Origin of the sequence: Sphingomonas sp. MA1305, from assembly GCF_016107325.1 — a bacterium.
Classification (GTDB): Bacteria; Pseudomonadota; Alphaproteobacteria; order Sphingomonadales; family Sphingomonadaceae; genus Sphingomonas.
The window spans coordinates 170,556-224,293 of sequence record NZ_RCVT01000004.1 but is presented as its reverse complement, the minus strand read 5'-3'; the positions used below and the strand labels follow the sequence as shown (position 1 = coordinate 224,293).

The 53,738-nt window shown below is 68.2% G+C and carries 62 protein-coding genes (1 of these 62 only partly in view); 41 read left to right on the top strand and 21 right to left on the bottom strand.

Annotation, left to right across the window (positions count from 1 at the left end; translation table 11 throughout):
- The 3 genes from D9601_RS16330 to D9601_RS16320 form a co-directional block, all read left to right on the top strand.
- Positions 1 to 1,658 carry the 3' portion of a putative bifunctional diguanylate cyclase/phosphodiesterase gene (locus D9601_RS16330; protein WP_232474303.1) on the top strand. 976 nt of this gene lie to the left of the window's left edge, so only the last 1,658 of its 2,634 coding nucleotides appear in the window; its start codon lies off the left edge, out of view; it ends in the stop codon at positions 1,656 to 1,658.
- A gap of 577 nt (positions 1,659 to 2,235) precedes the next feature.
- Positions 2,236 to 4,137 (top strand): ribonucleoside-diphosphate reductase subunit alpha, encoded by a 1,902-nt coding sequence (locus D9601_RS16325; RefSeq protein WP_198355145.1) that lies wholly within the window; start codon positions 2,236 to 2,238, stop codon positions 4,135 to 4,137.
- Between the two features lie 79 nt (positions 4,138 to 4,216).
- Positions 4,217 to 4,663 carry an endonuclease domain-containing protein gene (locus tag D9601_RS16320; protein WP_332838032.1) on the top strand — a complete coding sequence of 149 codons (447 nt, stop codon included), beginning with the start codon at positions 4,217 to 4,219 and terminating at the stop codon, positions 4,661 to 4,663.
- A gap of 74 nt (positions 4,664 to 4,737) precedes the next feature.
- On the opposite strand, the gene D9601_RS16315 is transcribed toward D9601_RS16320, so the two are convergent.
- The gene (locus tag D9601_RS16315) at positions 4,738 to 4,989 is read right to left on the bottom strand and encodes a DUF2171 domain-containing protein (RefSeq protein WP_198355143.1); all 252 of its coding nucleotides are present in this window, start codon (positions 4,987 to 4,989) and stop codon (positions 4,738 to 4,740) included.
- 56 nt (positions 4,990 to 5,045) lie between these two features.
- Here D9601_RS16315 and D9601_RS16310 point away from each other — a divergent pair, with 56 nt between their 5' ends.
- The 4 genes from D9601_RS16310 (at position 5,046) to D9601_RS16295 (ending at position 8,141) form a co-directional block, all read left to right on the top strand.
- A complete protein-coding gene (locus D9601_RS16310) occupies positions 5,046 to 5,249 on the top strand; it encodes a hypothetical protein (protein WP_198355142.1) in 204 nt (67 codons plus the stop codon).
- A complete protein-coding gene (locus D9601_RS16305; protein ID WP_198355141.1) occupies positions 5,246 to 5,614 on the top strand; it encodes a hypothetical protein in 369 nt (122 codons plus the stop codon). Before D9601_RS16310 ends, D9601_RS16305 begins: the two co-directional genes overlap by 4 nt.
- Positions 5,615 to 5,617: 3 nt before the next feature.
- Complete coding sequence (locus D9601_RS16300) at positions 5,618 to 6,676, top strand: ribonucleotide-diphosphate reductase subunit beta (RefSeq protein WP_198355140.1); 1,059 nt, start codon at positions 5,618 to 5,620, stop codon at positions 6,674 to 6,676.
- A gap of 130 nt (positions 6,677 to 6,806) precedes the next feature.
- Positions 6,807 to 8,141, top strand: a complete 1,335-nt coding sequence (locus tag D9601_RS16295; RefSeq protein ID WP_198355139.1) for a hypothetical protein — start codon at positions 6,807 to 6,809, stop codon at positions 8,139 to 8,141.
- Positions 8,142 to 8,144: 3 nt separating this feature from the next.
- Here the strand turns inward: D9601_RS16295 and D9601_RS16290 are convergent, their stop codons facing one another.
- Positions 8,145 to 8,567 (bottom strand): ExbD/TolR family protein, encoded by a 423-nt coding sequence (locus tag D9601_RS16290; protein ID WP_198355138.1) that lies wholly within the window; start codon positions 8,565 to 8,567, stop codon positions 8,145 to 8,147.
- A gap of 140 nt (positions 8,568 to 8,707) precedes the next feature.
- On the opposite strand from D9601_RS16290, the gene D9601_RS16285 reads away from it, so the two are divergent.
- From D9601_RS16285 to D9601_RS16265, 5 genes are all read left to right on the top strand, one after another.
- Positions 8,708 to 9,274, top strand: coding sequence for a hypothetical protein (locus tag D9601_RS16285; protein WP_198355137.1), 567 nt, complete (start codon positions 8,708 to 8,710; stop codon positions 9,272 to 9,274).
- 139 nt (positions 9,275 to 9,413) lie between these two features.
- A complete protein-coding gene (locus D9601_RS16280; RefSeq protein WP_198355136.1) occupies positions 9,414 to 9,626 on the top strand; it encodes a hypothetical protein in 213 nt (70 codons plus the stop codon).
- Positions 9,627 to 9,737: 111 nt separating this feature from the next.
- A complete protein-coding gene (locus D9601_RS16275; RefSeq protein ID WP_198355135.1) occupies positions 9,738 to 10,052 on the top strand; it encodes a glycine zipper 2TM domain-containing protein in 315 nt (104 codons plus the stop codon).
- Between the two features lie 137 nt (positions 10,053 to 10,189).
- Entirely contained in the window at positions 10,190 to 10,615 is a 426-nt protein-coding gene (locus D9601_RS16270) for an OsmC family protein (protein WP_232474301.1), read from the top strand.
- A 126-nt stretch (positions 10,616 to 10,741) separates the two neighbouring features.
- Positions 10,742 to 11,332 (top strand): glycine zipper 2TM domain-containing protein, encoded by a 591-nt coding sequence (locus D9601_RS16265; protein ID WP_198355134.1) that lies wholly within the window; start codon positions 10,742 to 10,744, stop codon positions 11,330 to 11,332.
- 52 nt (positions 11,333 to 11,384) lie between these two features.
- Here D9601_RS16265 and D9601_RS16260 read toward each other — a convergent pair whose 3' ends face one another.
- Positions 11,385 to 11,606 carry a hypothetical protein gene (locus tag D9601_RS16260; RefSeq protein WP_198355133.1) on the bottom strand — a complete coding sequence of 74 codons (222 nt, stop codon included), beginning with the start codon at positions 11,604 to 11,606 and terminating at the stop codon, positions 11,385 to 11,387.
- 126 nt (positions 11,607 to 11,732) lie between these two features.
- Here D9601_RS16260 and D9601_RS16255 point away from each other — a divergent pair, with 126 nt between their 5' ends.
- Genes D9601_RS16255 through D9601_RS16240 form a run of 4 tightly spaced genes read left to right on the top strand, consistent with a single transcriptional unit; the run spans position 11,733 to position 14,581 of the window.
- Positions 11,733 to 12,455 carry a hypothetical protein gene (locus D9601_RS16255; RefSeq protein WP_198355132.1) on the top strand — a complete coding sequence of 241 codons (723 nt, stop codon included), beginning with the start codon at positions 11,733 to 11,735 and terminating at the stop codon, positions 12,453 to 12,455.
- A gap of 52 nt (positions 12,456 to 12,507) precedes the next feature.
- Positions 12,508 to 12,885, top strand: a complete 378-nt coding sequence (gene crcB, locus D9601_RS16250) for a fluoride efflux transporter CrcB (protein ID WP_198355131.1) — start codon at positions 12,508 to 12,510, stop codon at positions 12,883 to 12,885.
- Complete coding sequence (locus D9601_RS16245) at positions 12,882 to 13,979, top strand: RluA family pseudouridine synthase (RefSeq protein ID WP_198355130.1); 1,098 nt, start codon at positions 12,882 to 12,884, stop codon at positions 13,977 to 13,979. Before crcB ends, D9601_RS16245 begins: the two co-directional genes overlap by 4 nt.
- Positions 13,979 to 14,581: an FMN-binding negative transcriptional regulator gene (locus tag D9601_RS16240; RefSeq protein ID WP_198355129.1), complete on the top strand. Its 603-nt coding sequence runs from the start codon at positions 13,979 to 13,981 to the stop codon at positions 14,579 to 14,581. Before D9601_RS16245 ends, D9601_RS16240 begins: the two co-directional genes overlap by 1 nt.
- Here the strand turns inward: D9601_RS16240 and D9601_RS16235 are convergent.
- The 3 genes from D9601_RS16235 to D9601_RS16225 are packed head-to-tail and all read right to left on the bottom strand — an operon-like array spanning position 14,571 to position 17,034.
- Positions 14,571 to 15,896 carry a pilus assembly protein TadG-related protein gene (locus D9601_RS16235; protein ID WP_232474299.1) on the bottom strand — a complete coding sequence of 442 codons (1,326 nt, stop codon included), beginning with the start codon at positions 15,894 to 15,896 and terminating at the stop codon, positions 14,571 to 14,573. The two genes, D9601_RS16240 and D9601_RS16235, sit on opposite strands and share 11 nt — an antisense overlap.
- A gap of 14 nt (positions 15,897 to 15,910) precedes the next feature.
- Positions 15,911 to 16,456: a TadE/TadG family type IV pilus assembly protein gene (locus D9601_RS16230; RefSeq protein ID WP_198355128.1), complete on the bottom strand. Its 546-nt coding sequence runs from the start codon at positions 16,454 to 16,456 to the stop codon at positions 15,911 to 15,913.
- Positions 16,456 to 17,034 carry a TadE/TadG family type IV pilus assembly protein gene (locus tag D9601_RS16225; protein ID WP_232474298.1) on the bottom strand — a complete coding sequence of 193 codons (579 nt, stop codon included), beginning with the start codon at positions 17,032 to 17,034 and terminating at the stop codon, positions 16,456 to 16,458. The genes D9601_RS16230 and D9601_RS16225 overlap by 1 nt, the downstream gene beginning before the upstream one ends.
- A gap of 155 nt (positions 17,035 to 17,189) precedes the next feature.
- Between D9601_RS16225 and D9601_RS16220 the strand changes: the two genes are divergently transcribed.
- Genes D9601_RS16220 through D9601_RS16210 form a run of 3 tightly spaced genes read left to right on the top strand, consistent with a single transcriptional unit; the run spans position 17,190 to position 18,741 of the window.
- The gene (locus tag D9601_RS16220; protein ID WP_198355126.1) at positions 17,190 to 17,843 is read left to right on the top strand and encodes an HAD-IA family hydrolase; all 654 of its coding nucleotides are present in this window, start codon (positions 17,190 to 17,192) and stop codon (positions 17,841 to 17,843) included.
- Positions 17,840 to 18,058: a hypothetical protein gene (locus D9601_RS16215; protein WP_332838031.1), complete on the top strand. Its 219-nt coding sequence runs from the start codon at positions 17,840 to 17,842 to the stop codon at positions 18,056 to 18,058. The genes D9601_RS16220 and D9601_RS16215 overlap by 4 nt, the downstream gene beginning before the upstream one ends.
- Positions 18,055 to 18,741 (top strand): ATP12 family chaperone protein, encoded by a 687-nt coding sequence (locus D9601_RS16210; protein ID WP_198355125.1) that lies wholly within the window; start codon positions 18,055 to 18,057, stop codon positions 18,739 to 18,741. Before D9601_RS16215 ends, D9601_RS16210 begins: the two co-directional genes overlap by 4 nt.
- Positions 18,742 to 18,767: 26 nt before the next feature.
- Here D9601_RS16210 and gmk read toward each other — a convergent pair whose 3' ends face one another.
- From gmk to D9601_RS16185, 5 genes are all read right to left on the bottom strand, one after another.
- Positions 18,768 to 19,415: a guanylate kinase gene (gene gmk, locus D9601_RS16205; protein ID WP_198355124.1), complete on the bottom strand. Its 648-nt coding sequence runs from the start codon at positions 19,413 to 19,415 to the stop codon at positions 18,768 to 18,770.
- 101 nt (positions 19,416 to 19,516) lie between these two features.
- Positions 19,517 to 19,726: a hypothetical protein gene (locus D9601_RS16200; protein ID WP_198355123.1), complete on the bottom strand. Its 210-nt coding sequence runs from the start codon at positions 19,724 to 19,726 to the stop codon at positions 19,517 to 19,519.
- Entirely contained in the window at positions 19,723 to 19,935 is a 213-nt protein-coding gene (locus tag D9601_RS16195) for a hypothetical protein (protein ID WP_198355122.1), read from the bottom strand. Before D9601_RS16195 ends, D9601_RS16200 begins: the two co-directional genes overlap by 4 nt.
- Positions 19,936 to 19,999: 64 nt before the next feature.
- Positions 20,000 to 21,391, bottom strand: a complete 1,392-nt coding sequence (gene fumC / locus D9601_RS16190) for a class II fumarate hydratase (RefSeq protein ID WP_198355121.1) — start codon at positions 21,389 to 21,391, stop codon at positions 20,000 to 20,002.
- Between the two features lie 289 nt (positions 21,392 to 21,680).
- Positions 21,681 to 22,166: an SspB family protein gene (locus D9601_RS16185; RefSeq protein WP_198355120.1), complete on the bottom strand. Its 486-nt coding sequence runs from the start codon at positions 22,164 to 22,166 to the stop codon at positions 21,681 to 21,683.
- Positions 22,167 to 22,242: 76 nt separating this feature from the next.
- On the opposite strand from D9601_RS16185, the gene hisB reads away from it, so the two are divergent.
- The 11 genes from hisB to D9601_RS16130 all read left to right on the top strand — a co-directional run bounded on the left by hisB (position 22,243) and on the right by D9601_RS16130 (position 28,528).
- A complete protein-coding gene (hisB, locus tag D9601_RS16180; protein WP_198355119.1) occupies positions 22,243 to 22,830 on the top strand; it encodes an imidazoleglycerol-phosphate dehydratase HisB in 588 nt (195 codons plus the stop codon).
- A complete protein-coding gene (locus D9601_RS16175) occupies positions 22,827 to 23,144 on the top strand; it encodes a YciI family protein (protein WP_198355118.1) in 318 nt (105 codons plus the stop codon). Before hisB ends, D9601_RS16175 begins: the two co-directional genes overlap by 4 nt.
- The gene (hisH, locus tag D9601_RS16170) at positions 23,141 to 23,746 is read left to right on the top strand and encodes an imidazole glycerol phosphate synthase subunit HisH (protein ID WP_198355117.1); all 606 of its coding nucleotides are present in this window, start codon (positions 23,141 to 23,143) and stop codon (positions 23,744 to 23,746) included. The genes D9601_RS16175 and hisH overlap by 4 nt, the downstream gene beginning before the upstream one ends.
- Positions 23,743 to 24,489 carry a 1-(5-phosphoribosyl)-5-[(5-phosphoribosylamino)methylideneamino]imidazole-4-carboxamide isomerase gene (gene hisA / locus D9601_RS16165; RefSeq protein WP_443024764.1) on the top strand — a complete coding sequence of 249 codons (747 nt, stop codon included), beginning with the start codon at positions 23,743 to 23,745 and terminating at the stop codon, positions 24,487 to 24,489. Before hisH ends, hisA begins: the two co-directional genes overlap by 4 nt.
- Entirely contained in the window at positions 24,486 to 24,728 is a 243-nt protein-coding gene (locus D9601_RS16160) for a hypothetical protein (RefSeq protein WP_198355115.1), read from the top strand. Before hisA ends, D9601_RS16160 begins: the two co-directional genes overlap by 4 nt.
- The gene (gene hisF, locus D9601_RS16155) at positions 24,725 to 25,498 is read left to right on the top strand and encodes an imidazole glycerol phosphate synthase subunit HisF (RefSeq protein ID WP_198355114.1); all 774 of its coding nucleotides are present in this window, start codon (positions 24,725 to 24,727) and stop codon (positions 25,496 to 25,498) included. The genes D9601_RS16160 and hisF overlap by 4 nt, the downstream gene beginning before the upstream one ends.
- A gap of 36 nt (positions 25,499 to 25,534) precedes the next feature.
- Positions 25,535 to 25,897: an STAS/SEC14 domain-containing protein gene (locus tag D9601_RS16150; protein WP_198355113.1), complete on the top strand. Its 363-nt coding sequence runs from the start codon at positions 25,535 to 25,537 to the stop codon at positions 25,895 to 25,897.
- Positions 25,894 to 26,049 (top strand): hypothetical protein, encoded by a 156-nt coding sequence (locus D9601_RS16145; RefSeq protein WP_198355112.1) that lies wholly within the window; start codon positions 25,894 to 25,896, stop codon positions 26,047 to 26,049. The genes D9601_RS16150 and D9601_RS16145 overlap by 4 nt, the downstream gene beginning before the upstream one ends.
- A gap of 33 nt (positions 26,050 to 26,082) precedes the next feature.
- Entirely contained in the window at positions 26,083 to 26,394 is a 312-nt protein-coding gene (locus D9601_RS16140) for a phosphoribosyl-ATP diphosphatase (RefSeq protein WP_198355111.1), read from the top strand.
- A gap of 13 nt (positions 26,395 to 26,407) precedes the next feature.
- On the top strand, positions 26,408 to 26,785 hold the full coding sequence (locus tag D9601_RS16135; RefSeq protein WP_198355110.1) for a histidine triad nucleotide-binding protein: 378 nt from the start codon (positions 26,408 to 26,410) through the stop codon (positions 26,783 to 26,785).
- Between the two features lie 123 nt (positions 26,786 to 26,908).
- Positions 26,909 to 28,528 carry an amino acid permease gene (locus D9601_RS16130; protein WP_198355109.1) on the top strand — a complete coding sequence of 540 codons (1,620 nt, stop codon included), beginning with the start codon at positions 26,909 to 26,911 and terminating at the stop codon, positions 28,526 to 28,528.
- Between the two features lie 74 nt (positions 28,529 to 28,602).
- Here the strand turns inward: D9601_RS16130 and D9601_RS16125 are convergent, their stop codons facing one another.
- The gene (locus D9601_RS16125; protein WP_198355108.1) at positions 28,603 to 29,601 is read right to left on the bottom strand and encodes an adenosine kinase; all 999 of its coding nucleotides are present in this window, start codon (positions 29,599 to 29,601) and stop codon (positions 28,603 to 28,605) included.
- Between the two features lie 107 nt (positions 29,602 to 29,708).
- Between D9601_RS16125 and D9601_RS16120 the strand changes: the two genes are divergently transcribed.
- Both D9601_RS16120 and D9601_RS16115 read left to right on the top strand, forming a co-directional pair.
- Entirely contained in the window at positions 29,709 to 30,377 is a 669-nt protein-coding gene (locus tag D9601_RS16120; protein WP_198355107.1) for an EI24 domain-containing protein, read from the top strand.
- A complete protein-coding gene (locus D9601_RS16115) occupies positions 30,374 to 30,751 on the top strand; it encodes a hypothetical protein (protein WP_198355106.1) in 378 nt (125 codons plus the stop codon). Before D9601_RS16120 ends, D9601_RS16115 begins: the two co-directional genes overlap by 4 nt.
- Before the next feature lie 106 nt (positions 30,752 to 30,857).
- Here D9601_RS16115 and D9601_RS16110 read toward each other — a convergent pair whose 3' ends face one another.
- Positions 30,858 to 31,772, bottom strand: coding sequence for an alpha/beta hydrolase (locus D9601_RS16110; RefSeq protein ID WP_232474297.1), 915 nt, complete (start codon positions 31,770 to 31,772; stop codon positions 30,858 to 30,860).
- 29 nt (positions 31,773 to 31,801) lie between these two features.
- Positions 31,802 to 32,836, bottom strand: coding sequence for a tRNA epoxyqueuosine(34) reductase QueG (gene queG / locus D9601_RS16105; protein ID WP_198355104.1), 1,035 nt, complete (start codon positions 32,834 to 32,836; stop codon positions 31,802 to 31,804).
- Between the two features lie 59 nt (positions 32,837 to 32,895).
- Between queG and D9601_RS16100 the strand changes: the two genes are divergently transcribed.
- The gene (locus D9601_RS16100; RefSeq protein ID WP_198355103.1) at positions 32,896 to 33,828 is read left to right on the top strand and encodes an ABC transporter ATP-binding protein; all 933 of its coding nucleotides are present in this window, start codon (positions 32,896 to 32,898) and stop codon (positions 33,826 to 33,828) included.
- Positions 33,825 to 35,057 (top strand): ABC transporter permease, encoded by a 1,233-nt coding sequence (locus tag D9601_RS16095; protein WP_198355102.1) that lies wholly within the window; start codon positions 33,825 to 33,827, stop codon positions 35,055 to 35,057. Before D9601_RS16100 ends, D9601_RS16095 begins: the two co-directional genes overlap by 4 nt.
- Positions 35,058 to 35,157: 100 nt before the next feature.
- Here D9601_RS16095 and D9601_RS16090 read toward each other — a convergent pair whose 3' ends face one another.
- The 4 genes from D9601_RS16090 to D9601_RS16075 form a co-directional block, all read right to left on the bottom strand.
- The gene (locus D9601_RS16090) at positions 35,158 to 35,898 is read right to left on the bottom strand and encodes a class I SAM-dependent methyltransferase (protein ID WP_443024763.1); all 741 of its coding nucleotides are present in this window, start codon (positions 35,896 to 35,898) and stop codon (positions 35,158 to 35,160) included.
- Positions 35,898 to 37,025 carry a peptide chain release factor 2 gene (prfB, locus tag D9601_RS16085; protein WP_198355101.1) on the bottom strand — a complete coding sequence of 376 codons (1,128 nt, stop codon included), beginning with the start codon at positions 37,023 to 37,025 and terminating at the stop codon, positions 35,898 to 35,900. Before prfB ends, D9601_RS16090 begins: the two co-directional genes overlap by 1 nt.
- Positions 37,026 to 37,081: 56 nt before the next feature.
- Positions 37,082 to 39,595 carry a transglycosylase domain-containing protein gene (locus tag D9601_RS16080; RefSeq protein WP_198355100.1) on the bottom strand — a complete coding sequence of 838 codons (2,514 nt, stop codon included), beginning with the start codon at positions 39,593 to 39,595 and terminating at the stop codon, positions 37,082 to 37,084.
- 114 nt (positions 39,596 to 39,709) lie between these two features.
- A complete protein-coding gene (locus D9601_RS16075; RefSeq protein ID WP_198355099.1) occupies positions 39,710 to 40,957 on the bottom strand; it encodes an N-acetylmuramoyl-L-alanine amidase family protein in 1,248 nt (415 codons plus the stop codon).
- Positions 40,958 to 41,473: 516 nt separating this feature from the next.
- On the opposite strand from D9601_RS16075, the gene D9601_RS16070 reads away from it, so the two are divergent.
- From D9601_RS16070 to D9601_RS16045, 6 genes are all read left to right on the top strand, one after another.
- Positions 41,474 to 44,197 (top strand): Rne/Rng family ribonuclease, encoded by a 2,724-nt coding sequence (locus D9601_RS16070; protein ID WP_232474295.1) that lies wholly within the window; start codon positions 41,474 to 41,476, stop codon positions 44,195 to 44,197.
- A gap of 475 nt (positions 44,198 to 44,672) precedes the next feature.
- Positions 44,673 to 46,025: a M48 family metalloprotease gene (locus D9601_RS16065; RefSeq protein ID WP_198355098.1), complete on the top strand. Its 1,353-nt coding sequence runs from the start codon at positions 44,673 to 44,675 to the stop codon at positions 46,023 to 46,025.
- Positions 46,022 to 46,732 (top strand): DsbA family protein, encoded by a 711-nt coding sequence (locus tag D9601_RS16060; protein WP_198355097.1) that lies wholly within the window; start codon positions 46,022 to 46,024, stop codon positions 46,730 to 46,732. Before D9601_RS16065 ends, D9601_RS16060 begins: the two co-directional genes overlap by 4 nt.
- 162 nt (positions 46,733 to 46,894) lie before the next feature.
- Positions 46,895 to 47,827 carry an ABC transporter ATP-binding protein gene (locus D9601_RS16055; protein ID WP_198355096.1) on the top strand — a complete coding sequence of 311 codons (933 nt, stop codon included), beginning with the start codon at positions 46,895 to 46,897 and terminating at the stop codon, positions 47,825 to 47,827.
- The gene (locus D9601_RS16050) at positions 47,824 to 48,585 is read left to right on the top strand and encodes an ABC transporter permease (protein ID WP_198355095.1); all 762 of its coding nucleotides are present in this window, start codon (positions 47,824 to 47,826) and stop codon (positions 48,583 to 48,585) included. The genes D9601_RS16055 and D9601_RS16050 overlap by 4 nt, the downstream gene beginning before the upstream one ends.
- 97 nt (positions 48,586 to 48,682) lie before the next feature.
- Positions 48,683 to 49,510 carry a DUF429 domain-containing protein gene (locus tag D9601_RS16045; protein ID WP_198355094.1) on the top strand — a complete coding sequence of 276 codons (828 nt, stop codon included), beginning with the start codon at positions 48,683 to 48,685 and terminating at the stop codon, positions 49,508 to 49,510.
- Here D9601_RS16045 and D9601_RS16040 read toward each other — a convergent pair.
- From D9601_RS16040 to D9601_RS16030, 3 genes are all read right to left on the bottom strand, one after another.
- Positions 49,479 to 50,192 (bottom strand): CPBP family intramembrane glutamic endopeptidase, encoded by a 714-nt coding sequence (locus D9601_RS16040; RefSeq protein ID WP_198355093.1) that lies wholly within the window; start codon positions 50,190 to 50,192, stop codon positions 49,479 to 49,481. The two genes, D9601_RS16045 and D9601_RS16040, sit on opposite strands and share 32 nt — an antisense overlap.
- On the bottom strand, positions 50,192 to 51,154 hold the full coding sequence (gene glpX, locus D9601_RS16035) for a class II fructose-bisphosphatase (protein ID WP_198355092.1): 963 nt from the start codon (positions 51,152 to 51,154) through the stop codon (positions 50,192 to 50,194). The genes D9601_RS16040 and glpX overlap by 1 nt, the downstream gene beginning before the upstream one ends.
- 344 nt (positions 51,155 to 51,498) lie before the next feature.
- Positions 51,499 to 52,698: a penicillin-binding protein activator gene (locus D9601_RS16030; protein ID WP_198355091.1), complete on the bottom strand. Its 1,200-nt coding sequence runs from the start codon at positions 52,696 to 52,698 to the stop codon at positions 51,499 to 51,501.
- Here D9601_RS16030 and rsmI point away from each other — a divergent pair.
- Complete coding sequence (gene rsmI, locus D9601_RS16025; RefSeq protein WP_198355090.1) at positions 52,697 to 53,548, top strand: 16S rRNA (cytidine(1402)-2'-O)-methyltransferase; 852 nt, start codon at positions 52,697 to 52,699, stop codon at positions 53,546 to 53,548. The genes D9601_RS16030 and rsmI overlap by 2 nt on opposite strands.
- Positions 53,549 to 53,738 lie beyond the last annotated feature (190 nt).

Genomic DNA, 53,738 nt, shown 5'->3' with positions numbered 1-53,738 from the left:
GCCGGTTCCAGGGCTTCATCGGTTCGGGCAGCGACCTCACCGAACAGCGCCGTTCGGAGGCGGAGATCACCCGCCTCGCGCTGTTCGACAGCCTGACCGGCCTCGCCAATCGCCAGCGCATGCGGCACAGCCTCGACAAGACCCTACAGCAGCAGGCCGGCCCCTATCGCCCAGCGGCGCTGTTCCTGATGGACCTCGACCGGTTCAAGGCGGTCAACGATACGCTCGGCCACCAGGCCGGCGACGAATTGCTCGTCCAGGTCGCGCAGCGGCTGCAGCGTGGCGTCGGCGACAAGGGCCTGGTCGGCCGGCTTGGCGGTGACGAATTCCAGGTCCTGCTGCCCGGCCTCGACAAGCGCGACACGCTCGCCGCCCTGGCCAATGATCTGATCCGGTCGCTGTCCCAGCCCTATTTCGTTCACGACAATTCGGTGTCGATCGGCTGTTCGATCGGCGTCGCGATCGCGCCGCACCATGGCGAGGATGCCGAGGAGCTGATACGCAATGCCGATCTTGCCCTCTATGCCGCCAAGGCGGACGGGCGCGGCGTTCATCGCTTCTTCTCCGAGGAGATGCTGGAAGGTGCGCGCACCCGCAAGCAGCTCGAGGACGATATCCGCACCGCCCTCAACGACGGCGGCTTCCACCTCGTTTACCAGCCGCTGGTCAGCACGCTCGACGAAAGCATCGTCGGCTATGAGGCGCTGCTGCGCTGGAATCACCCGACGCGCGGGCCGATCTCGCCGACCGCCTTCATTCCCGTGGCGGAGGAATCGGGGCTGATCGCGCCGCTCGGCGAATGGGTGTTGCGCACCGCCTGTCGCGAGGCGGCGCGCTGGCCGCGGCCGGTCCGCGTCGCGGTCAACGTGTCGCCGCTGCAATTCGCCAATCCGGCGCTGCCCTCGCTGGTCGCCAGCGCGCTGGGCCATGCCGGCCTGCCGCCGCGCCGGCTGGAGCTGGAGATCACGGAGAGCGCCTTCCTCAACGATTCGTCGGATTCGATGTTCAAGGCGCTGAAGGGGCTCGGCATCCGACTCAGCCTCGACGATTTCGGCACCGGCTATTCGTCGCTCGGCTATCTGCGCAACGCGCCGTTCGACAAGATCAAGATCGACCAGTCCTTCGTCCGCGGCGCGGTGCAGCCCGGCAACCGCAACGCCGCGATCATCAAGGCGATCGTCACGCTCGCCGAAACCCTGGGCATGGAGACGACGGCGGAGGGGGTCGAGGTGCAGGACGAGATCGCGCTGGTCCGCGCGCTCGGCTGCAGCCACATCCAGGGCTTCGTCTATGGTCGGCCGGTGCCGGCCGACGGCGTGCAGGAGCAGTTGCAGGGCGATCGCCTGGCACCGGTCGGGCACAAGATCAGCCGCGGCCCGCGCACCCGCATCCTGCGCTCCGCCCGGATCGCGCTCGGCACGGCGCGCGGCGACGTGCGCGTCCGCGACATCTCGCCCCACGGCGCGCTGGTCGAGGGACTGTCGATCGACGGCGACGCAACCGGGCTCGACGTCCTGATCGAGCTGGTCGAGAATGAAATGGTCACCGCTCGCGTCGCTTGGGCGCGGGACGGCAAGGCTGGCCTGCAGTTCCTCGACGCCTTCGACCTCGACCTGCTCAACCAGCCGGTAGCCCGCGCGCTCCGTCGGACGGGTTGAGCGGGCAGGCGCGCGGGCGCCGGCAGCACGCCCCGTCGGTGGGTGGTTCAGCCGACAGCGTCCTCGCTTCTGCCGAGGCAGAAGCATTTCACTGCTGGCGCAACGACTTGCGGGCGAGCCATCGGCGGTGGTGGCGCTCCCCGCCGGTCGGGCGGTGCCACCCCGCCCGCCCTATGCCGAAACAGCCGATCCGGGCGGTTTTCGGCCCGGATCGGTTGATAGAAAATATTTTCCGGTCGCCCCCGCCCCCTTGCCATTCGCGAAACCCGCAGAAGTCCGCGCGTCGCATCGCCCGGGTCCGTAACAGCGCCGTCACAACCGCCGGAACCGGATCGTCGGCGCATCATTAACCTCTTGCCTCCCGGCACGGTTTGCCACAATTTATGGGGGTTGGTTTCGGGGGCCGACCCTACGGATGGTATAAAGCTGGCATTCGCCGCAGATCGCGGGGGGATCCGGCCGCATGCCCCGGGGCGGTGGACGACCAAGGCTATACGATCCCCGGCCGGCGCCGTCACGCTGCATTTGGCGTGCCCCGGTGCCCCGGCGGACGACAGGACAAGGAGCGACGGGGCCGATGGATTTCAGGGATACGCAGGACGCGACGATGACCGTAGACACGCTCGACACCACCGTCACCACGCCGGCGCCCGCCGCCACCGGCAGCCGTTCGGTCGCCCAGCCTTATGCGCTGGACGTCGACCATAGCCGCGACGCTCTGCTCACCGACTTCGGCAAGGAGACGCTGAAGGACCGCTATCTGCTGCCGGGCGAAAGCTTCCAGGATCTGTTCGTCCGCGTCGCTAGCGCCTATGCCGACGATCAGGCGCATGCGCAGCGCATCTACGATTACATCAGCCGCTTGTGGTTCATGCCGGCGACGCCGGTGCTGTCGAACGGCGGCACCGGTCGTGGTCTGCCGATCAGCTGCTACCTCAACTCGGTGCCCGACAGCCTCAACGGCATCGTCGACACCTGGAACGAGAACGTCTGGCTGGCGTCGCGCGGCGGCGGCATCGGCACCTATTGGGGCAACGTCCGCGGCATCGGCGAACCGGTCGGCCTCAACGGCAAGACTAGCGGCATCATCCCCTTCGTCCGCGTGATGGATTCGCTCACCCTGGCAATCAGCCAGGGCTCGCTGCGTCGCGGTTCCGCCGCCTGCTATCTCGACATCTCGCATCCCGAGATCGAGGAGTTCCTCGAGATCCGCAAGCCGAGCGGCGACTTCAACCGCAAGGCGCTCAACCTGCACCATGGCGTGCTGCTCACCGACGCCTTCATGGAGGCGGTGCGCGACGGTGCCGAATGGGAGCTGAAGAGCCCCAAGGACGGCAGCGTCCGCGGCAAGGTCGATGCGCGCGCGCTGTTCCAGAAGCTGGTCGAGACCCGCCTCGCCACCGGCGAGCCGTACATCGTCTTCGCCGACCATGTGAACAAGGCGATGCCCAAGCATCACCGCGACCTCGGCCTCAAGGTGTCGACGTCGAACCTGTGCAGCGAGATCACGCTGCCGACCGGCAAGGATCACCTCGGCAACGACCGGACCGCGGTCTGCTGCCTGTCCAGCCTCAACCTCGAGACCTGGGACCAGTGGAAGGACGATAAGCAGTTCATCGAGGACGTGATGCGCTTCCTCGACAACGTGCTGCAGGACTACATCGACCGCCACGAGCCGGGCATGGAGCGCGCCGCCTATAGCGCGGCACGCGAACGCTCGGTCGGCCTCGGCGTGATGGGCTTCCACTCCTTCCTGCAGGCACGCGGCCTGCCGTTCGAGGGGGCGATGGCCAAGTCGTGGAACCTGCGCATCTTCAAGCACATCAACGCGCAGGTGAACGAAGCGTCGATGCAGCTCGCGATCGAGCGCGGCCCCTGCCCCGACGCCGCCGACATGGGGGTGATGGAGCGGTTCAGCTGCAAGATGGCGATCGCGCCGACCGCGTCGATCTCGATCATCTGCGGCGGCACCTCGGCCTGCATCGAGCCGATCCCGGCCAACATCTACACCCACAAGACGCTGTCGGGCAGCTTCGCGGTCAAGAATCCGTATCTCGAGAAGCTGCTCACCGAAAAGGCGAAGAACAGCGACGCGGTGTGGAATTCGATCCTCGAACATGGCGGCTCGGTCCAGCACCTCGACTTCCTCAACCAGGAGGAGAAGGACTGCTATAAGACCAGCTTCGAGATCGACCAGCGCTGGCTGCTCGAACTGGCCGGCGACCGCACGCCCTATATCGACCAGGCGCAGTCGCTGAACCTGTTCATCCCCGCCGACGTCGAGAAGTGGGACCTGCTGATGCTCCACTTCCGCGCCTGGGAACTGGGCATCAAGTCGCTCTATTACCTCCGCTCCAAGTCGGTGCAGCGTGCCGGCTTCGCCGGCAGCGGCGGCGTCGAGGCGGACAATACGATCAGCGCGCCGAAGTTCGAGATCGGCGAGACGACGGATTATGACGAGTGTCTGGCCTGCCAGTGAGGTGATCGGGCCGTTCGCTGACACCCTCACCCTCCCATCGCTGACGCGATGGGCCCCTCCCTCTCCCGGCGGGAGAGGGGTGCAGGTTGCCGCTAATTCCCTCTCCCATCGGGAGAGGGAGGGAGCCGCGGAGCGGCGGAAGGGTGAGGGTGTGCGCAGTTACGACAATCATCGCTCCGGCACCGTCCAGCGCGCCCGCCAGCTCCGCCGCGCGGCGTCCGCACCCGAACGCTGGGTGCTGCGCGCGCTGCGCGAAGCCTTTCCGCATCTGAAATGGCGTCACCAGGCGCCGGTCGGTCCGTTCTATGCCGACATCCTCTGCTTTTCCGAACGCCTCATCATCGAGGTCGACGGCGACGACCACGCGCTGAAACCGGAACGGGACGCGCAGCGCACCCGCTTCCTCGAGTCCGAAGGGTATGACGTGATCCGCTTCGCCAACGCCGATGTGATGATGAACCTCGACGGTGTCGTGGCGAACGTCGGCGCGCGTGTGGCGGACACGAAAAAGGGCGGCACCGCATGACCGGCACCACCCTCACCCTTCCGCCGCCTGCCGGCGGCTCCCTCCCTCTCCCAGTGGGAGAGGGAGAGTATGGCTCACTCCGCCTCTTCGAACATGTCGACGGCGTTCTGCGCGGTCGCCGACAGGCGCACGGTGTCGCCCTCGATCTCCGCGACCAGACCGGCCGGCAGATAGTGATGCTTGCCGCCCTGCCCGTCCTCGGTGCTCGGCGAATCGTTCTTGGTCAGCTTGATGCGCTCGCCATCGACATGGTCGACGGTGCCGACATGGACGCCGTCGGCGCCGATGACCTTCATATGTTCCTTGATGTTGCTATGATCGTGCACGACGTTCCTCCTTCGATAGGGTCGGACGCGAAACGAGCATCACGGGGAATGGATGCATGATCCGTCAGTCGCTCATCATGTATGCGGTCGCGGTGGTGCTGATCCTGATCGGCGCCGCCAGCCTGCTGCTGCTGCTGCTGCGCGAGGGCGGGCCGGCGCGCACCTATGTGCTGCGCATGGTCGGCATCATGGCGCTGTCGGCGGGCATCCTGCTCGCGGTCGGCGCCAGCCAGATGCAGCGATGGAGCGTCGGCGGATGAGCCCACTGCTCTATCTCCTGCTCTCGCTAGCCTCCGGCGCGATGTTCGCCATCGGCATGGTACGCGCGCAGGGTCCGGCAGGCCCCCTAGGTGATCGCGCGGTCTACGCAATCAGTTGGGTGCTGTTCGGCTTCGGCCTCGTCACCGCGGTCGAAGTGCTCGCCCTGCATCCTGCCTCGGTTCCCACCTGGCACCGGCTGCTCGGCCATTTGTATCTTCCGACGGCGGGCGTCTGCCTGATCCGTGGCCTGTTTACGCCAAGGCAGGGCGGCAATCCGACACAGCGCATGCTCGGCTGGATTGTCGCCGTGATCGGCGCCCTCGACCTACTTACCGATCTCTACGAATTAGTCTCAAGGACCTGACTTATGCCCCTCCTCCAAGCCTCCAAGCAGTACAAGCCGTTCGAATACCCCTGGGCGTTCGAGTTCTGGAAGCGTCAGCAGCAGCTCCACTGGCTGCCCGAGGAAGTGCCCTTGGGCGAGGATTGCCGCGACTGGGCGCAGAAGCTGACCGATCACGAGCGCAACCTGCTCACCCAGATCTTCCGCTTCTTCACCCAGGCCGACGTCGAGGTGCAGGATTGCTACCACGAGAAATACGGCCGCGTGTTCAAGCCGACCGAGGTCAAGATGATGCTGACCGCGTTCAGCAACATGGAGACGGTGCACATCGCCGCCTACAGCCATCTGCTCGACACGATCGGCATGCCCGAGAGCGAATACGGCGCCTTCCTCGAATATGCCGAGATGAAGGACAAGCATGACTATATGCAGAACTTCGGCGTCGACAGCGACGAGGACATCGCCCGCACGCTCGCCATGTTCGGCGGCTTCACCGAAGGCGTGCAGCTGTTCGCCAGCTTCGCGATGCTGATGAACTTCCCGCGCTTCAACAAGATGAAGGGCATGGGCCAGATCGTCAGCTGGTCGGTGCGCGACGAGAGCCTGCATTGCGAAGGCATCATCCGCATGTTCCATGCCTTCTGCCAGGAGCGGCAGTGCCTGACCAAGGCGGTCAAGGACGACATCGCCGACGTCTGCCAGACGACGATCCGGCTGGAGGACAATTTCATCGACCTCGCCTTCGAGATGGGCCCGGTCGAGGGCATGAAGCCCAAGGAGATCAAGAAGTACATCCGCTACATCGCGGACTGGCGGCTCGGCCAGCTCGGCCTCAAGCCGATCTACATGATCGACGAACACCCGCTGCCGTGGCTGACGCCGCTGCTCAACGGTGTCGAGCACGCCAATTTCTTTGAAACCCGCGCCACCGAATATTCGAAGGCGGCGACCAAGGGCCAGTGGAACGACGTCTGGGACAGCTTCGACAAGCGCCAGAAGGCCAAGGGCAGCAAGCCGGCGAACGAGGATTTGGGCGCCGTTGAAGGTGACATGTTCTCGCGGGCTGGGGTGGCGGCGGAGTAATCATGTGAGACGAAGCAGTATCAAGCCACATCTATTCAGTAGACATTTTGGTATTAAGCCATCTATATTATTGTCGGAAGGAGCTTTCGATCCTTCTCTCAACATAGACACCAAGTTGTTTCCTGATCCTATGCTGCTTGATACCAGCTCCCATCCGGAGATGCGGGCCGCGAGATCCACCTTCGACGAATACTTCGAAAAAGTCCGCCGGCTACTCCTTCATAGTAAGGGCGATAAAAATAGCGCTATTTGGAAAGCAGCTTTCAGGCTGCTTTCCTTTCCTGAAATCCAAGGCACATGCCTTGGTTATGGCGAAGGGTCGATATCAGGATCGGGCTCCGGCCCGGTAATGACCGATCGGTTGGCGACAACCGGCTTTCAGGTCGCCTCACTTGGTATAGACGATCCTGACCTATTTATGGCTGTGGGCCTTTTTGAAGAAGACTTTGGCCCAGACATGATAGGGGACATGTTCACCAACGTATGCTTTGCCGAAATTATTGAATTTAATAATCGAATAACCCAGAACCTTGGCGTGCCAGTTGAGCTTTTTGCCATTACCCTACGCAACGGCCTAAGGTACGAAGCTCGTTTTCCTCGGAATCCTCTTATAAATAGCCGACGCGTCCCTGTCATATTAATGCCGCTGGACGTTCTGCGGGACTTGCCGGTAGCGCTCGACTGGTCCGGCATCCAGCAGACGAGTGAAGAAAACAAGAGCTTTAGAGATAGCTTGAACGCAAACATCGCAAGCCTTTGGTCGAGAAAAACTCTTGAGAGCAAATCTAGATTGAAAGAGTGGGCGACATCGAGTTCGGATTCTTTCGGCGACCTCCTCGACATGATTCATGGAATGGACGGGAAGCCTTACGATTTCGCGAATGACAAGCTTGGAGAGTTCGTTTGGAGAAACTTTGCAGAGCGCATTAACAATGAATTTCCGCTATGCATAGAAAAGCCAAAATCAAAAGATGCCCTGTCGACCGCGATTATAGTTGATAAGATAATTGAGCAATTTCGGCATTTAATTGAGGAACGAGACCTCTGGAGAGAATTCTACACTGACAATGGGCAGCCGCGACTTGAGAAGTCGGCACAAAGATTATTCTACATGACTGCGCTGTCATATTGCGAAGCAAACAATCTCGATGTCACCCCTGAAGCGGAGACAGGTCGGGGGCCGGTTGATTTCAAATTTTCTACCGGGATCAACGATAGAATCCTGGTCGAAATGAAGTTATCCAGAAATCCGAAAGTTCCGCAGGGTTTTGCTAAGCAGCTCGACATCTACAATTCTGCCGAGAAGGCCTTCTCAAGTAAATACATCATCATCGATGTCGGCGGCATGGGAAAGAAGCTGAAACAGGTTGAAGCCGCGAGAGAAATTCAAATTTCTCAAACGGGGGCTGCGCCAGAAGTTTTGGTAATAGACGCAACACCTAGATTGTCTGCCAGTAAAGCTTGAACTTCACCCCAACGGCCCATTCCCCACGAACCCCAACCGGGTGATCCCCGCGCGCTTCACCACCGCCAGCGTCTGGTCGAAGCGTTCGTAGCGCGCCTCCGGGTCGGTGTGCATCACCAGCACCGACGCCGGGTCCGCCTTCACCGCGGCCAGCCGTTCGGGCAGCGCCGCATCGGCCACCGCCGCGCCGTCCAGCGTCACCGCCCCGCCGCGCGCCAGATCGAGCGTATGCACCACCCGCTCCGCGACCGGCACCGGCCCGCTCTGCGGCAGGTCGATCGGCACCTGGTGCAGCACCTGCGGCAGGGTCAGGATCATCATCACCAGCAACACCAGCAGCACGTCGATCAGCGGCGTGATATTGAGCGCGGCGATCGGCTCGCCGATCTCGGCACTGGCGACGGTGGCAGGACGAAGGCGACGCATCCTCTTTCTCCCGGCTATATGTAACGTGATAACATCATACGCCCCGACTGCCGTCAACCGCCACCTTGGGTAGTCGCGACCATGTCCTACAATAACCTATTTGGTTAGGTGATCGACTCCCTCAAACGAAGGAGCCTGTCATGACCGCCACTGCCCCGATCGATCCGGATCCCGATTTCCAGCCCGTCGCGCTGCGCCCGCGCCACGACGGCTGGACCGCCGATCGCCAGCGCCGCTTCCTCACCACGCTGGCGGAAAGCGGCTGCGTCACCGCCGCGGCCGAATCGGTCGGCCTCACCCCACGCTCCGCCTATCGGCTGCGCGCGCATCCGCTCGGCGCCGCCTTCGCCAAGGCCTGGGACCATGCGCAACTCGCCGCCAGCCACCGCTTGCTCGGCATCGCCTTCGACCGCGCGATCCACGGCAGCGCACGCACCGTGTGGAAGGACGGCGAATTGGTGTCGGAGACGCGGGTGCCGTCGGACCGGCTGCTCGTCTTCCTACTCGGCAAGATGATGCCGCATCTGTTCGGCCCGATCCCCGCCAATATCGCGCGCAGCGACCGCCGCTCGGTCTGGGCGCTCGGCGACCTGCCCGATGCGCTCGCCGCGCTGACCGACGTCGCACCGGAGGATTGCCCGCCGGAACCGCTCGGCGCGGCGGACTATGACGTGCCGCTGCCGCCGCCGCCGCCGCCGCTCGCCTGACGGGGGTGATCGGTGCGACCTTTGCGACTTTCCGGCTGCGACCCGCCCTGGCGACGGCGACAATGGCGATGGGGATGGCCCACGATTAACCCCGTCCGGCAAGCCGGCGGCAAGGGATCGGCGTGCAGACTGCGCGGCGATGCTGCCCGGCCCGCGCCTGTTCCGCAGCCGCTGGGCGGCGTTGCTCTGGGCGGCCGGCATCGTCTGGGCGGCGGCCGACCTCGCCGATGCGCTGCCCGGCGAACGCCATCGGACCGACGCGGCCGCCCATGCGACGGCGGCCGCGACCGGCGACGACACCGACCAGCCGGATAATGCCGATGTCGCGGCAGCGATCGCGGCGCTGCGCTGATCCGTTTCGGGACGGTCGTTTCCTGAATGGAACGTTGTTCTGGGTTCATGCAACCCCCGCTAATCGGGCGACGTTTTCATGACAGTTTCTTCACGAAAGGGAGTTGTTCCGATGCGTAAGTTGATGCTCGCTCTGGGGTGCACCGCGATGGTGCTGCCGGCGACGATGGTGGTGCCGGTGTCGCAGGCCGGTGCGCAGCGCTACAAGTATCGCGAGTGGCGCGACGATCGCGGCCGCCTGCGCTGCCGCAAGCCCGACGGCACCACCGGCCTGGTGGTCGGCGGCGTCGCCGGCGCCTTGCTCGGCCGCACGATCGACACGCGTGGCGACCGCACGCTCGGCACGCTCGGCGGCGCGGTCGCCGGCGGCCTGCTCGGCCGCGAGGTCGACCGCAGCAGCCAGCGCAGCCGCCGCGGCTGCCGCTGATTCGGCCGGTCCGCCGCCGTGCCTCGGCGCGGTAGCGGACACGGGCGATCATGCCGCCAAAACGCGCGTGGCGCGTTGGACCGGGCGTCGCGGGGAGACTCGCGGCGCCCCATTCATGTGTTCAGGAGATCAGCATCATGGTGACCCGCTCGGGCTCCGCCCGCTACGAAGGCCTCGGCAAGGACGGCAAGGGCCATGTCTCGACCCAGTCGGGCGTGCTCGACGAGACGCAATATGGCTTCAACACCCGCTTCGAGGACGGCAAGGGCACCAATCCGGAAGAGCTGATCGCTGCCGCCCACGCCAGCTGCTTCACCATGGCGCTGAGCTTCGCGCTGGCCGGCGCCGGCCATAGCCAGGGCAATCTGGAAACGACCGCCAAGGTGACGCTCGACAAGGACGGCGATGGCTTCACCATCACCCGTTCGCAGCTCAGCCTGACCGGCCAGGTCGACGGCATCGACCCCGCCGAGTTCGAACGGATCGCCAACGAGGCCAAGGCCGGCTGCCCGGTTTCGAAGGTGCTCAACTGCGACATCGCGCTCGACGTCCGCTTCGGCTGAGCGGCGGCGCTTCGGCTGGGCGGCGGCTGCGCCTGTCGGTGACGTGAACCGGACGTAGTTTCCGGTTCACGCAACCGCGCCTTGGCCAAGCCGTTGTCTTTGCATCGATCAACACGGGAGAGTGTGATGCGTAAACTGTTTCTGTCGGTGGCGATGGCCGCCACCACTCTGGCCGCGATGCCGGTCGCCGCGCAGGACACGCCGTACGGCGCGAACCGCGAATATCGCAAGGAAGTGCGCGACGCGCAGCGCGACTATCGCCGCGACTTGCGCGACGCCGATTCGCCGCGCGACGTCCGCGACGCCCGCCGCGAATATCGCGACCAGGTTCGCGATGCCCGCCAGGACCGGCGCGAGGATCTGCGCGACATCCGCCAGGACCGCCGCGACGATTGGCGCGCCTATCGCAACTATGACTATAACCGGCTGCCGCCGGGCCAGCGCGCCTATTACGCCGACCGTTATTATCGCGACGGCCGCTATTATCAGCCGCGCCGGCTGACCCGCAACGACCGCATCTATCGCGGCACCAACGGGCGGTATTACTGCCGCCGTTCGGACGGCACCACCGGCCTGATCGTCGGCGGCCTGGCGGGCGGTGCGCTCGGCAACGTCATCGCCGGCGGCGGCTCGCGCCTGCTCGGCACCTTGGTCGGCGGCGCCGGCGGGGCCCTGCTCGGCCAGTCGGTCGACCGCGGCCAGGTCGTCTGCCGCTAAAAGTTCGTCACGGGGACGGAGCCCGGCACACGCCGGGCTCCGTGTCGCGGGTTCAGAAGATCCCGCCGCCCAGCATCAGCCGCAGGGCGAAGACGACGATCAGCAGCAGGTTGAGGTTGCGCCCGCCGTTCGACGCGGACAGGGCGCCGACCGCGGCCCCGACGATGCCGATCGGAATGACCAGCCAGTTGAGCCAGCCGAGCAGCGGCACGAACGCGACCAGGCCCAGCGCCAGCGTGACCAGGCCGATCAGCACGGAAAGGATGTTCAGCATCGCCCTGACATGGGCAATGCTGCGCCCCGGCACAAGCATCGCCGCCGCTGCGTCGGGGCGACGGTGCCGGACCGTTAACCACGCCTGTCGGTGGTTCCTTAGCGGCGGTCGTGCCAGATATCCCCGGTGTCCGCTTCCCGCGCCCTGCTCGCCGTCGCTCTGCTGCTCGCCGCCTGTGGCAAGGCACCGTCCGCGCAACAGGATCTCGACAGCCTCGACCGCGAACTGACCGAAGGCGCCCGGCCCGCCAACCAGCGCGACCCGGCGCTCACCGCCGCGCTCCGCGACCAGATCATGGTCGATCCCGCCCTCACCCAATCGGCCAACACCAACGTCGTCCGCCCGCCCAGCCGCCCCGACCCCGGCGCGATCCCGCCCGCCGACCTCGGCACCCGGCCCGACGGCGTCTCGCCCGCCGACCTCAAGCCGACGCCGGCGGCGCAGGGCGATTGCCCGCAATGCCGCAAGGCGGACGGCGCGCTGACCCTCGGCGAACTCGCCCGGCGCCAGTCGCCCGGCTCGGCCGACTGCGCTGCCAACGTCAGCTATTCCGCCGGCTGGGCCAACCGCCTGCCCGCCGCGGTGCCGCTCTACCCCGACGCGCGGGTGACGGATGCGGCCGGCAACGACGCCTGCGGCCTGCGCGCGGTCAGCTTCGCCAGCAGCGCGCCGGTCGGTCGCATCCTCGACTGGTACCATGCCCGGGTCACCCGCGCCGGCTATTCGGCGGAGCATCAGGCGGACGGCGACCGCCACGTGCTCGGCGGCACCCGCGGCAACGACGCTTATGTCGTCTACGCCACCCCGCGCCCCGGCGGCGGCACCGACGTCGACCTCCTGGTGCGCTGAGCCGCCGCCGGCATTTCCCTTCCGGCGCATTTGCCTCTAGGGCGGTGCGATTATGCCACTCGTCCTCGTCATGATCGGCGGTGCGCTGGGCAGCGGGGCACGCCATCTGGTCGGCCGCGCGATGCTCGCGCTGCTCGGTCCCGCCTTTCCCTACGGCACGCTTACGGTGAACCTGATCGGCGGGTTGCTGATGGGGCTGCTCGTCGGCACCCTCGCGCGGCTGGGACAGGGCGGCGAGACCTGGCGGCTGCTGCTCGGCGTCGGCGTGCTCGGCGGCTTCACCACCTTCTCCTCCTTCTCGCTCGACGCGGTGACCCTGTTCGAGCGCGGCGCGGCGCCGGTCGCCTGGGCCTATATTCTCGTCTCCGTCGCCGGATCGCTGCTCGCGCTCGCCGCCGGTCTCGCACTCGCCAGGGGGATCACCGCATGAGCGACGCCGTCCGCCAGTTCACCGTCGGCCTCGACGACGACGGCATCCGCCTCGACCGCTGGTTCAAGCGGCACCTGCCCGACACCAGCTTCACCACCGTCGCCAAATGGGCGCGCACCGGCCAGTTGCGGGTCGACGGCGCCCGCGCCGCGCCCGGCGACCGGATCGCCGCCGGCCAGGTGCTGCGCGTGCCACCGGCCGAACCCGCCGCCACCGACGCGCCGCGCCCGCAGAAGCCGCGCACGCCGCTGACCGAGGATCAGATCGCCTTTGCTCGCGAGATGGTGATCCACCGCGACCCGTCGGCGATCGTGCTCAACAAGCCGCCTGGCCTGGCAACGCAGGGCGGCACCAAGACGCACGAGCATGTCGACGCGCTGCTCGACGCGCTGCAGTTCGAAAGCGAGGGACGGCCCAAGCTGGTCCACCGCCTCGACAAGGACACCAGCGGCGCGCTGCTCGTCGCGCGGACCAGCCGCGCCGCCGCCTTCTTCGCCAAGGCCTTCTCCAGCCGGACGGCGCGGAAAGTCTATTGGGCCTTGGTGGTCGGCGTGCCGTCGATCGACGACGGCATGGTCGACCTGCCGATCGCCAAGCAGCCCGGCACCGGCGGCGAGAAGATGCATGTCGACGAGGAGAACGGCCTGCCGTCGCGGTCGCGCTACCGCGTGATCGAGCGCGCCGGCAACCGCGCCTGCTGGGTCGAGCTGCAGCCGTTCACCGGCCGCACCCACCAGCTGCGCGTCCACATGGCCGCGATCGGCCATCCGATCGTCGGCGACGGCAAATATGGCGGTCCCGCCGCCTTCCTGACCGGCGGGATCAGCCGCAAGATGCACCTGCACGCACGGCGCATCCGCGTCGACCATCCCGACGGCGGCGCGATCGACGCCACCGCCGCGCTGCCGCACCATTTCGCCGAAAGCCTCGCCAGCCTCGGCTTCGAGGAGGCGCAGGGCGACGCGCTGCCGCTCGAGGAGGCGAAGAAGGGTCCGCCGCCCAAGTCGGTGCTGAAGCAACGCGCGAAGGCGCACGCCAAGTCGATGCGCAAGGAACATCGCGGCGAGCGCCGCCGCCGCGGCGGTCGCGACTGATGCATCCGCATCCGGCATTCAGGCCGGAGCCCGACGCCGACCTCTTGGCGATGGCGGAGTCGATCGGTCTGGCGCACATCGTCGTTCCCGCCCCCGGGGGGCCGTTGATCGTGCACGCCCCGATCACCCGGCACGGTGGGAGCGTGCGCTTTCATGTCGCGCGCGGCAATCCCGCCGCGGATCATTGCGACGGAGCCGATCTGGTCGTCGCCGTACTTGGCGTACACGGCTATATCAGCCCCAGTTGGTACGAACGGCCCGACAATCAGGTGCCGACCTGGAACTACGTCGCCGTCGAAATGCGCGGCACCGCCACCGCGATCAGCGACGATGACACCGTCGAACAGCTCGACCGCCTCGCCCTGTTGCACGAGCCAGCGGACCGGCCGTGGTCACGCACCAAGATGGACCAGCACGCCTTTGCCAAGCTGCTGGCGGGTATCCGTGGCTTCGCCATCGACAAACCGATCCTCTCAGCCACCCTCAAGCTCAGCCAGAACAAGACGGCGGCGGATCGCGCCGGTGTGGTCGCCGGGCTGACGCGTGGCGGCAGCTCGCTTATGGCGCAGGCCGTCGCCGCCGGTGCGCCGATCAGCGGGTGATGCGGGCGGTGGCGACGGCGCTCTGGAACAGCGCGTCGAGCGCGGTGTAGATGTCCTGGTCCGAGGTCACCTTGGTGTATAGGCCGGGCGACGCGCAGGCCTGCAGCGCCGGCTCGACCTGATACAGATACGGTTTGACGTTGCTCTGCGACCAGCTGTCGTTGTCCAGCGATTGCGCCAGATATTCGGTGTAGAGCACCGCGATGCGGATGTTCCGCGCCTTGATCGTGTCGCACTTCGTCGTGTCGAAGGCGATCTCAGGCCGGCCGTTCGACCGCGTCTCGTCGCGCATGCCGTCGGTGATGACGAACATGATCGCCTGCGGCTTGGCGTTGGTGGTGATGCCGTCGCCGGGGTTCGGCATCCAGGCGTTGATCTGCGTGAACGCGTCCGAACTGCCGGTGTCCCGGTCGTTGTAGCCGACCTCCGTCGACGCGCAGGCGCTGGTCGGGCAACCATTTTTATAGAAGTTCGATGGCGTCAGGTTGGTCGTCTTGGTCGACGCGCCGGCCAGTCCGTTCGGATCGTCGATGGCGTACAGTTTGGAAAAGCCACCCGCGCCGCGGAATGTGGCGATCGCCATGCGATATTGCGCACCGTTCTTGCTGGACGTGCTCTGTGCGTCGGAGGTTAGCTTGGAAACGGCGGTCCCCTCTTCGTCGATGCGCAGCGTCAGGCCATAGCTTTTGGCGACGCCGTACAGATCCTTGGTCGTCCCGTCCTTGGCGGTGCCCTTGAGGTCATTGGTCGAATGGCAGGCGAACTGGCATTTGCTGCTGTTGCTGTTGGCGACGATAGTCAGGCCGGCGGAGGTCGTCGGCAGCGCCATCGACCCGGAAACGTCGAGCAACATGTAGAAATCGATGTCCGGCGCGGTCGCGTTGGTCGTGGTCGACCGGCCCCCAATGTTGAGGTTCGCCATGCCCAGCAGTCGGGCGAAATTATTGGGTGATTGGGCGGTATAAACCACCGTCGCGACGCGCCGCCCGGTGCTGTCCTTCGGCGCGGTGACCGTGAGGCTCGTGATCCGCGCCTGGTTGGCGTCGATCAGCGCCTGCGCCTGCGTGTTGAACATCTGCGTCGCCAAGAGCGCGGCCGTGGTGTCATCGATGGTCATCACCTGCTTGCTGACCGCGACCAGGGCTGCGGCATCGGCAATGGCGTTCAGCTTGGTCTGCGTCTTCATCGCCCGCGCATAGTCGATGCCCATTCCGACGGCGAACGACAGCGGCAGCAAGCCAAAGCCGAAGATCATGAAAACGCCGCCACGCCGGTTGGCACGCAGGCGACGGAGCAGGGCGATCAAGGAAACCATCGTCGTTCGGACCCTCAGCAATCCGTGCAGTCGATTTTGTTGGAATTGCGCGGCAGCATGAACAGATTGTCGCCCAACTTCATCGGCCCGATGAACCCGAAGTTCATCGGCGGCTTGTAGTTGTACGTCACTTCGGCAAACAGCATGTAGCTGTTCTGGACGCGCAGGCCGACCGGGATCACCGCGGTATCGTTGGCATTGAGCGCAGCGCCATTCAGGCTGCGGCTCCACACCACTTTGGTGCGGAGCAACGCGTCGGTGTAGACTTGCGTCACCCGGATCGTCGCGCGGCTGGCATCGTATGGCGCCAGCACCATCGTCGTCGCATTGAGGTTGCTGTCGATCTCGCCCTTGGTGGTCGTGCCGGAGACGTTCTGCGCGATCAGATCGGCGATCGCGCGGGTCGCCACCGTCACCTTGCGATTGCAGGCGATGCCGTCCTCGATCTGCAGGCTGCCGAGCCACAGCACGATCAGCACCGGCGCGACCGCCGCGAACTCCACCAGCGCGGTGCCGCGCCGGTCCTCGGCCAGACCGGGCCGGACGAGACCGCGCAGCATCAATAATTCTCCGTCTTGGCGACCGACGTCGCCATGATCAGCCGCGTGTTGCGGCCCTGGTCCGAGAAATCGAGGCCGAGCGGCCCAGTCTGCAGCGGCCACATATAGAGCAGGCGGACCATCACCACCGAACCCTGGCTGCCGAGGCTGTAGCTCATCGGCGTCTTCAGATTGCCCGACGAATCCTTGGTCAGGTCGGGCAGATCGGTGGTCATCGCACTCCAATTCGTCGCACTCTTGACCTCGACGAACAGCCGCGAACAGCTGAGATAGGCGGGCAGGCGCGCGCAGGCCTGGGTGCGGAACCGGCTGGCGAGTTGGGCGGAAGTCATTGATGTCGCGGTCGCGTCGGCCGCCTGCGCTTGCCCCGTGGTGACGCTACGCGCGGTCGCTTCGACGGCGGTCTCCAGGCCTTCCTGCGCGAAATAGAGCAGGCTGGTCTGCAAGGCCGCGAGCATCAGCGCGATGAACGGCGCCGCGACCAGGGCGAATTCGAGCAGCGAGACGCCGCGACGATCCTCGCGAATGCGCGCCAGGCCCCGGCGTGCCGTGCCATGCCGCGCGAGCGACTGGGCCATATATGTCCATCGCGAACCCAAGATCATGCACTTGAAATACCTTAGTCAGATTAAGAGGTCGTAAAGCGGCCGTTGGCTGGTCACGGTGGCGCTTCTCTTGCGGCCCCGGCGGCGCTACCAACGGAAGCGATGTTCCAGGCTCCCTTCCCCGCGCGATGACCCGCCTTGCCGTATTCGACTGCGACGGGACCCTCGTCGACAGCCAGGCCAATATCTGCCGTGCGATGGAGGAGGCATTCCTGCTCGCCGAGCTGCCGGCGCCGCCGCGCACCGCGATCCGCCGCATCGTCGGCCTGTCGCTCGTCGAGGCGTTGCAGGCGCTGCTGCCCGATGCAGCCACCGAGAAGCACCGGCGAATGGCGGCGGATTACAAGGACGCCTTCTTCCGTTTGCGGACCAGCGGCGCGATGGCGGAGGAGCCGCTGTTCGACGGAATCGCGGCGGTAATCGAGCGACTGCAAACCGACGGCTGGCTGCTCGGCGTCGCCACCGGCAAATCCGACCGCGGGCTGGCGCACATCCTCGCCCACCATGGCCTCGCCGACCGTTTCGTCACCCTGCAGACCGCGGATCGCCACCCGTCCAAGCCCGATCCGTCGATGCTGCTCGCCGCCATGGCGGAGGCGGGGGCGACTCCGGCCGAGACGGCGATGATCGGCGACACCAGCTTCGACATGGTGATGGCGAAGGCGGCGGGCGCGCGCGCGATCGGCGTTGCCTGGGGCTATCACGACCAAAGCGATCTGGTGAACGGCGGCGCAGACGTGGTCGCCGATCGCGTCGCCGCTCTGCCGGCGCTGCTGACATGATGCCCGACGATGCCCGCGCGATGCGGCGCTGGATGGTGCTCGTCGGCATCCGCCTGGTCGGCACCGCCGGCGCGGTGCTCGGCATGATCCTCGCCGCGCGCAGCCACGAATGGCCGATCAAAGTCCTCGGCATCGCGATCGTGCTGTCGGCCTTGGCGATGATCGTGATCGTGCCGGCCAGCCTCGCGCACCGCTGGCGGACGCCCAAGCCGTGAAGCGCTTCTGGACCGACGTCACGGTTGATGCCGCGGGCGGGATCGCCCTCGACGGTCGGCCGGTGCGCACGCCGGGTCGCGTGCCGCTGGCGCTGCCGACCGCGGCGCTAGCGACGGCGGTGGCGGACGAATGGCGCAGCGTCGGCGAGACGCTCGACCCGCGCGCCATGCCGCTGACCGGCCTCGCCAATGCCGCGATCGATCGGATCGCCGCCGCCCCCGCCGCCTTCGCCACCGGCCTGGCCGCTTATGGCGAAAGCGACCTGCTCTGCTATCGCGCCGCGGAACCGCCGGCGCTTGCGGCGCGTCAGGCGGCGAATTGGGATCCCTGGCTGGATTGGGCGCGGGGACGCTACGACGTCCACTTCACGGTCACTGCCGGCATCCTCCACCAGCCGCAGCCGGCGGCGACGCTCGCCCGGCTCGGCGACGCCGTGGCGGCCCTCGATCCTTTCCACCTTGCCGGCCTGTCGCCGGTGGTGACGATCACCGGTTCGCTGGTGCTGGCGCTCGCGCTCGCCGAGCGTGCCGGTGACGCCGAAACCCTGTGGACGGCGGCGAACCTCGACGAGGATTGGCAGGCCGAACATTGGGGCAGCGACCCGCTCGCCGAACAGGCCCGCGACGTCCGCCGACACGACTTCGACGCGGCGGTGCGCTTTCTCGCGGCGCTCGACGCCTGACCGCCGGGCGGCGCAAGTCGCTCCGCCTAGCGCGTCAGCTTGCGGATGAAGCCGATCAGTCCGGTCTGCCGCGAGCGCTTCAGCCGTTCCGCCGCCAAAATGGTGCGCACGCCGTCGAAACACTGTTCGACGTCGTCGTTGACCAGCACATAGTCATAGCCGTCCCAGTGGCTGACCTCGTTGGTCGCGCGCGCCATCCGCGCGTCGATCACCTCGGCGCTGTCAGTGTTGCGGTTGGTCAGCCGCGAGCGCAGCTCCTCCATCGACGGCGGGAAGATGAAGACGCGCACCACGTCGCCGCCGGCGATCTGGAACAGCTGCTGTGCGCCCTGCCAGTCGATGTCGAACAACACGTCCTTGCCGGCCGCCAGCATCGCTTCGACCTGCCCGCGCGGGGTGCCGTAGCGGTGACCGAAGACGTGCGCCCATTCGAGGAACTCGTCTTCCGCCACCATGCGGCGGAATTCCTCGAGATCGACGAAATGATAGTCCTTGCCGTCGACCTCGCCCGGCCGCATCGGCCGCGTCGTCGCCGACACGGACATCGCCAGCTCCGGTTCTGCCGCCAGCAGCTTGCGCGCGATCGTCGATTTGCCTGCGCCGGAAGGCGAGGACAGAACGAACAGGACGCCGCGACGCCTGAAACCGTGCGGATCGGATGGGGTGACGGGCATGGCGCGCTAGTGACGTGCCAGGACCGCAGGCGTCAAGCGCCCGCGGTCCAGCCTGTCGTGAAATACAGGTTATTTATCCCCAGTCTCCGGGGAAAGGGCCATCAGCGATAGGCGGCGCCGCTCTTGGCGAGCTTGCGCCGGTCATAGGCCTTTTTCGCGACATAGCCGCCGCCGATTAGCATGCCGAGCGGCCCCATGCGGCGCAACACGCCGGCGGCGACGGCGCCGGTCAGCGCGCCCTTGACCCCATCCGACCCGTCGCGACGGTCCAACTCGCGCCCGACCAGAGCGCCGATAATCTTGCCGATCATGCTTCAACCTTTCCGAAAACACCGTCCTTGAGTTCCGCCGCGCCGCGCAACACCGCCCAGCCGACCGCATAGGTGATCGCGATCGGCACCACGACCTTCAGGACGTTGGCCGTCACCGCGCCGATGATCGCGCCGTCCGCGACACCATCGTCGCCCGACAGCGAATCGATCGCACCACCGACCAGCGCGCCTATCGTCGTTGCGCTCATGATTGCCTCCCTCACAGCCGCGACAAGACTGGACCAATTCGCCGCGGCAGGAGAGGTTCCGGACCTATTTTCCGACCATGTCCTCGGCACGGACCAGCCGGTCGAAGGTCGCCTCGTCGACCAGCCCGAGTGCCAGCCCCGCCTCCTTCAAGGTCAGCCCTTCCGCATGGGCGCGCTTGGCGATCTTGGCGGCATGGTCATAGCCGATTTCCGGCGCCAGCGCGGTGACCAGCATCAGCGATCGCTCGACCAGTTCGGCGATGCGGCCCTCGTTGGCCCGCATCCCGTCGACCGTCCGCTCGGCGAAGCTGGTCATCCCGACGCTCAGCAAGGCGATCGAGCGCAGCACGTTGGCGCCGATCAGCGGCTTGAAGACGTTGAGCTCCATATGCCCCTGCAGCCCGCCGACGGTGACCGCGACATTGTTGCCCATCACCTGCGCGGCCACCATCGTCAGCATCTCGGCCTGGGTCGGATTGACCTTGCCCGGCATGATCGAACTGCCCGGCTCGTTGGCGGGCAGCTCCAGTTCGCCGAGACCGGAGCGCGGGCCAGACCCGAGCAGGCGGATGTCGTTGGCGATCTTGCTCAGCGCCACCGCCAGCACGTTGAGCGTGCCGTGCAGGTCGACCAGCCCGTCGTTCGACGCCAGCGCCTCGAACTTGTTCGGCGCGGTCACGAAGGGGAAGCCGGTCAGCGTCGCGATCTCGGCGGCGATATCGTCCGCAAAGCCTTCCGGAGCATTGAGGCCGGTGCCGACCGCGGTACCGCCCTGCGCCAGCGGCAGGATGTTGCGCTTCACCGTCCCCTCGATGCGATCGCGCGCATTGGCGAGTTGCTGGACGTAGCCCGACACCTCCTGCCCCAGGGTCAGCGGCGTCGCATCCTGAAGATGGGTACGGCCGATCTTGACGATGCCGTCCCACGCCCTGGCCTTCGCTGCCAGTGCGTCGTGCAGCCGGCCAAGCGCGGGGAGGAGCTGGTCGCGCACCGCCAGCGCCGCGGCGACGTGCAGCGCGGTGGGGAAGCTGTCGTTCGACGACTGGCCGCGATTGACGTCGTCATTGGGGTGGACCGGCGCCTTGCCGCCGCGCGTGCCGGCCAGCCGCTCATTGGCGCGTCCGGCGATCACCTCGTTGACGTTCATGTTCGACTGGGTGCCCGACCCGGTCTGCCAGATGACGAGCGGGAATTGGTCGTCCAGCGTGCCGCTGACGATGTCATGCGCCGCCGCCTCGATCGCGTCTGCCTTCTCGGTGGCCAGGCCGTGCTTGCGGTTCACCCGCGCCGCCGCCTGTTTGACGATCGCCAGCGCGCGGACGATCTCGATCGGCATGCGCTCGCGCGGTCCGAAGGGAAAATTCTCCAGGCTCCGCTCGGTCTGCGCGCCCCAATAGGCATCGGCGGGAACTTCGATCGGGCCGATCGAATCGGTTTCGGTGCGGGTGTCGGTCATGCGACGTGAACCTGCGGCAGCGGGGTTGGTTGCCCGCGGAATCATAGCCGCGGATCAACCGGGGGGGGAATGGCGTAGCAGGCGTGATGCGGCGGTGTGCCGTCCTTATCGCAGGACCAACCATCGCCTTTCTACGGCAGCCGGCCCCTCCGCCACCCACCGTCATCCCCGCGCAGGCGGGGATCCAGACGCGCGGACGGTGGTGCATACCAGCGGCGCTGGCGCACCTCGAGTCCCACCTGCGCAGTCATGACGGCGCAGGCGAACGCCCCCGGTTGGACGCCGGCCCCTATTTCTTCCGCTTGAAGTCCACGCTGACGACGTTCGAGCCGTCCTCGACCGGCGTCGCGGTCGGGCCGTCATTCTCTGCCTCGTCGTGCGGCTCGGGGCCGTCATCGGGGCCTTCGGTCGCCTGGAAGCGGAGTTCGAAATTGACCGCCGGGTCGTGGAAGCCGGTGATCGCCGAATAGGGAATGACCAGCTTCGACGGTACCTGGTTGAAGCTCAGGCCGACCGAGAATTTCCGCTCGTCCACGGTCAGGTCCCAGAAGCGGTTCTGCAGGACGATCGTCATCTCGTCCGGAAAGCGCTCAATCAGCCGCTTGGGGATGTCGACGCCCGGCGCCTGCGTCTTGAAGGTGATGTAGAAGTGATGCTCGCCCGGCAGGCCGCCGGTTTCGGCGACCGAGCCGAGCACACGCCCGACCACGGCGCGCAGCGCCTCCTGGACGATCTCGTCATAGGGGATCAGGCTATCGGGCAGTCCGTCGGTCATTCGTCCTTGGGTAGCGGCTTCCCCCGACCGGTCAAGATTGTGCGTGCGGCCAGAGGCTCCTATGGGCCGAAGCGACATGCGTATCGCCACGATCAACCGCTCCACCGCCGAGACGCGGATCGACGTCACCGTCAATCTGGACGGCACCGGCGTCTATGCGATCAGCACCGGCATCGGCTTCCTCGACCATATGATCGAGCAACTGTCGCGCCACGGCCTGATCGACATCGACCTGAAGGTGGCGGGCGACCTGCATATCGACGGTCACCATACCGCCGAGGATTCGGCGCTGGCGCTGGGCCAGGCGATCGCCAAGGCGCTGGGCGACAAGCGCGGCATCCGCCGCTACGGCGACGCGCTGTCGCCGATGGACGAGACGCTGACCCGTGTCGCGCTCGACATCTCCGGCCGGCCGTGGCTGGTGTGGAAGACGCAGTTCACAATGACGCGGCTCGGCGATCTCGACACCGAGCTGATCGAACATTGGTTCCACAGCTTCGCGCAGACCGCCGGCCTGACCCTCCACGTCGAGACGCTGTACGGCCAGAACAACCACCATATCGTCGAAAGCGCCTTCAAGGGCCTCGCCCGCTCTTTGCGCGCGGCGGTGGAGATCGACCCGCGCAAGGGCGATGCGATCCCGTCGACCAAGGGGATGCTGTGAGCGAACCGTTCGTCCGGCCCGATGCGCCTTTGTGCATCGTCGACCTGCACTATGACGCGCCGCTGGCCGGGATCGACGCGCGCATGGCGGAGCATGTCGCCTGGCTGACCCAGGGCTATGCGGCCGACCTGATCCTCGCGTCGGGGCGCAAGGTGCCGCGGACCGGCGGCATCATCGTCATCCGCGGCGACGCCGCCCGGATCGAGGAACTGGTCGCGACCGATCCGTTCGTTGCCGGTGGCCTCGCCCGCGCGACCGTCACGCCGTTCACCGCGAGCATGGCGGCACCCGCGCTGGCGGAGCTGCTGGCATGACGCTGGCGCTGATCGACATCGAATCGGGCAACCTCCATTCGGTCGCCAACGCCCTGGCGGCGGCGGGTGCGGAGGCGGTGACGATCACCGCCGATCCCGACGTGATCGCCGCCGCGGATCGGATCGTCCTGCCAGGCGTCGGTGCGTTCGGCGCCTGCGCGGCCAATCTGCGCCGCGTCGCCGGACTGGAGGAGGCGTTGCGCGGCGCGGTGTTCGACCGGGGCCGCCCCTTCCTTGGCGTCTGCGTCGGCATGCAGCTGATGGCGGCGACCGGCGAGGAGATGGGCGCCCATCGCGGTCTCGGCTGGATGCAGGGCCGCGTCCGCCGCCTCGACCCCGGCACGATGGACGCCAAGGTGCCGCACATGGGCTGGAACGACGTCCGGCCCGCGGGCGACCATCCGCTCGTGCCCGCCGGCGAAGCCTATTTCCTGCACAGCTACGCCTATGAGGGCGAGGATGTCGTCGCCACCACCGACCATGCCGGTCCGGTGACCGCCGCCATCGCGCGCGACACGATGCTCGGCGTGCAATTCCATCCCGAAAAGAGCCAGCGTTATGGCATCGCGCTGCTCGAACGCTTTCTGAAATGGCGGCCATGACCACGTCCCATCGCCTGATCGTCTTCCCCGCCATCGACCTCAAGAATGGCCAGGTCGTCCGCCTCGCGGAGGGCGATATGGATCGCGCGACCGTCTATGGCGACGATCCCGCGCATCAGGCGCGGCTGTTCGCCGATGCGGGGGCCCAGCACCTGCATGTCGTCGATCTCGACGGTGCCTTCGCCGGCGAATCCGTCAATGGCGAGGCGGTGCGGCGGATCGTCGCCGACTTCCCCGGCCACGTGCAGCTCGGCGGCGGCATTCGCAATCGCGACAGCGTCGAACGCTGGTTCGACCTCGGCGTGTCGCGCATCGTCATCGGCACCGCCGCGCTCGACGATCCGGACTTCGTGCGCGGCGTCGCCCGCGATTATCCCGGTGGCATCGTCGTCGCGGTCGATGCCAAAGACGGCATGGTCGCGACCAAAGGCTGGGCGGACGTGTCGACGACCAGCGTCACCGATCTCGCCCGCCGGTTCGAAGATGCCGGCGTCGCCGCCCTGCTGTTCACCGACGTCGGTCGCGACGGACTGCTCAAGGGCGCCAACATCGAGGCGACGGTCGACCTTGCCCGTGCCGTGTCGATCCCGGTGATCGCCAGCGGCGGGGTCAAGGGTATCGACGACATCCATATGCTCGCCCTCCACGCCAAGGACGGGATCGAGGGCGTGATCACCGGCCGCGCGCTCTATGACGGTCGACTCGATCTGGCGGCGGCGCTCAGCGTCGCGGCGGCGGCATGATGAACCCCGGCCTTGCCGGCCTGTTCGCCGGGGGATTGGTCGGCGCCTATGTCCCGACGCTGCGCGACCAGATCCGCGGCGGGCGGATCGAGGTGCCGTTCGGCGCGATCAACCCGATCGGCGTGCGCCGCGACGAACACCCCCTCGCCTTTCGCCTGTGCGTCGCCGGCATGGTGGGGCTCGTCGCGCTGATCCTGATCGCCTCCGTCGTCCTCGTCGTGCGGGCGCTGCTGTCGTGACCGTGCGGGCCCGCGTCATCCCCTGCCTGGACGTCGCCAACGGCCGCGTCGTGAAGGGCGTCAATTTCGTCGATCTGGTCGACGCCGGCGATCCCGTCGAACAGGCGCGTGCCTATGACGCCGCCGGCGCCGACGAGCTCTGCTTCCTCGACATCACCGCCAGCGCGGAGGATCGCGGCACGATCCTCGACGTCGTCCGCCGCACCGCCTCGGTCTGCTTCATGCCGCTGACCGTGGGCGGTGGCGTACGCAGCGCCGACGATGCCCGTGCCTTGCTGCTCGCCGGTGCCGACAAGGTCGCGGTCAACTCCGCCGCCGTGTCGCGGCCAGAGGTGGTGGCGGACATCGCCGAACGCTTCGGCAGCCAATGCTGCGTCGCCTCGGTCGACGCGCGCCGCGCCGGCAACGGCTGGGAGGTGTTCACCCACGGCGGCCGCCGCGCGACGGGCATCGATGCGGTCGCGCACGCCGTCCGCCTCGCCGAACTGGGCGCGGGCGAGTTGCTCGTCACCTCGATGGACAAGGACGGCACCCGTTCCGGCTACGATCTCGCGCTGATCCGGGCGATCGCCGACCGTGTCGCGGTGCCGGTCGTCGCCAGCGGCGGCGTCGGCGGGCTCGACGATCTCGTCGCCGGCGTCCGCGACGGCCATGCCAGCGCGGTGCTCGCCGCGTCGATCTTCCATTTTGGCGAGGCGAGCATCGCCGACGCGCATGCCGCACTCGCCGCCGCCGGCATTCCGGTCCGTCGTCCGATGCTGGCGGCTTAGCGGTTCCGCAACGCTTGCGTGCGACATGTCGCGGCCATGTATGCGATCGATCTGAACCCCACGCTCAACCTGGTCGACATCCGCTGGCAGGGTCTGTTCGACGAGACGACCGTCGCCGCTTATGCCGCCGATCTGGAACGGCGCTTCGCCGCCGCGGGCTTCCGCCCCGGCTATCGGCTGCGCATCGACATGAGCGCCACCAGCGTCCAGCCGCGCGACGCGGCGGCGGCGATCCACGCCCGCCTCGCCACCTTTCCCAAGGCCAGCCGGATCGCGATCGTCACCGGCAGCGCGATCACCCGGCTGCAGGTCCAGCGGTTCATGACCCAGCCCTATCTGCGCGTCTTCGCCGATGCCGCGGAGGCGCTAGGCTGGCTGACCGAGGCGGCGGCGGCGTGATCGCCTTGCTTGCCTATGCCGGCGGCCATTCCGGCATCGTCCACCCGCGCAGCGCGCCCGAATGGTCGGACGTCGCGCTGTTCGTCGTCGCCGCCGCCGGCCTGTGGTGGGTGCGCCGCCGCCTGCGCAGCCGCTTCCAGAAGAACGATTGACGCGGGGGCCCCGCCCGCGCCAAGCCCATCGCGATGGACCCGCTCGACCGCCTCGAAGCCACGATCGCCGCGCGCCGCGCCGCCGATGCGGGCAGTTCGTACACCGCCAGCCTGTTCGCCAAGGGCCGCGCCAAGATCGCGCAGAAGGTCGGCGAGGAGGCGACCGAAACGGTGATCGCCGCCCTCGCCGCACCGGAGACGCTGGCCTCGGAGGCGGCGGACCTCGTCTTCCACCTGCTGGTGCTGCTCGCCGACGCGGGGCTCGGCCTCGACGACGTGCGCGCCGAACTCGCCCGGCGCGAGGGCGTGTCGGGCCATGCCGAGAAAGCCGCCCGCCCGTCGTAAAGGAGCGCCTGCCATGCCGATCGACCCCACCCAGCCCTATGACGACCAGAACGTCTTCGCCAGGATCCTGCGCGGCGAGATCCCGTCGAACCGGGTCTATGAGGACGAATGGGCGGTCGCCTTCCACGACATCGCGCCGCATGCGCCCACGCACATCCTGGTGATCCCGCGCGGCCGCTACGTCTCCTGGGACGATTTCGCCGCGCGCGGTTCGGCCGAGGAGATCGCCGGGTTCGTCCGCGCCGTCGGCCATGTCGCGCGCGAGCGCGGCCTCGTCGCAAGCGGCTACCGCCTGCTCGCCAACATCGGCCGCGACGCCGGGCAGGAGGTGCCGCACCTCCACGTCCATCTGTTCGGCGGCGGCCCACTCGGGCCGATGCTGGCGCGCTGACCCATTCCCGCTTCCATGCGGGAAAGATAAGCTATTGCGCCTGTATCATTTGCGACTAGGCTCCGCCGCTTCACCATGCGGAGGGCCGGCCAGGCCCCGATCGCAGCTGGGGGGATCGCTTACATGATATTCGGGCGCGTCAAACCACTCGACGCCATTCTTGCCACCGCCGAGAAGAAGGGCCTGCACCGCTCGCTCGGCGCGTTCCAGCTCACCATGCTCGGCATCGGCGCCGTGATCGGCACCGGCATCTTCGTGCTCACCTCCGAAGCGGCGCAGAAGGCGGGGCCGGGCATGCTGCTCAGCTTCATCGTCGCCGGCTTCATCTGCGCGGTCGCCGCGCTCTGCTATTCCGAACTGGCCTCGATGGTGCCGGTGTCGGGGTCGGCCTATACCTACACCTATGCGGTGACCGGCGAGATCCTCGCCTGGATGGTCGGCTGGGCGCTGATCCTCGAATATGCGGTCGGCGCCAGCGCGGTCGCGGTCGGCTGGTCGAACCATGCGGTGGGCCTGCTCAACGGTATCGGCTTCCACGTCCCCGCGGCGATCAGCAACGCCGACGCGTTGATGGCGCACATGTACATCGCCTTCGGCGCCCCGCCGAGCGCCGACCTGACGCAGGCGATGACCACCGGCGGCTGGGTCAACGTGCCCGCGGTGATCATCGTCGCGATCGTCACTTGGCTGCTGATCATCGGCACGACCGAAAGCGCCCGCGTCAACGCGATCCTCGTTGCGATCAAGATCGCCGCGCTGACCGCCTTCGTCGCCCTGACCATTCCGGTGATGAAGGCGGACAATTTCAACCCGTTCCTGCCCACCGGCATCGGCAACCCGCTGAGCTCGTCGGGCCTCGGCGTGCTCGGCGCCGCGGCGTCGATCTTCTTCGCCTATGTCGGCTTCGACGCCGTGTCGACCGCCGCGGAAGAGACCAAGAACCCGCAGCGCAACGTGCCGATCGGCCTGATCGGCAGCCTTGCCATCTGCACCATCTTCTACCTGCTCGTCGCCTCGGGCGCGATCGGGGCGATCGGCGCCCAGCCGGTCGCCTCGCTGTCGGGCCAGGTGCTGTCGCCGGGCACGCCGGAGATCGCCGGCCGCTGCGCCGCGATCGTCGCGTCGGGCGCGCTCGAGCCGCTGGTCTGCTCCAAGGAGGCGCTGGTCCACGTTCTCGACACGATCAACTGGCCGATGATCGGCCGCTTCGTCGGCCTCGCCGCGGTGCTGGCGCTGCCGTCGGTGGTGCTGATGATGATGTTCGGCCAGACCCGCATCTTCTTCACCATGGCCCGCGACGGCCTGCTGCCCGCACGGCTCGCCTCGGTCCATCCGCGCTTCCGCACGCCGCACGTCGTGACGCTGCTGACCGGGGTCGCCGCCGGCGTCGCCGCGGCGGTGCTGCCGGTCGGCAAGCTCGCCGACTATTCCAACGCCGGTACGCTGTTCGCCTTCTTCATGGTGGCGGTGTCGGTGATGGTGTTGCGGCGGACCGACCCGAACCGCGCGCGGCCGTTCCGCACCCCCGCGGTCTACATCGTCGCGCCGCTCGCGCTGATCGGCTGCGTGGTCCTGTACCTGTCGCTGCCGCTGACCGCCAAGCTGGTGCTGCCGATCTGGGGCGCGATCGGCCTGGTGATCTATTTCACCTACAGCCGCAGCCGGTCCTATGTCGGGCGCGGGATCATCGACACGGTCGACGATCCGGCGATCCAGCCGGAGGTCGCCAAGCCGCTTTCCTGAGCGGCCGACCGACACAACAAAAAAGGGCCGGTGGAATGATCCACCGGCCCTTTTTGCTGGGTCCTGATCCAGCGTCAGCCGAGCTTCGACGCGATCAGTGCCTTCATGTCGACCATCGGCCGAGCACCGAAATGGCTGATGATCTCCGCCGCGCAGATCGCGCCGAGCGTCAGCGACGCTTCCAAATCCTTGCCGATCGCCTGGCCGTGCAGGAATCCCGCCGCGAACAGGTCGCCCGCACCGGTCGTGTCGACGACCTGCTCGATCGGTTCCGCGCTCACTTCGGCGCGCGTCCCGTGCTGGATCGCGCAGGCCCCCTGCGCGCCGCGGGTCACGACCAGCGTCGGCACCTGGGCCGACAGCTTGGCCACCGCCGCCTCGAAATCCTCGACCTCGGCCAGAGCGGTCAGCTCGTTCTCGTTGGCGAACAGGATGTCGATCAGCCCGTCGGCGATCAGCTGGCGGAAATCGCCGCCGTGGCGACCGATGCAGAAGACGTCGGACAGGGTGAAGGCGACACGACGGCCGGCCTTGCGCGCCGCCTCGATCGCCGCGCGCATCGCTGCCCGCGGTTCCTCCGGGTCCCACAGATAGCCTTCGAGATAGAGGATCGCGGCATCCTCGATGATCGACAGGTCGAGCGCCCCGGCGGGCAGGAATTGCGACGCACCGAGATAGGTGTTCATCGTCCGCTGGCCGTCCGGCGTGACGAAGATCAGGCACCGCGCGGTGGTCGGCTGGCCTTCGCGGACCGCCGTGTCGAAATGGACGCCGGCGGCGCGGATGTCATGGGCGAAGACCTGGCCGAGCTGGTCGTCGGCGACCTGGCCGATGAAGGCGGTGCGGCCACCCAGGGCGGCGATGCCCGCGACGGTATTGGCGGCCGATCCGCCCGACACTTCGCGACCCGGGCCCATCTTGGCATAGAGCGCGTCGGCATCCTCGGGCGAGAACATCAGCTGCATCGACCCCTTGGCGACGCCGATCTCGTCGATGAAGGCGTCGTCCGCCTGGGACAGGATGTCGACGATCGCATTGCCGATCGCGACGACCTCGAAACGGGGCTGGGTCAAGGTGGGATGACTTTCGAAAACAACGGGAAGGCCGCCTCCTATCGCCGAACGCCGCGCGACGCGAGCCCCGGCTTGACGGAGGGGTGCAGCCACGCCACCCCGGCGGGATGATCCGCGCGATCCTGCTCACCCTCGGCCAGCTCGGCGACCGCGCGATCCTGCGCGTCCTCGTCACATCGCTGGCGGTGACGCTGGCGGTGTTCGTCGCGCTCGGCGCCGGCCTGTATCTCCTGCTGGATCAGGCGCTGGCCGGCTGGGACGGCGCGCACGGCCTTGCCGCGGTCGGCGCGGTGGCGATCGAGCTGCTCGCCGGCTGGCTGCTGTTCCGGGTGGTCGCCATCGCGGTGCTCGGCCTGTTCGCCGACGATGTCGTCGCGGCCGTGGAGCGGCGCCACTATCCCGCCGCCTTCACGCAGGCGCGCCCGGCCGGCATGGCACGGGCGGCGCGGATGGGGCTGGCCTCGGCAATCCGCGCGACGCTGATCAACCTGCTGATGCTTCCCATTTATATTGCCCTGCTGTTCACCGCGGTCGGACCGGTGGTCGCCTTCACCATCGTCAACGCCTGGCTGCTCGGCCGCGACCTCGGCGAGATGGTGGCCAGCCGGCATATGGACGATGCGACGATGCGGGGCTGGCGCAGGGCGACCGCAGGGCGCCGCTTCGCGCTGGGGCTTGTCGCGACCGGCGTGTTCGTGGTTCCGGTGCTCGGGCTGCTCGCGCCGATCCTCGGTGCCGGCATCGCGACGCATCTGTTTCACGGGGGCAAGGCATGAAGGCTCGGATCGCGCTGCTATTGGCCACCGGCCTGTCGGCCTGCGCCGCGCCCAATGCCGCGCCGTCGACCGTGTCGCGGGCGGTCGTGCCGACCTATCCGACGATGGGGCTGGAGCGGGTGCTGGGCCAGAATGCCGCCGGCCTCACCGCGTTGTTCGGCAAGCCCGACGCCGAGGTGCGCGAAGGCGTCGCGCGCAAACTGCAATTCGCCGGCCCGATCTGCGTGCTCGACACCTATCTCTATCCCAAGGACGCCAAGGACCCGGGGAGCGAGCCGCGCGTCACCTATCTCGACGCGCGCGAACCCGATGGCAGCACCATCGATCGCGCCAGCTGCGTCGCCGCCCTGACCCGGCGCGAAGGCGGCAAATAGGCCGCCACGCTTAGAGGGCTGAAGGCCTCGATAGGTCTGCCTACCCTCACGGGTCATCCCCGCGCCGGCGGGGATCCAGATGCAACGCCGCGCGAGGGGCGGGACGTCAGTGTATTGGGACTCCCGCCTGCGCGGGAATGACGGCGCGTTGGCGAATCAGCGGCTCCAGGAACCGGTCGATCCGTCCCAGCACCGCCAGCCGCCGCGCGTCGGCCTCGCGCAGCAGTTCATGCCCCTGCCCGGCGAACACCTCCACCTCCGCCCCCGGCAAGCGCCGGACAGCCCGCAGAATCGCCGCGCGGCTGACGATCGGGTCGCGCTCGGACACCAGCAGCAACAGCGGCGTCGCCACCCGGTCGAGCGGCGCGGCGTGCAGGCGGTCGAGCGAGCGGCAAGCCGCCAGCGTCCAGCCCCAGCTCGGTGCGCCGGAAGCGATCTCGGGCGTCTGCGTCTTCCACCAGATCTTGTCGGCCTGCCGCTCCGGACAGGCGGTCATCCGCCCGCCGACATTGCCAGCATCGCCCTCCCACACCCGTCGCTGTCCGCGCCCGGCGGCCACCGCGCCCTGTGCCGCGAGCCGGATCGCGCGCGTCCCGAGCGGCCCTGCGCGGATGCCGAGCATCGGCGCGGCGAGCACCGCCGCATCGAGCCGGACGCCGCGCTCGGCGAGCAGGCGCAGCAGCAGATGCCCGCCCATCGAATGCGCCACCGCGACGTGCGGCCCCTTGCCCGCGCGCCAGCCGGCAACGAAGCGGTCGAGATCGTCGAGCAACGGCTCGAACGTGTCGAGATGATTGACCAGCGGATCGGGCAGCAGCCGACCGGAGCCGCCCTGCCCGCGCCAGTCGAAGCCCGCGATGCTCCAGCCTGACCCGCGCCAATGCGCCATCGCCTCGAGATACTTTTCGGCGAAGTCGCCGCGCCCGCCCAGGAACAGCAGCCGCCCCGCCTCGCGTTCCGCGGGCCAGTCGAACGCGCGGAGCGGCCAATTGTCCGTCGCCGGCCAGGGCGCGAAACGCATGCCCGGCGGATGCCGCCGCCGGTCGATGCTCACAGTCGCTGGAGCGCCCATGCCGCCGCTTCCGCCACCACCGGATCGGGATCGTCGACCAGCCGCGCCAGCACCGGCTTCAGGCCCGGCGCACCGCTGTTGCCCGCCGCGATCGCCGCGTTGCGGACCATCCGGTTGCGCCCGATCCGCTTGATCGGCGATCCGGCGAACACCTGGCGGAAACCGGCATCGTCGAGCGCCAGCAGGTCGGCCAGCTGCGGCACGGTGAGCTCGGCGCGGGGCTGAAACGCCAGATTGGCCGCGGCGCTGGCGGCGAACTTGTTCCACGGACACACCGCCAGACAGTCGTCGCAGCCATAGATGCGGTTGCCGATCGCGCCGCGGAATTCCTCTGGAATCGGCCCGGCATGTTCGATCGTCAGATAGGAGATGCAGCGCCGCGCATCGAGGCGGAACGGCGCGGGGAAGGCATCGGTCGGACAGGCGCGCTGGCAGGCGTCGCACGAGCCGCAGCTCTGCCGCATCGCCACATCGGGATCGAGCGCCAACGTCGTGTAGATCGCGCCGAGGAACAGCCAGCTGCCATGGTCGCGGCTGACCAGATTGGTGTGCTTGCCCTGCCAACCCAGCCCCGCCGCCTCGGCCAACGGCTTCTCCATGACCGGCGCGGTGTCGACGAACACCTTGAGTTCGCAGCCCGCCTCCTGCGCCAGCCAGCGGCCGAGCGCCTTCAGCGCCTTTTTGACGACGTCGTGATAGTCGCCGCCCTGCGCATAGACGGAGATGCGGCCGACCTCGCCCTCGTCCGCCAGCCGTAGCGGATCGGCGGCGGGGGCATAGCTCATGCCGAGCGAGATGACGCTCTGCACCGCCGGCCACAGGCCCGCCGGGGTCTCGCGGTGATGGGCGCGTTCCTCCATCCAGATCATGCCGCCATGCCGCCCCTCGGCCAGCCATTGGTGCAACCGCGCGGCGGTGCGCGGCGCCGCGTCCGCGCGCGTGATGCCGCAGGCGACGAAGCCGAGCTCCGTCGCCTTGGCCTTGATCCGATCTTCCAGCTTGTCCTGGGCCACGCGCGCCCGCTACCACATCGCGACGCCGCTTCGAAGGGCGGGCGCACGGGGGATGTCGGTTGGCGAACGAGAGCGATCTGGCGGTATCGGCCCGCGGGCTGGTGAAACGCTATGGCGAGCGCCGCGTCGTCGACGGCGTCGACCTGGCGGTGCCGCGCGGCGCGATCTACGGCGTGCTCGGCCCCAACGGCGCGGGCAAGTCGACGACGCTGCGCATGCTGCTCGGCACGATCGAGCCGGACGAGGGCCGCCGCGTCGTGCTCGGTCATGACGCGCCGCGCGACGCCAGCGACCGCATCGGCTATCTGCCCGAGGAGCGCGGCCTTTATCCGGCGATGAAGGCGCGCGAGGCGATCGCCTTCATGGGCGCGTTGCGCGGGCTCGACTGGAAGACCGGCCGGGCGCGCGCGGCGGAGATGATGGAGGCGGCGGGCCTCGGCCATGCCATCGATCAGAAGATCCGCAAATTGTCGAAGGGCATGGCGCAGTTGGTGCAGCTGCTCGGCAGCGTCGTGCATCGCCCCGATCTGCTCGTCCTCGACGAACCCTTTTCCGGCCTCGACCCGGTCAACCAGGAAAAGCTCGAGGCGCTGATCCTCGCCGAGCGCGATCGTGGCGCAACCGTGCTCTTCTCCACCCACATCATGTCCCATGCCGAACGGATTTGCGACGGGCTTGCGATCATCGCCGGCGGCAACCGCCGCTTCGAGGGCACGGTGGACGAGGCGCGCGCCACGCTGCCGCAGCGCGTCCGCTATACGCCCGCGCATCCCGGTGCGGACCTAGTGGCGGTTCTGCCGCCCGATGCGGAGCGGGACGGCGAAGGCTGGCGTTTCCAGCTGCCGCATGACGGGATCGAGCCGCTGCTCGTCGCGCTGATCGAGCGCGGCCACGGCATCGCCGGCCTGTCGATCGAACGCCCCGGGCTGCACGACGCCTTCGTCCGCATCGTCGGCGCCGACGCCGCCACCGTATCGGAGCCACAGGCATGACCCTCGCGCGCACCCTTCGCCAGGCGCTGACCATCGCGCGGCGGGATTTCACCGCGACCGTGTTCACGCCGATCTTCCTGCTGTTCCTGTTCGCGCCGCTGATCATGGGTGCGTTCGGTGCGGTCGGCGGCATGGGCGCGGCGAGCGTCGCCGGCAGCAACAGCGACCGTGCCCGCGTTGTCGCGATCGTCCCCGATGCCGCGGCACGGCCGATCGCGGAAGCGGACACGCGGCTGCGCGCCGTCTTTCGTCGCGACGAGGAGGAGCCGCCGGCGCTGACCACGCTGACCGCGAGCGCCGATCCCGCCGCCCAGGCCCGCGCCGCCTTCGCCGCCAAGGATTATGAGGCGAGCGCCGTCCTCTACGGCCCCCTCGCCACACCCACCATCCTCTATGGTCCGCTCGGCAAGCGCGCCGCGGGCTATCTCGGCGTGCTCGCCGGCCAGACCCTGGCCGCCGAGCAGCTCGGCGGTGCCCTGCCCCGCGTCACCGTCACCAAGATGCCGTTCGAGCGGCCGAGCGGCGCCGCCGGCGGCGACGGCGGCTATCGCCAGTCCGCCTCCTTCGCCGTGTTCGGCGTCTTCCTGCTCAACCTGTTCCTCGCCAGCCAAGTGGTCGGCACGATGGCGGAAGAGCGCAACAACAAGGTGATCGAGGTGCTCGCCGCGGCGGTGCCGCTGGAAAGCGTCTTCCTTGGCAAATTGCTCGGCATGTTCGGCGTCGCCATCCTGTTCGTCGGCTTCTGGGGCACGATCGTCGCCAAGTTGGGCAGCTTTCTGCCACCCGAAACGGCGGCGGCGCTGGCGCTGCACACGGCCCTGCCGCTGCCCGTGTTCGGCGTGCTGTTCTTCGTCTATTTCACCATGGCCTATCTGCTGCTCGGCTCGGCCTTCCTCGTCGTCGGCGCGCTCGCCTCGACCCCGCGCGAGATCCAGATGCTGTCGCTGCCGATCTCGGTGATCCAGATGGCGATGCTGGCGCTGGCGCTCGCCGGCACCGCGCATCCCGACGGCACGATGGGGCTGGCCGCGCAGCTGTTTCCGCTGTCCTCGCCGTTCGCGATGGCCGGCCGCGCCGCCACTTCGGCCAGCCTGTGGCAGCATGGCGCGGCGATCGCCTGGCAATTGCTGTGGGTGTCGCTGTTCATCGTCATCGGCGCGCGGCTGTTCCGGCGCGGCGTGCTGCAGTCGGGCAGCGCCAAGCCGCGCTGGCGGCGGGCGAAGGCGTGAAGTGCTCCTGCGCATGCAGGAGCCCAGAGTTTCAGGCGCTGGTGTGTGTGGCTCTGGGTTCCTGCGTACGCAGGAACACGCCAGTCGCCAAATATGGTTCTTAGCGCATCCGGCAGGCGCGGATATCCTCCGGCTGCGGACGGGTGCCCGCCGGCTGGAAGGTCGCCAGATAGCCACCGGCCGACGGCATGTCGGTGAACGACACCTCGCGATAGCCGACCGCCTGAAATTCGCAGCGCAGCAGCGCCGGCGGCGTACCGTGGTTCTGGGTCGGGCGATTGGCGTCGACCACGACGACCAGCCCGTCGCGCTTCAGCGAGGGCCGCAGCCGCCACAGGAATTCGTAAGGCTGCGCGATCTCATGGTACATATGGACCATCAGCACGCGGTCGAAGCTGTTCTCGGGCAGCTTGGGATCGGCCGGCGCACCGAGCCGGACGGAGACATTCTCCAGATCCTCGCGCGCCACGCGCTCGGCCAGCGCGTCGCGGACGCTGGCGACGATGTCCTCCGCCAGCACGCGACCGGTCTTGCCCACCCGGCTGGCCAGGCGGATCGTGTAATAGCCCTCGCCGGCGCCGATATCGGCGACGGTCATGCCGCGGCGGATGTCCGCCTTGCCCATCACCTCGCTCGCCTCGTTGAGCCGATCGCGCGCCTCCTCGTTCGACCAACGTGACGACACGATGTTGGCGACCGGGCGGTCGGCGGCCGGAAACGGTCCCGGCGTGTCCGGCTCGTGGCGGATCAGCGGCTTGGAGCCGTCGCACGCGGCGATGAGCAGCGCCGGCGCGATCACCCCGGCCGCCAAGCCCAGCATCGTCAGGCGACGGCGACGCATCAATCCACGTCCTCCACCTCGACGCTCTCGCCCGTGACCCGCTGCGACAGCGCCGCCGCCATGAAATCGTCGAGGTCGCCGTCGAGCACGTCGCCCGGCGCGGTCGAGGTCACGCCGGTACGCAGGTCCTTGACCAGCTGATAGGGCTGCAGGACATAGGAACGGATCTGGTGGCCCCAGCCGATGTCGGTCTTGGTGGCATTCTCCGCATTCGCCGCCTGCTCGCGCTTCTGCAGCTCCAGCTCGTACAGGCGCGCGCGCAGCTGATTGTATGCCTCCGCCTTGTTCTTGTGCTGCGAACGCTGGTTCTGGCACTGCACGACGATGCCGGTCGGGATGTGCGTGATGCGCACCGCCGAATCGGTGGTGTTGATGTGCTGGCCGCCGGCGCCGCTGGCGCGATAGGTGTCGATGCGCAGGTCGCTCTCGTTGTACTCGACCTCGATATTGTCATCGATGACCGGATAGACCCAGACGCTGGAGAAGCTGGTGTGGCGCCGCGCCGCGCTGTCGTAGGGGCTGATCCGCACCAGCCGATGGACGCCGCTTTCGGTCTTGGCGAAGCCATAGGCGTTCTCGCCCTTGACCAGCAGCGTCGCCGACTTGATCCCCGCCTGCTCGCCGGAATGATAGTCGATCAGCTCGACCCGCATGCCGTGCCGTTCCGCCCAGCGCGTGTACATGCGCTGCAGCATCCCGGCCCAATCCTGGCTCTCGGTGCCGCCGGCGCCGGAGTTGATCTCGATATAGGTGTCGTTGCCGTCGGCCTCGCCGGCGAGCAGCGCCTTGACCTTGTCGCGCTGCGCCCGCTCGGCGAGCTGCTTGAGCGCGTCGATCCCCTCCGCCTCCAACTCGGCGTCACCCTCCATCTCGGCAAGTTCGACCAGCTCGGCGGTGTCGGCGAGGTCCTTCTCGATCGCCCGCGTCGCGCTGATCGCCTCGTCCAGCCGGCGACGCTCGCGCATCACCTCCTGCGCGGCCTTGGGGTCGTTCCACAAGGCCTGGTCCTCGACGCGGGCGTTGAGTTCGTCGAGGCGACGCAGCGCACGATCCCAATCGAGGAACCGGCGCAGCAGCGACAGCGCCTCCTTGATGCTGTCGACATGGGATTGCGCTTCGGCGCGCATGAAGAGTCTCCGGAAAACACGAGGATGGCGTAGCGGCCACGATATGGGAAGCCGCGCTAGTAGATTCCGCCTTCTCTTTGCAAGAAATCGCTGTCGCGCGGCGCCTGCGCTTTGGGCGTCCCGGCGCTGGTCGTCGGCGTCGCGGTGGGGCCGGCGTGACGCGCGGCGCGGCGCGGCTCGCTCTCCGGCTTGAACGCTTCCCAGATCACCGCCGGCTTGGGATCGCTGTCGGTCGGGAAGGTGCCGTAAACCGGCCGGCCGCTGGCGCGGTCGATGCGCACCATGCGGATGCCGGCGGGTGCCCGGAACGGCAGCTTGTCCAGCCCCTCATAGGCCTTGACCGCGAATTCCTTGAAGATCGGCGCCGCGACGGTGCCGCCCTCCGCCGCGCCCAGCCGGCGTGGGCTGTCGTAGCCGAGATAGAGGCCGCCGATGAACTGCGGCGTGCCGCCGATGAACCACACGTCGGTCGGGCCGGTCGTCGTACCGGTCTTGCCGAACATCGGCCGGTCGAGTTCGCGCAGCGTCGTCGCCGTGCCGCGCTGGATCACGCCCTCGGTGATATGGACCATCTGATAGGCGGTCATCGCGTCGATCGCCTGCCGCGTCCGGTCGCGCGGCCGCGGCATCGGCTTGCCGTTCCAGTCGGGAGCGTTGCAGCCGTCGCAGGCGCGCCAGTTCTCCGGCCAGATCACCTTGCCATGCCGGTCCTGGACGAAGTCGATCAGCGTCGGCTCGTGCGCCCGCCCCTGGTTGGCGAGCGTCGCATAGGCGTTGACCATGCGGCTGACCGTGGTTTCGCCCGCACCCAGCGCGATCGCCAGATAGGGCGAATAGGTGCCGACGCCGAGCCGCTTCATCACGTCGACGACCTTCGGCATGCCGGTGGTCGCAGCGGCGCGCACCGTCATCAGGTTGCGCGACTGTTCGATGCCCCAGCGCATCGTGTGCGGGCCGGCGCCGCGCTGGTTGGCGAAGTTGCGGAAGCACTTCTGGCCCAGTCGCGCCCCCTGATAGACGCAATAGGGCGCGTCGAGGATGATCGTCGCCGGCGTCATGCCGTTCTCCAGCGCGGCGGAATAGACCACCGGCTTGATCGTCGATCCGGGCTGGCGCATCGCCTGGGTCGCGCGGTTGAACGCCTGGATGCGGCTGTCGAAGCCGCCCTGCATCGCCAGCACGCGGCCGGTGCCCGGCTCCTCGACGACGAAACCGCCCGATACCTTGGGCACCGATCGGATCGCCCAGCTGCGCCCCTCCGGCGCGACGGCGATGATGTCCCCGGGCTTCAGTGCCGAGAAACTGGTCGCCGCACTGCCGCGAACCGGCGTCTGCGCCAGGCTGCGCGGCAATTCGCCGGTCTTGCCGTCGGCGAAGCCGATCTGCCAGGCGTCGCCGCTGCGCGCGATGACGATCGCCGCCCGCCAGTCGGCATAGTCCAGCGCGACATTGGTGTTGACCAGCGCGCCGAGCCAATTGTCGCCGTCGATCTCCTCATGCCGCAGCGGCCCGGACCAGCCGCGGCCACGGTCGTAGCGGACCAGCCCGTCGCGCAGCGCCTGGGTCGCGAGATCCTGTAGCCGCGTGTCGAGGCTGGTGCGCACCCACAGGCCGCCGGCATAGACGCTGTACGGCCCGTCGCTTGACTGTTCGCCGAACTTGTCGATCAGCTGGCGGCGCACCTCCTCGACGAAATAGCCGCCGACCCGCTCGTATTTTGGCGTGCGCCGCAGCACCGTGCCGAGCGGTTCCGCCACGGCCTCGTCATGCTGCGCCTGGGTGATGAAGCCGTTCTTGAGCATCTCGCCCAGCACCCAGTTGCGCCGCTCCATCGCGCGGTCGGGATGGCGGACGGGGTCGTAGTTCGACGGCCCCTTGGGCAGGATGGCGAGATAGGCGAGCTGGGCAAGATCGAGTTCGGGCAGCTCCTTGTCGAAATAGGCATGGGCTGCCGCCTCGACGCCGAACGCATTGCGGCCGAGCGCGATCTGGTTGAGGTACAGCTCCAGGATCTGCGGCTTGTCGAGCGTGTCCTCGATGCGGAAGGCGAGGATCGCCTCCTTGATCTTGCGCGTCGGCGAATATTCGTTGCCGATCAGCAGGTTCTTCGCGACCTGCTGGGTGATCGTGGAGCCGCCGCGGGCGCGCTTGCCGCTGCCGAACTTGCGCGCATAGTCGAACACCGCGCCGGCGAGACCGGGATAGTCGACGCCATGATGCTCGAAGAAGGTCTTGTCCTCCGCCGCCAGGAAGGCGCGGACCAGCATCGGCGGATATTCGGCATAGGACAGTTCGACCCGCCGCTCGCGGGCGTAGGACTGGATCGGATTGCCGTCGTTGCCGCGGACGTTGGTCGGCAGCGGCGGTTCGTAGGTGCGCAGCTGGTCGACCGAAGGCAGGTCGCGCAGGATCGTCACGTACAGCACGCCATAGCCGATGACGGCCAGCACCGCGAGCGCGGCCAGCGCCTTGACCCACCACCGCCCCCAGGCACGCCGCACCGCCCCCCGCACGCCGCCGGCGTCGCGGAACTGGGTCATGCGAGAGGTCTGGGGGGGATCGGACGCCATAGTCGTGGGGCCCGCGTGTAGCAGGTTCGCGGCCGGTTGCCAGCCGGGTTGCGGCGGGTCGCATCGCGGCGGGCCGATCCGTCGCCACGACGGCCGGCCGGCGCGAGCCTGGCGCTACTTGCTCGCCATCTGCCGGGCGAAATGAACCTCGACCGCGCGCGTCACGCTCTCGGCGATCTTGTCGCGGCCTTCGCGGCTGTCCAGAAAGGCGGCGTCCCCGGGGTTGGAGATATAGCCCGTCTCGAACAGGATCGACGGCATGTCCGGCGCCTTCAGCACCATCAGCGACGCCATGCGATGGAAATTCGCCTTGGTCGGGATCAGCGGCTTAGCCTCGCGGCCGAGCAGCCGCGCGAAATTGGCCGAGGAGTTCATCGTCTCGCGCTGCGTCAGGTCGATCAGGATCGACGATACGTCCGCCCCGGCATCGCCGAGATTGACGCCGCTGATCACGTCCGCCTTGTTCTCGCGCGTCGCCAGCCGCGCCGCTTCCTTGTCGGACGCGACCTCGGACAGGGTATAGACGGAGGCGCCGCTGGCATCGCCGCTGCCGACGCTGTCGCAGTGGATCGAGATGAACAGATTGGCGTGCAGCCGCCGCGCGATGCCGAACCGTTCGCGCAGCACCAGATAGCGGTCGTCGTCGCGGGTCAGCGCGACGCGGACCCGGCCGCTGACGAGCAGCTGGTCGCGGATCGCCTTGGCGATGCGCAGGGTCACGTCCTTTTCGCGCAGGCCGGTATCGGGATTGATCGCACCCGGATCGACCCCGCCATGGCCGGCATCGATCACCACCAGCGGCCGGTCGTCGTCGCCCTGCACCCGCGGCAGCTTCACGCCACGCGCCGGCGGCGGCACCGGGATCGACACCTTGTACTTCGGCCGGGCCGTCCAATTGGCGAAGTCGAACGACAGGAAACTGAGCGGCCCCGCCGCGCTGGCCGCCGCGAAGCGGGCGACGTCGACCACCTGCAGCGACAGCGTCAGCCGCCGGCCGTCGGCGTCGAAGCCGCCGTCGCCGATCACCGCCGGCCGCGCCAGATCGAACACCAGCCGCGTGCCCGTGCCGCGCACCAGTTGGCGCACGGCGCGCACCGGTCCGCCGACGATCGTCTTCAGCCCCGGCGTCACGCCGGCGATATCGACGGCGATCTGGCGCGTGTCGGGCAGGATCGTCCCGGTCGCGTCGCCGACCGGACCGTCGAAGCGGATGTCGATCCGCCCGTCGCCGACCGCGACGCTGCGCACCGCGGTCGCCGCCGCGGCGGGACCGCCGGCGATCCATCCGACCAACAAGGCGAGCAACGCGAACACGGCACGTATTTGCCGCTTGTCCTGCCCGCGGGTCCAGCGAAAACCCATCTCTACCCCTTTGGCGATCCCCTTGCGATCGCAGGGACTTGCCGTAGCGCAGCAGCATTTTCCGCCAGGTTGCCCGGCAAGGTTAACGGGTCGTTCGGCATGTTTCTGCCGGCCGAACCGGCAAAATCGCGCCGGTTGCGATATGATGATGCCGGTGCTACCTACCCTACTGCACCCGTGCGTCGCGAAGACAAGGACTTGCAAAAGACCAGGACTGAGCGATGCGGCGGGCGGCCGCGCCGTCCTGGCGCGGGTTCAAGAACCAGGTTGACGCTCGCATGACGCACTTCTCCAACGTCCGACACCGCCCGGCTGATGCCGGCGGTCGCGCGGGCGTGTGGGCGGGCCGTGCCCCCCGAAGTGCCACGCGAGCAGACGCACTTTCGCAAGACCTTCGCGCCGACGTGATCGGCGCCTTCCATGCCATCCGCGCCGATCACGTCGGCGCATTCAATCGTCGCGCGCCCCGCCCTGCCGGCTCTGCCGCACCGCCGGGACGCGCGTGGAGACTATCCAATGACCACGCGTATGCTGATCGACGCTCGCCACCGGGAAGAGACCCGGGTCGCCGTCGTCAAGAATAACCGGATCGAAGAGTTCGATTTCGAATCCGCCGAGCGCAAGCAGCTCAAGGGCAATATCTACCTCGCCAAGGTGACCCGCGTCGAACCGTCGCTGCAGGCGGCGTTCGTCGATTACGGCGGCAACCGCCATGGCTTCCTCGCCTTCAGCGAAATCCACCCCGATTACTATCAGATCCCCAAGGAGGATCGCGACGCGCTGCTGCGTGAAGAGGCCGAGCATGCCGCCGAAGAGGCGGCGCTGCGCGCCGAGCAGGACGCCGACGAGGAGGAGTTCGACGGCGATCACGAGGTCGAGCACGACCATGCCGAGCACGACCACGCCGACGACGATCACCATGACGAGCCGGCCGACGGCGACGAGGGCGAGGAGCCGCGCGGCACCTCGAAGAAGCCGCGCGGCAACGGCAATGACGACCAGGTCGAGGCGCTGCGCCAGCGCCGCATGAATCTGCGCCGCCGCTACAAGATCCAGGACGTGATCCGCCGCCGCCAGGTGCTGCTGGTCCAGGTCGTCAAGGAAGAGCGCGGCAACAAGGGCGCGGCGCTGACCACCTATCTCAGCCTCGCCGGCCGCTATTGCGTGCTGATGCCCAACACGTCGCACGGCGGCGGCATCAGCCGCAAGATCAGCAACGCCGCCGACCGCAAGCGGCTGAAGTCGATCATGGCCGACATGGCTTTGCCCTCGTCGATGGGCTGCATCGTCCGCACCGCCGGCCTGCAGCGCACCAAGACCGAGATCAAGCGCGACTTCGACTATCTCGCCCGCCTGTGGGACGGGATCCGCGAAACGACGCTGCATTCGTCGGCGCCGGCGCTGGTCTATGGCGACAGCGACCTGATCAAGCGCGCGATCCGCGACATCTACAACCGCGACATCGACGAGATCCTGGTCGAGGGCGAGGACGGCTATCGCCACGCCAAGGACTTCATGAAGCTGCTGATGCCGAGCCATGCGCGGCGCGTGAAGCAGTACGCCGACGCCGTGCCGCTGTTCCAGCGCGCGCATGTCGAGGACCAGCTCGCCGCGATGTACAATCCGGTCGTGCAGCTGAAGTCGGGCGGCTATCTCGTCATTAACCCGACCGAGGCGCTGGTGTCGATCGACATCAACTCCGGCCGGTCGACCCGCGAACACAATATCGAACAGACCGCGACCGCGACCAATCTGGAAGCGGCCAAGGAGATTGCCCGCCAGCTGCGCCTGCGAGACATGGCCGGCCTCGTCGTCATCGACTTCATCGACATGGACAATGGCTCCAACGTCCGCAAGGTCGAGAAGGCGATGAAGGAAGCGCTGAAGGACGACCGCGCCCGCATCCAGGTCGGCCGGATCAGCAGCTTCGGCCTGATGGAGATGAGCCGCCAGCGGCTGCGCACCGGCGTGCTGGAGGCGTCGACCCGCCAGTGCCCGCATTGCGAGGGCACCGGCCTCGTCCGCACCGCCTCGTCCGCCGGCCTGTCGGCGCTGCGCCTGATCGAGGACGAGGCCGCACGCGGCCGCGGTTCGATCCTGACTCTGCGCGCCAGCCAGGAAGCGGCCGTCTATGTGCTCAACAAGAAGCGCGCCGACATCGCCGAGATCGAGGACCGCTATGGCGTGATCGTCGAGATCGTGCCGGATCGCGAGGAGGAAGGCGCGCGCATGTCGGTCGAGGCGAGCGGCCCGCCGCCCGCCCACGCGCCCAAGATCGAGGCGCTGGTCGAGGATCTCGACGATGACCTCCCCGAGGAGATCGAGGAGGAGTTCGACGAGGAGGATGAGGTCGAGGCGGAGGCCGAACCCGTTGCACGCGCGCCCCGCGAGGAGCGTGGCGAGGACGATGGCGAGGGCAACGGTCGTGGCCGTCGTCGTCGCCGCCGGCGCGGTCGCCGCGGTCGCAACCGCGACGAGCAGGGCGGAGACGAGGCGGCCGGCGACGAGGCCGAAGGCGACGTCGAGGGCGAAGCGGCGGCGACCATTGCGGACGCCGCTGGCGACGCCGAGCTGGACGCCGGCGAGGCGGTCGAGGATGCGGTCGAAGCGACCACCGACGAGCCGCAGGGCGAGAAGCGCCGTCGTCGTGGCCGGCGCGGTCGCCGTGGCGGTCGCCGCAACGAGGGCGGTGCCGAGGCGACGGCCGAGCAGGACGCGACCGACACCACCGCCGAAGCGCCCGAGCTCGAGCCGATCGTCGAGGCCGGTGACGCCGGCCCGGTGACCACCGGCCTCGATGCCCCGGTTCCCGCGCCAGTGGCGGACGAGGACACGGCCGAGGCGCCGCGCACCCGCCGTCGCCCGCGGGCCCGCAAGGCGGCTACCGCCGACGCCGCGCCCGTGGCGGAGGCGGCACCCGCCGCTCCGGCCGAAGCGCCCGTCGCCGAAGCCGCCGAGCCGGCGGCCAAGCCGAAGCGCACCCGCAAAAAGGCGACGCCGGCGGCCGAGCCGGTCGCGGATGCTCCCGCCGCCGAAGCGGCCGAGCCTGCACCCAAGCCGAAGCGCACCCGCAAGAAGGCGACCCCTGCCGCCGCGACCGAGGCGACGGCCGCCGAAGCGCCCGCGGTGGAGGCTCCGGCACCGGCGAGCGAGGCTCCGGCCGCAACCGACGAACCGGTCGAAGACACCGCCAACGCCACGCCACGCCGCGGTTGGTGGCAGCGCACCTTCGGCAACTGATCCATCGGTTTTGCCATCACGAAAGGCCCTTCCGCTCCGGCGGGAGGGCCTTTTGCTGTCGGTGAGTGGCCTGCCGTCGTTACGGCATAGGCTGCATCATCCAGGCTCAGGGCGTTCGCCGGCGTAGCGCCAGAGCCGATCGCCATTCGGCATGGCAGGCCATGTTCCGTCATCCCCGCGCAGGCGGGGTTCCAGAAGCCGTGACGTCACGGCTCTAGACGCAGCCTCCGCGCGTCTGGATTCCCGCCTGCGCGGGAATGACGGCGGGGCGTTTTCAAAGCCTGCGACGCCGACTGTCGATCGGTCCCAGGGATCGGGACATCCCGGCCGCCTCTTCAGCCGCCATTCACCGCGAAGGCGGCAGCACGGCCCGCATGGCCCTTCCCCGCCGTTTCGTCGTGACCTCGCCCGCGCCGGCGGTTATGTTGGCCGCCGTGACCCACGTGCCGGTTTCCCTGCCATGACGCGCTTGCCGATGAAGCGTCTGATCGCCGTCGCCGCCGCCACCATCCTGCTCGCCGCCCAGCCTGCCGCGGCGCAGTCGATCCTGCGCGATGCGGAGACGGAGGCGATGTTCGCCGACATGTCGAACCCGCTGATCAAGGCGGCCGGCCTGTCGCCGCGCGACGTCAAGGTCGTGCTGATCAACGACGAGTCGATCAACGCCTTCGTCGCCGGCGGCCAGACCGTCTACGTGCATTCCGGCCTGCTGCAGGCGGCGGTCAACGCCAATCAGGTGCAGGGCGTGATCGCGCACGAACTCGGCCATATCGCCGACGGCCACGTCGTCCTCGCCGATCGCGGCATCAAGCCGGCGATGAACATCACGCTCCTGTCGATGGTGCTTGGCCTCGCCGCCATCGCCGCCGGCGGGGCGGAGGCGGGCGCCGGGCTGATGGCGCTCGGCCAGCAGGCGGGCCTGGGCAAATATCTCGCCTTCAGCCGCACGCAGGAAACCACCGCAGACGCCGCCGGCGTCCGCTTCCTCAACGCCGCCGGGGTCAGCGGCAAGGGCATGGTCAGCTTCTTCAAGCGCCTGCAGCAGGAGGAATATCGCTACGGCGTGGAGAATATCGATCCGTTCATGCAGACCCACCCGCTGTCGGGTGAGCGCATCCAGCATCTGACTGCCGACCTGCAGGCGTCCCCGGCGTGGAACAAGCCGCCCGACGCCGCGCTGGAGGAACGCTTCCGCCGGGTGAAGGCGAAGCTGGAAGGCTATGTGCTGCCGCCCGAACGCACGCTGCAGGATTTTCCGGAGAGCGACGGCTCGGTCTATGCGCATTACGCACGCGCCTATGCCTATCACAAGGCCGGCTATCCCGACAAAGCCGATGCCGAATCCGCCGCGTTGCTGAAGGCGCAGCCCGACGATCCTTATTTCCTCGAGATCCGCGGCCAGATCCTGCTCGAGGCGGGCCAGCCCGCCGCGGCGCTGGTGCCGCTGCGCCGCGCGACCCAGGGGTCGGGCAACAACCCGCTGATCGCCACCACCTTCGGCCATGCGCTGATCGCCACCGAGGACAAGGCCAATTATCCGGAAGCGATCAAGGTGCTGCGCATCGCGACGCAGCGCGACGACGACAATCCCTTTGCCTGGTACCAGCTCGGCACCGCTTATGAACTGACCGGCGACACGGCGCGCGCCGCCCTGGCGACCGCCGAGCGGGCGAGCATGAACGGCGATCAGCGCACCGCCGCACAGAGCGCGCGCTACGCCATGGCCGGCATCCCGCAGAACACGCCGGACTGGATTCGCGCGCAGGACATCGCCATGGCGGCGCAGAACGACATGGACGACAATCCGAAGAAGTATAAGCGCAAGTGAAGACCTCCTCCCTTATCGCCGTCGCGGCGCTCGGCGCCGTCGTCGGTGCCGGTGCGGTGTGGAGCGTCGACCGCTTTGCCGCGCCCGTCCCCGGTCGCGCCGGTATCGAGCGCGTTGTCCGCGATTATGTCGTCACCCATCCGGAAATCATCGTGCAGGCGATGCAGACCCTGCAGAACCGCGAATCGGGCAAGGCGGTCGCCGCCAACCGCGATGCGATCGCCACGCCCTTCGCGGGTGCCTGGGCGGGCAATCCCAAGGGCGACGTGACGCTGGTCGAATTCTACGACTACAATTGCGGCTATTGCCGGGCGTCGCTGCCGATGATCGCCGACCTGATCAAGCGCGATCCCGGATTGCGCGTCGTGTACCGCGAACTGCCGATCCTCGGACCGACCAGCCGCCCGGCGGCGCGCGCCAGCCTGGCCGCGGCGCAACAGGGCAAGTTCGGCGCCTTCCACGAGGCGCTCTACGCCGCGGGGCCGGTCAGCGAAGCGTCGATCGCCGCCACCGCTGCAAGGACCGGCGTCGCCCTGCCCGGCAGCAACGCGCCGGTGCTAGACCAGGAGATCGCGAGGAACATGGACGTCGCGGCGAAGCTCGGCGTCACCGGCACCCCGACCTGGATCGTCGGCGATCAGATGCTGTCCGGCGCGCTGCCTGTGGCTGATCTCGAACGGGCGATCGCAGCGGCGCGAGGGCGCTGACCCCTTTCGCTGTAATACGTCAGGCTTAGCGCCTATTCCTCAGATGGCGGGCGAGGTCGGCGCCCAATCCGTCTGCGTGACCTTTGTGACCTTTCAACCGGCCTGCGCTCCCTTCCAACCGCCGGCTCGCCACCCTATCTCCGGCGAAAATCAGGGGGCCTCATGACCGAACCGATCCTCGCCATCGCCGGCGTCTCGAAGACGTACAAGAGCGGCACCACCGCCCTCGCCAGCGTCGACCTGACGATCAACAGGGGCGAGATCTTCGCGCTGCTCGGCCCGAACGGCGCCGGCAAGACCACGCTGATCAGCATCGTCTGCGGCATCGTCACCCCCTCCACCGGCACGATCACCGTCGGCGGCCACGACGCCGTGCGCGACTTCAAGGCAGCACGCCGGATGATCGGGCTGGTGCCGCAGGAACTGTCGGTCGACATGTTCGAGACGGTGCTGGCTACCGTCAGCTATTCGCGCCGCCTGTTCGGCCGCGGCCCCGATCCGGCGCATATCGAGCAGGTGCTGCGCGACCTGTCGCTGTGGGACAAGCGCGACGCCAAGGTGATGGAGCTGTCCGGCGGCATGAAGCGCCGCGTCCTGATCGCCAAGGCGCTCGCCCATGAGCCCGACATCCTGTTCCTCGACGAGCCCACCGCCGGTGTCGACGTCGCGCTGCGCCGGGACATGTGGAAGCTGGTCCACGGCCTGCGAACCCGCGGCGTCACCATCATCCTGACCACCCATTATATCGAGGAGGCCGAGGAGATGGCGGACCGCGTCGGCGTCATCGCCAAGGGCCAGTTGCTGCTGGTCGAGGACAAAGCGACGCTGATGCGCAAGCTCGGCAAGCGCGAGATGGACCTGACCTTGGTCGAACCGATGACCGCCGTGCCGTCCGGCCTCGAACGCTGGCATTTGACGCTCGAGAATGAGGGCAAGACGCTGCGCTACGTCTTCGACGCCACGGAGGAGCATACCGGCATCCCGTCGCTGCTCCGCGCGCTGGCGGAGCAGGGCATCGCCTTCAAGGATCTCGAGACGTCGAAGTCGAGCCTTGAGGACATCTTCGTCGATCTGGTCGGAGCCCGCGCAGCATGAACCTCAACGGCATCTGGGCGATCTATCGCTTCGAAATGGCGCGCGCGCTGCGGACGGTGTGGCAAAGCCTGATCACGCCGGTCCTGCTCACCAGCCTCAACTTCATCATCTTCGGCGGCGCGCTCGGCGGCCGTATTCAGGAGGTCGGCGGCGTCGCTTATGGCAGCTTCCTCGTCCCCGGGCTGATCATGTCGTCGCTGCTGGTGCAGAGTGTCAGCAACGCCTCGATCGGCATCTACTTCCCCAAATTCACCGGTACCGTCTTCGAACTGTTGTCCGCGCCGATCTCGGCGATGGAGATGGTGATCGGCTTCGTCGGCGCGGCGACCACCAAGTCGGTGGCGATCGGCCTCGTCATTCTCGCCACCGCCACCGCCTTCGTCGAAGTGCGCGTCGACCATCCCGTCGCCATGGCCGCGCTGCTGATCCTGACCAGCCTCGCCTTCTCGCTGTTCGGTTTCATCATCGGCATCTGGGCGAAGAATTTCGAGCAACTGAACTTCGTGCCGACGCTGGTGGTGACGCCGCTGACCTTTCTCGGCGGCGTTTTCTATTCGATCGACATGCTGCCGCAGCCGTGGCGGACGGTCACCCTGTTCAACCCGGTCGTCTATCTCGTCAGCGCCTTCCGCTGGAGCTTCTTCGGCACTGGCGACGTTCCGGTGCTGATCAGCCTAGGCGTGACGGCCGGCTTCCTGTTGTTGTGCCTGGCGGTGGTCGGCTGGATCTTCCGGACCGGGTGGCGGCTAAAGAATTGAAGATTCGCCCCACCCTCACCCTTCCCACGCCGCTGCGCGGCGCGGGCCCCTTCCCTCTCCCGACGGGAGAGGGAAAAGCCGCCGCAGGCGGCGAAGGGTGAGGGCAGCGGAGACCTTCATCGGCTTCGACTCGGCCTGGACCGACAGTCCACGGGCGCCGGGTGCGATCTGCGCCGTGACCCTCGCGCACGACGGCACCGCGACCTTCCACCCGCCGCGTCTTGCCCGTTTCGCCAACGCCCTCGCCTTCATCGAGGTCGTCGCCGGCGACTATACGCTGATCGCCCTCGACCAGCCGACGATCGTGAACAATCCGACCGGCATGCGCCCGGCGGAGCGCGTCGCGGCGGCGGCGATCAGCTGGCTGGGCGGCGGCGTCCAACCCGCCAGCCGCGCCAAAACCGGCATGTTCTGCGACGCCGCCCCGGTCTGGCCGTTCCTCGACGCGCTCGGCGCGACCGACGATCCGCTCGCCGCACGACAGGCGCCGGACGGACGCTATGTCATGGAGGTGTTCCCCGCCCTCGCCATTCCCGCCTTCGACGCGAGCCATGCCGGACACAAGACGGCCGCCAAGTACAATCCCGCCAACGCCCGCTTCCGCCCCGACGACTGGCACCGCGTCGCCCTCGCCGCCGCTGCGCAGTTCGACCGCTGGGGCCTGGCCGAACCCGCCGCCTGGTGTCGCGACGCCGCGCAGCATCCCCGACCGCGCAAGGCGGACCAGGACAGGCTCGACGCGATGCTCTGCTGCGCCATCGCGCTCCATTGGCGGCGCGCGCCGGCGGCCCAGTCGATCATGATCGGCGACCTCGCCACCGGCTATATCGTCGCGCCCCTCGCCCCTGCGCTGCGCGACCGGCTTCACGCCGCCGCGGCGGCGCGCGGCGTGCCTATCGACGGCGCCGGCGTAGCCATGCGCTGACCGCTGGCCGCAGCACCAGCGCGTTGAGGTCGGTCAGGGCGTGCGCGACGATCGGCAGCCACAGCCCGCCGCTGCCAAAATAGAGCCCCGTCATCAACGCGCCGCCGATCGCCGTGGCGACCACGCCGATCCAGCCCTGATAGCGGTGCTGAAGCGCGAAACAGCCGGTACCGACGACACACCCTGCCAGCCCCGATCCGCTGAGCATCGCCACGGCCAGCGGTAGGGCGAGGCGGAAGAACAGCTCCTCCGTCACTCCGGCGCTGACCGCGAGCAGCGCCGCAGGCAGTAATTCGCCGCCGTCCTGCGGCATGATCGAGCGTGCATCGCCGGCGGTCCAGGGCGCCCGGCCCCGCCGCGCCCGCCACCAGGTCGCGACCAGCCCCAACGCGCTGCCGCCCGCCAGCCCGGCCGCGACGGTGCCGAAGCCGATCATCCCGGGCAACAGGTCGATCGCCCGCGCCAGCGGCGCGAACTCCACCGCCAGCCCGCCGATCGTCGCCAGCTTTCCCCAGATCGCCAAGGCCGCCAGCGCCGGCAGGCCATAGCCGAGCCACAGCCCCGCCGCCCAGCGGGCGTGCCGCGCGCCGATCGGCAGCGTCACCGGCAGCCACAGCCGCCCGCGCCACAGGACGAACAGCGCATAGCCGCACAGCAGCGCGGCGAGCGCCTCAGCGATCATCAGTCGAGGCGATGCTCGCCCTTGACCCAGCGCACCGTGCCCGACGAGGCGCGCATCACCACGCTCTCGGTGGTCATCTTGCCCTTCTTGCGCTTGACGCCTTCGAGCAGCGACCCGTCGGTGACGCCGGTCGCCGCGAAGATGCAGTCGCCGCGCGCCAGTTCCTTGAGGTCGTACTGCTTGTCGAGGTCCTCGATGCCCCATTTGCGGGCGCGTGCGCGCTCGTCGTCGTTGCGGAACAGCAGCCGGCCCTTGAACTGGCCGCCGACGCAGCGCAGCGCGGCGCAGGCCAGCACGCCCTCCGGCGCGCCGCCCGATCCCATGTAGACGTCGATCGTGGTTTCCGGATCGGCGGTGGCGATCACGCCGGCGACGTCGCCGTCACCGATCAGCATCACGCCGACGCCGAGCGCGCGCAGTTCGGCGATCAGCGCTTCGTGCCGCGGCCGGTCGAGCACGCAGGCGATGATGTCGCTCGGCTTGACGCCCTTCGCCGCGGCGATCGCCTGGACATTCTCGGTCGGCGTCTTGTCGAGGTCGATCACGCCGGCAGGCAGGCCGGGGCCGACCGCGATCTTGTCCATATAGACGTCGGGCGCATTGAGCAGGCCGCCCTTTTCCGCGATCGCCAGCACCGCCAGGCTGTTCGGCCCCGCCTTGGCGCAGATCGTCGTACCTTCCAGCGGATCGAGCGCGATGTCGATCTCCGGCCCCTTCCCGGTGCCGACCTTCTCGCCGATGTACAGCATCGGCGCCTCGTCGCGCTCGCCCTCGCCGATCACCACGGTGCCGTCCATGTACAGCTCGTTCAGCGCGGCACGCATCGCCTCGACGGCGGCGGCGTCGGCCGCCTTCTCGTCGCCGCGCCCGACCAGGGTGGAGGCGGCGATGGCCGCCGCTTCGGTGACCCGCACCATCTCGAGGACGAGGACGCGATCGAGAACCTGGCTGGCGGCGGGCATGTCTTCCCCTTGTGTCGGTGTGTCTTGTGGATGCGCGATAGGCGGTGGGCGCGTCGGTGTCGAGATCGCGTCGGCGTATTCGCCACGCCTCCCTATCGTCCGTCAGCGGTTGGCGGCGCCAAGCCGTGGCAGGGCGGGCGTCAGGCGCGAACGTCGCGATTGCCCCCTACGGCAGAGACGAGGCGTGCGGCCAGCGCAACGAAATCCGTACGCGATACCCGATTGAGGATCGCAACCGTGAGCGGGTGACGGACGAAGCCGCCGTGTTGGTCGATTGCGCGACGAAGAACACCGGCGCAGCGATGTGCGCCTTACGCGCCCTCGGGCGCGCGGCCCCCTGCCACTTAGCCCCCGAAGCCGGTCGGCGCCGGCGATACCGTCACCACCTGACCGTCGCGGATCTCCTCCACCTCGAGCGCGCGCTCGGCGACCCCGTCCCGGCCGAAGCGGAACGCGCCGTCGATGCCGGCAAAGCCGTCACCGTCGCGCAAGCGGGATTCGGGGAAGGCGCGGCCGACCGGCCAATCGCGCGCGATCCGGACCGTCAGCAGCACCGCATCATAGCCCAGGCTCGACAGACGATAGGGCGCGGCGCCGTAGCGGGCGCGGTATTTGGTGGCATATTGCCGGTAGAGGCCGTTGCCGACGCTGGCGAACCACGCACCCGACAGGCCGGGCCGGGCGGCGATGCCGCTTTCCGAATTCCACAATTCGGTACCGAGCACGCGCGTGCCCGCGCCGCTGCCGCGCTTGACCAGCGGTGCCGCGGCGGCGGCGGTCGCGCCGCCGTCAGCGATCAGCACCGCGCCATAGGGCGCCTTCGCCGCCAGCCTGGTCACCGCCGCCTGCACGCCGCCGTTGGTGCGGCCGTAGGTCTGCAGCGACACGACCTGGCCGCCCGCGCCCTCGACGCTGCGCAGGAAGGCGGTCGACGCCCGTTCGCCATACAGGCCGTTGGGCACCAGCCCGGCAAAACTGGTCACGCCACGGCTGCGCGCATACGCGACGACCCGCGCAATCGACTGGGCCGGCACATATCCCATCAGATAGACGCCGTTGCCGCCGACGCTGGCGTCGTTGGAGAAACTGAGCACCGGCACGTTCGCCGCCTTGGCCACCGGCGCAACCGCGCGCACGTCGTCGGCGAGCAACGGGCCGAGGATCAGCTGCGCCCCGTCGGCAATCGCACGGCTCGCCGCCGCCGCCGCGCCGGTCGCGGTGTCGTAATTGGTGATCCGCACCTTGTCGGTTCCGGTGTCGAGCACCGCCAGCATCGTCGCATTGGCGATCGATCGGCCGACGCCCGCGTTGCTGCCGGTCAGCGGCACCAGCAGCGCAACGCGGTTGCGCTGCGTGTCGCGGGGCAGGCCCTGATCGACCGGCTCCGGCCGGCTTGTCTGCGGCCGGGTCGGCTGGCGCTCCGGCGCCTCGACCGGCGCGCGCGGCACTACCGTCGAACAGGCACCCAGCGCCGTTGCCGCCATCAGGGCGAAGCCGCGCCGCCACGCCTGCGCAGGCTGTCCAATCGTTCCCGCCTCTGCCATGACCGTCCCCGTGAATGTTCTCGAACCCGGCCTGTACATCGTCGCGACCCCGATCGGCAATCTCGCTGACCTATCCCCCCGCGCCGCCGACATTCTGGCGCGCGCCGACGTCATCGCCGTCGAGGACAGCCGCGTCACCGCCGGGCTGCTCCGCCATATCGGCGTCAAGCGGCCGATGGTCCCCTATCACGATCACAATGCCGAAGGCGTCCGTCCCGGCCTGATCGCGCGCATGGCCGGCGAGGCGGTGGCGCTCGTCTCCGATGCGGGAACCCCGCTGATCTCCGACCCCGGCTACAAGCTGGTGCGCGACGCACGCGCCGCCGGCCACACGGTCGTCACCATTCCCGGCCCCTGCGCCGCCGTCGCCGCGCTCACCCTCGCCGGCCTGCCGACCGATCGCTTCCTGTTCCTCGGCTTCCTGCCCGCCAAGGCCAAGGCACGTGCTGATGCCATTGCGGAGATCGCCGCCGTCCGTGCGACCCTGGTGATCTACGAATCGGGGCCGCGCCTGTCCGCCTGCCTCGCCGCATTGGCCGAGGGGCTGGGTGATCGCGAGGCGGCGGTCACGCGCGAGATCACCAAGCGGTTCGAGGAAGCGGTCACCGGCACGTTGACCAGCCTCGCCGCGCGCTATGCCGAGGCGCCGCCCAAGGGCGAGATCGCGATCGTCGTCGCGCCGCCGGGCGAAGCCGCGCCACCGCCGATCGAGGATGCCGACGCCGCCCTCGCCGAGGCCCTCACCCGCCTGCCCGCCGCCAAGGCCGCCGGCGAGGTGGCGAAGCGTTTCGGCGTCGATCGCAAGGCGCTGTATGCGCGGGCGCTGGCGCTGCGATCGCACGAACGATAGATCTATTGCAGCAAGCCGCTGTCGCACAAACCGCGATAAAAGCCCATCGCCTCAAGCTTTTAAGATGTTCTTCGCTATTTAGACAGAACAATACTGCCCCGAAATTGACTTACACTAAATAATTATGTAAGTAGGGCAGGAAAATCATCTTGGTGTGGAATAGCCACATGATGAAAAAATGCATTTATAT

What these genes read in the sequence shown, in the direction of transcription:
- D9601_RS16325 (WP_198355145.1), top strand. Translation starts at nt 2,236, where the DNA reads ATGGATTTCAGGGATACGCAGGACGCGACGATGACCGTAGACACGCTC.
- D9601_RS16310 (WP_198355142.1), top strand. Translation starts at nt 5,046, where the DNA reads ATGATCCGTCAGTCGCTCATCATGTATGCGGTCGCGGTGGTGCTGATC.
- D9601_RS16305 (WP_198355141.1), top strand. Translation starts at nt 5,246, where the DNA reads ATGAGCCCACTGCTCTATCTCCTGCTCTCGCTAGCCTCCGGCGCGATG.
- D9601_RS16300 (WP_198355140.1), top strand. Translation starts at nt 5,618, where the DNA reads ATGCCCCTCCTCCAAGCCTCCAAGCAGTACAAGCCGTTCGAATACCCC.
- D9601_RS16295 (WP_198355139.1), top strand. Translation starts at nt 6,807, where the DNA reads ATGCTGCTTGATACCAGCTCCCATCCGGAGATGCGGGCCGCGAGATCC.
- D9601_RS16290 (WP_198355138.1), bottom strand. Translation starts at nt 8,567, where the DNA reads ATGCGTCGCCTTCGTCCTGCCACCGTCGCCAGTGCCGAGATCGGCGAG.
- D9601_RS16285 (WP_198355137.1), top strand. Translation starts at nt 8,708, where the DNA reads ATGACCGCCACTGCCCCGATCGATCCGGATCCCGATTTCCAGCCCGTC.
- D9601_RS16280 (WP_198355136.1), top strand. Translation starts at nt 9,414, where the DNA reads ATGCTGCCCGGCCCGCGCCTGTTCCGCAGCCGCTGGGCGGCGTTGCTC.
- D9601_RS16275 (WP_198355135.1), top strand. Translation starts at nt 9,738, where the DNA reads ATGCGTAAGTTGATGCTCGCTCTGGGGTGCACCGCGATGGTGCTGCCG.
- D9601_RS16270 (WP_232474301.1), top strand. Translation starts at nt 10,190, where the DNA reads ATGGTGACCCGCTCGGGCTCCGCCCGCTACGAAGGCCTCGGCAAGGAC.
- D9601_RS16265 (WP_198355134.1), top strand. Translation starts at nt 10,742, where the DNA reads ATGCGTAAACTGTTTCTGTCGGTGGCGATGGCCGCCACCACTCTGGCC.
- D9601_RS16260 (WP_198355133.1), bottom strand. Translation starts at nt 11,606, where the DNA reads ATGCTGAACATCCTTTCCGTGCTGATCGGCCTGGTCACGCTGGCGCTG.
- crcB (WP_198355131.1), top strand. Translation starts at nt 12,508, where the DNA reads ATGCCACTCGTCCTCGTCATGATCGGCGGTGCGCTGGGCAGCGGGGCA.
- D9601_RS16245 (WP_198355130.1), top strand. Translation starts at nt 12,882, where the DNA reads ATGAGCGACGCCGTCCGCCAGTTCACCGTCGGCCTCGACGACGACGGC.
- D9601_RS16240 (WP_198355129.1), top strand. Translation starts at nt 13,979, where the DNA reads ATGCATCCGCATCCGGCATTCAGGCCGGAGCCCGACGCCGACCTCTTG.
- D9601_RS16235 (WP_232474299.1), bottom strand. Translation starts at nt 15,896, where the DNA reads ATGGTTTCCTTGATCGCCCTGCTCCGTCGCCTGCGTGCCAACCGGCGT.
- D9601_RS16230 (WP_198355128.1), bottom strand. Translation starts at nt 16,456, where the DNA reads ATGCTGCGCGGTCTCGTCCGGCCCGGTCTGGCCGAGGACCGGCGCGGC.
- D9601_RS16225 (WP_232474298.1), bottom strand. Translation starts at nt 17,034, where the DNA reads ATGGCCCAGTCGCTCGCGCGGCATGGCACGGCACGCCGGGGCCTGGCG.
- D9601_RS16220 (WP_198355126.1), top strand. Translation starts at nt 17,190, where the DNA reads ATGACCCGCCTTGCCGTATTCGACTGCGACGGGACCCTCGTCGACAGC.
- D9601_RS16215 (WP_332838031.1), top strand. Translation starts at nt 17,840, where the DNA reads ATGATGCCCGACGATGCCCGCGCGATGCGGCGCTGGATGGTGCTCGTC.
- gmk (WP_198355124.1), bottom strand. Translation starts at nt 19,415, where the DNA reads ATGCCCGTCACCCCATCCGATCCGCACGGTTTCAGGCGTCGCGGCGTC.
- D9601_RS16200 (WP_198355123.1), bottom strand. Translation starts at nt 19,726, where the DNA reads ATGATCGGCAAGATTATCGGCGCTCTGGTCGGGCGCGAGTTGGACCGT.
- D9601_RS16195 (WP_198355122.1), bottom strand. Translation starts at nt 19,935, where the DNA reads ATGAGCGCAACGACGATAGGCGCGCTGGTCGGTGGTGCGATCGATTCG.
- fumC (WP_198355121.1), bottom strand. Translation starts at nt 21,391, where the DNA reads ATGACCGACACCCGCACCGAAACCGATTCGATCGGCCCGATCGAAGTT.
- D9601_RS16185 (WP_198355120.1), bottom strand. Translation starts at nt 22,166, where the DNA reads ATGACCGACGGACTGCCCGATAGCCTGATCCCCTATGACGAGATCGTC.
- hisB (WP_198355119.1), top strand. Translation starts at nt 22,243, where the DNA reads ATGCGTATCGCCACGATCAACCGCTCCACCGCCGAGACGCGGATCGAC.
- hisH (WP_198355117.1), top strand. Translation starts at nt 23,141, where the DNA reads ATGACGCTGGCGCTGATCGACATCGAATCGGGCAACCTCCATTCGGTC.
- hisA (WP_443024764.1), top strand. Translation starts at nt 23,743, where the DNA reads ATGACCACGTCCCATCGCCTGATCGTCTTCCCCGCCATCGACCTCAAG.
- D9601_RS16160 (WP_198355115.1), top strand. Translation starts at nt 24,486, where the DNA reads ATGATGAACCCCGGCCTTGCCGGCCTGTTCGCCGGGGGATTGGTCGGC.
- D9601_RS16150 (WP_198355113.1), top strand. Translation starts at nt 25,535, where the DNA reads ATGTATGCGATCGATCTGAACCCCACGCTCAACCTGGTCGACATCCGC.
- D9601_RS16140 (WP_198355111.1), top strand. Translation starts at nt 26,083, where the DNA reads ATGGACCCGCTCGACCGCCTCGAAGCCACGATCGCCGCGCGCCGCGCC.
- D9601_RS16135 (WP_198355110.1), top strand. Translation starts at nt 26,408, where the DNA reads ATGCCGATCGACCCCACCCAGCCCTATGACGACCAGAACGTCTTCGCC.
- D9601_RS16130 (WP_198355109.1), top strand. Translation starts at nt 26,909, where the DNA reads ATGATATTCGGGCGCGTCAAACCACTCGACGCCATTCTTGCCACCGCC.
- D9601_RS16120 (WP_198355107.1), top strand. Translation starts at nt 29,709, where the DNA reads ATGATCCGCGCGATCCTGCTCACCCTCGGCCAGCTCGGCGACCGCGCG.
- D9601_RS16115 (WP_198355106.1), top strand. Translation starts at nt 30,374, where the DNA reads ATGAAGGCTCGGATCGCGCTGCTATTGGCCACCGGCCTGTCGGCCTGC.
- D9601_RS16110 (WP_232474297.1), bottom strand. Translation starts at nt 31,772, where the DNA reads ATGCGTTTCGCGCCCTGGCCGGCGACGGACAATTGGCCGCTCCGCGCG.
- D9601_RS16095 (WP_198355102.1), top strand. Translation starts at nt 33,825, where the DNA reads ATGACCCTCGCGCGCACCCTTCGCCAGGCGCTGACCATCGCGCGGCGG.
- D9601_RS16090 (WP_443024763.1), bottom strand. Translation starts at nt 35,898, where the DNA reads ATGCGTCGCCGTCGCCTGACGATGCTGGGCTTGGCGGCCGGGGTGATC.
- prfB (WP_198355101.1), bottom strand. Translation starts at nt 37,025, where the DNA reads ATGCGCGCCGAAGCGCAATCCCATGTCGACAGCATCAAGGAGGCGCTG.
- D9601_RS16080 (WP_198355100.1), bottom strand. Translation starts at nt 39,595, where the DNA reads ATGGCGTCCGATCCCCCCCAGACCTCTCGCATGACCCAGTTCCGCGAC.
- D9601_RS16075 (WP_198355099.1), bottom strand. Translation starts at nt 40,957, where the DNA reads ATGGGTTTTCGCTGGACCCGCGGGCAGGACAAGCGGCAAATACGTGCC.
- D9601_RS16070 (WP_232474295.1), top strand. Translation starts at nt 41,474, where the DNA reads ATGACCACGCGTATGCTGATCGACGCTCGCCACCGGGAAGAGACCCGG.
- D9601_RS16065 (WP_198355098.1), top strand. Translation starts at nt 44,673, where the DNA reads ATGAAGCGTCTGATCGCCGTCGCCGCCGCCACCATCCTGCTCGCCGCC.
- D9601_RS16055 (WP_198355096.1), top strand. Translation starts at nt 46,895, where the DNA reads ATGACCGAACCGATCCTCGCCATCGCCGGCGTCTCGAAGACGTACAAG.
- D9601_RS16050 (WP_198355095.1), top strand. Translation starts at nt 47,824, where the DNA reads ATGAACCTCAACGGCATCTGGGCGATCTATCGCTTCGAAATGGCGCGC.
- D9601_RS16040 (WP_198355093.1), bottom strand. Translation starts at nt 50,192, where the DNA reads ATGATCGCTGAGGCGCTCGCCGCGCTGCTGTGCGGCTATGCGCTGTTC.
- glpX (WP_198355092.1), bottom strand. Translation starts at nt 51,154, where the DNA reads ATGCCCGCCGCCAGCCAGGTTCTCGATCGCGTCCTCGTCCTCGAGATG.
- rsmI (WP_198355090.1), top strand. Translation starts at nt 52,697, where the DNA reads ATGACCGTCCCCGTGAATGTTCTCGAACCCGGCCTGTACATCGTCGCG.
- D9601_RS16030 (WP_198355091.1), bottom strand. Translation starts at nt 52,698, where the DNA reads ATGGCAGAGGCGGGAACGATTGGACAGCCTGCGCAGGCGTGGCGGCGC.